At 66.3% G+C, this 50859-nt stretch carries 43 protein-coding genes; 23 read left to right on the top strand and 20 right to left on the bottom strand.

Features of this window, described 5'->3' with window-relative positions; genetic code table 11:
• Window positions 1-196: 196 nt before the first annotated feature.
• The 9 genes from ASC93_RS05975 (at window position 197) to ASC93_RS05935 (ending at window position 14740) form a co-directional block, all read left to right on the top strand.
• On the top strand, window positions 197-1438 hold the full coding sequence (locus tag ASC93_RS05975; protein ID WP_056438639.1) for an acetylornithine/succinyldiaminopimelate transaminase: 1242 nt from the start codon (window positions 197-199) through the stop codon (window positions 1436-1438).
• A gap of 79 nt (window positions 1439-1517) precedes the next feature.
• Complete coding sequence (locus tag ASC93_RS05970; RefSeq protein ID WP_056438636.1) at window positions 1518-2558, top strand: arginine N-succinyltransferase; 1041 nt, start codon at window positions 1518-1520, stop codon at window positions 2556-2558.
• Window positions 2559-2583: 25 nt separating this feature from the next.
• On the top strand, window positions 2584-3615 hold the full coding sequence (gene astA, locus ASC93_RS05965; protein WP_056438633.1) for an arginine N-succinyltransferase: 1032 nt from the start codon (window positions 2584-2586) through the stop codon (window positions 3613-3615).
• Window positions 3608-5074: a succinylglutamate-semialdehyde dehydrogenase gene (astD, locus tag ASC93_RS05960; RefSeq protein ID WP_056438630.1), complete on the top strand. Its 1467-nt coding sequence runs from the start codon at window positions 3608-3610 to the stop codon at window positions 5072-5074. Before astA ends, astD begins: the two co-directional genes overlap by 8 nt.
• A 4-nt stretch (window positions 5075-5078) precedes the next feature.
• A complete protein-coding gene (gene astB, locus ASC93_RS05955; protein WP_056438626.1) occupies window positions 5079-6434 on the top strand; it encodes an N-succinylarginine dihydrolase in 1356 nt (451 codons plus the stop codon).
• 209 nt (window positions 6435-6643) lie between these two features.
• Window positions 6644-11401: an NAD-glutamate dehydrogenase domain-containing protein gene (locus ASC93_RS05950; RefSeq protein ID WP_056438623.1), complete on the top strand. Its 4758-nt coding sequence runs from the start codon at window positions 6644-6646 to the stop codon at window positions 11399-11401.
• A gap of 4 nt (window positions 11402-11405) precedes the next feature.
• Entirely contained in the window at window positions 11406-12413 is a 1008-nt protein-coding gene (locus ASC93_RS05945) for a succinylglutamate desuccinylase (RefSeq protein WP_056438619.1), read from the top strand.
• A gap of 210 nt (window positions 12414-12623) precedes the next feature.
• Window positions 12624-13739 carry an NADH:flavin oxidoreductase/NADH oxidase gene (locus ASC93_RS05940; RefSeq protein WP_056438616.1) on the top strand — a complete coding sequence of 372 codons (1116 nt, stop codon included), beginning with the start codon at window positions 12624-12626 and terminating at the stop codon, window positions 13737-13739.
• Window positions 13740-13873: 134 nt separating this feature from the next.
• Window positions 13874-14740: a head GIN domain-containing protein gene (locus ASC93_RS05935; protein WP_056438613.1), complete on the top strand. Its 867-nt coding sequence runs from the start codon at window positions 13874-13876 to the stop codon at window positions 14738-14740.
• Window positions 14741-14892: 152 nt separating this feature from the next.
• Here the strand turns inward: ASC93_RS05935 and ASC93_RS05930 are convergent, their stop codons facing one another.
• Together ASC93_RS05930 and ASC93_RS05925 are read right to left on the bottom strand one after the other, a co-directional pair.
• The gene (locus tag ASC93_RS05930) at window positions 14893-16086 is read right to left on the bottom strand and encodes a globin domain-containing protein (RefSeq protein WP_056438609.1); all 1194 of its coding nucleotides are present in this window, start codon (window positions 16084-16086) and stop codon (window positions 14893-14895) included.
• Between the two features lie 98 nt (window positions 16087-16184).
• A complete protein-coding gene (locus ASC93_RS05925) occupies window positions 16185-16682 on the bottom strand; it encodes an Rrf2 family transcriptional regulator (protein ID WP_056438607.1) in 498 nt (165 codons plus the stop codon).
• A gap of 208 nt (window positions 16683-16890) precedes the next feature.
• Between ASC93_RS05925 and ASC93_RS05920 the strand changes: the two genes are divergently transcribed.
• A complete protein-coding gene (locus ASC93_RS05920; RefSeq protein ID WP_056438604.1) occupies window positions 16891-18378 on the top strand; it encodes an APC family permease in 1488 nt (495 codons plus the stop codon).
• 187 nt (window positions 18379-18565) lie between these two features.
• Here the strand turns inward: ASC93_RS05920 and ASC93_RS05915 are convergent, their stop codons facing one another.
• The 4 genes from ASC93_RS05915 to ASC93_RS05900 form a co-directional block, all read right to left on the bottom strand.
• Window positions 18566-19675, bottom strand: coding sequence for an alpha/beta hydrolase (locus ASC93_RS05915; protein WP_056438600.1), 1110 nt, complete (start codon window positions 19673-19675; stop codon window positions 18566-18568).
• Between the two features lie 126 nt (window positions 19676-19801).
• Window positions 19802-21961 carry a S46 family peptidase gene (locus ASC93_RS05910; protein ID WP_056438598.1) on the bottom strand — a complete coding sequence of 720 codons (2160 nt, stop codon included), beginning with the start codon at window positions 21959-21961 and terminating at the stop codon, window positions 19802-19804.
• Between the two features lie 8 nt (window positions 21962-21969).
• Window positions 21970-23247 carry a cardiolipin synthase gene (cls, locus tag ASC93_RS05905; protein WP_056438595.1) on the bottom strand — a complete coding sequence of 426 codons (1278 nt, stop codon included), beginning with the start codon at window positions 23245-23247 and terminating at the stop codon, window positions 21970-21972.
• 72 nt (window positions 23248-23319) lie between these two features.
• The gene (locus tag ASC93_RS05900; RefSeq protein WP_056438592.1) at window positions 23320-23589 is read right to left on the bottom strand and encodes a GlsB/YeaQ/YmgE family stress response membrane protein; all 270 of its coding nucleotides are present in this window, start codon (window positions 23587-23589) and stop codon (window positions 23320-23322) included.
• A 275-nt stretch (window positions 23590-23864) separates the two neighbouring features.
• On the opposite strand from ASC93_RS05900, the gene ASC93_RS31905 reads away from it, so the two are divergent.
• Entirely contained in the window at window positions 23865-25370 is a 1506-nt protein-coding gene (locus ASC93_RS31905) for a hypothetical protein (RefSeq protein WP_056438589.1), read from the top strand.
• A 188-nt stretch (window positions 25371-25558) separates the two neighbouring features.
• Here ASC93_RS31905 and ASC93_RS05890 read toward each other — a convergent pair whose 3' ends face one another.
• Genes ASC93_RS05890 through ASC93_RS05880 form a run of 3 tightly spaced genes read right to left on the bottom strand, consistent with a single transcriptional unit; the run spans window position 25559 to window position 27272 of the window.
• Window positions 25559-26128 carry a YceI family protein gene (locus ASC93_RS05890; RefSeq protein WP_056438586.1) on the bottom strand — a complete coding sequence of 190 codons (570 nt, stop codon included), beginning with the start codon at window positions 26126-26128 and terminating at the stop codon, window positions 25559-25561.
• Between the two features lie 30 nt (window positions 26129-26158).
• Window positions 26159-26725: a YceI family protein gene (locus tag ASC93_RS05885; RefSeq protein WP_056438583.1), complete on the bottom strand. Its 567-nt coding sequence runs from the start codon at window positions 26723-26725 to the stop codon at window positions 26159-26161.
• A 10-nt stretch (window positions 26726-26735) separates the two neighbouring features.
• On the bottom strand, window positions 26736-27272 hold the full coding sequence (locus ASC93_RS05880) for a cytochrome b (protein WP_056438580.1): 537 nt from the start codon (window positions 27270-27272) through the stop codon (window positions 26736-26738).
• A gap of 332 nt (window positions 27273-27604) precedes the next feature.
• On the opposite strand from ASC93_RS05880, the gene ASC93_RS05875 reads away from it, so the two are divergent.
• On the top strand, window positions 27605-29560 hold the full coding sequence (locus ASC93_RS05875) for a TonB-dependent siderophore receptor (RefSeq protein ID WP_157201758.1): 1956 nt from the start codon (window positions 27605-27607) through the stop codon (window positions 29558-29560).
• 144 nt (window positions 29561-29704) lie between these two features.
• On the opposite strand, the gene purB is transcribed toward ASC93_RS05875, so the two are convergent.
• Window positions 29705-31084: an adenylosuccinate lyase gene (gene purB / locus ASC93_RS05870; protein ID WP_157201757.1), complete on the bottom strand. Its 1380-nt coding sequence runs from the start codon at window positions 31082-31084 to the stop codon at window positions 29705-29707.
• 164 nt (window positions 31085-31248) lie between these two features.
• Here purB and ASC93_RS05865 point away from each other — a divergent pair, with 164 nt between their 5' ends.
• Together ASC93_RS05865 and ASC93_RS05860 are read left to right on the top strand one after the other, a co-directional pair.
• Entirely contained in the window at window positions 31249-31866 is a 618-nt protein-coding gene (locus ASC93_RS05865) for a glutathione S-transferase N-terminal domain-containing protein (RefSeq protein ID WP_056438570.1), read from the top strand.
• Between the two features lie 7 nt (window positions 31867-31873).
• Window positions 31874-32812: a PfkB family carbohydrate kinase gene (locus tag ASC93_RS05860; protein WP_229412613.1), complete on the top strand. Its 939-nt coding sequence runs from the start codon at window positions 31874-31876 to the stop codon at window positions 32810-32812.
• Window positions 32813-32944: 132 nt separating this feature from the next.
• Here ASC93_RS05860 and bfr read toward each other — a convergent pair whose 3' ends face one another.
• The 3 genes from bfr to ASC93_RS05845 form a co-directional block, all read right to left on the bottom strand.
• On the bottom strand, window positions 32945-33415 hold the full coding sequence (gene bfr / locus ASC93_RS05855) for a bacterioferritin (RefSeq protein ID WP_056438565.1): 471 nt from the start codon (window positions 33413-33415) through the stop codon (window positions 32945-32947).
• A gap of 104 nt (window positions 33416-33519) precedes the next feature.
• Entirely contained in the window at window positions 33520-34119 is a 600-nt protein-coding gene (locus ASC93_RS05850; protein ID WP_056438562.1) for a PepSY-associated TM helix domain-containing protein, read from the bottom strand.
• A 218-nt stretch (window positions 34120-34337) separates the two neighbouring features.
• Window positions 34338-34556, bottom strand: coding sequence for a bacterioferritin-associated ferredoxin (locus tag ASC93_RS05845; RefSeq protein ID WP_056438559.1), 219 nt, complete (start codon window positions 34554-34556; stop codon window positions 34338-34340).
• A 242-nt stretch (window positions 34557-34798) separates the two neighbouring features.
• On the opposite strand from ASC93_RS05845, the gene ASC93_RS05840 reads away from it, so the two are divergent.
• Genes ASC93_RS05840 through ASC93_RS05830 form a run of 3 tightly spaced genes read left to right on the top strand, consistent with a single transcriptional unit; the run spans window position 34799 to window position 37234 of the window.
• Complete coding sequence (locus tag ASC93_RS05840) at window positions 34799-35068, top strand: FeoA family protein (RefSeq protein WP_056438557.1); 270 nt, start codon at window positions 34799-34801, stop codon at window positions 35066-35068.
• A 10-nt stretch (window positions 35069-35078) separates the two neighbouring features.
• Complete coding sequence (locus ASC93_RS05835; protein ID WP_056438554.1) at window positions 35079-36971, top strand: ferrous iron transporter B; 1893 nt, start codon at window positions 35079-35081, stop codon at window positions 36969-36971.
• A gap of 2 nt (window positions 36972-36973) precedes the next feature.
• On the top strand, window positions 36974-37234 hold the full coding sequence (locus tag ASC93_RS05830) for a DUF6587 family protein (RefSeq protein WP_056438551.1): 261 nt from the start codon (window positions 36974-36976) through the stop codon (window positions 37232-37234).
• A gap of 94 nt (window positions 37235-37328) precedes the next feature.
• Here ASC93_RS05830 and ASC93_RS05825 read toward each other — a convergent pair whose 3' ends face one another.
• From ASC93_RS05825 to ASC93_RS05810, 4 genes are all read right to left on the bottom strand, one after another.
• The gene (locus ASC93_RS05825) at window positions 37329-38159 is read right to left on the bottom strand and encodes a DUF72 domain-containing protein (RefSeq protein ID WP_056438542.1); all 831 of its coding nucleotides are present in this window, start codon (window positions 38157-38159) and stop codon (window positions 37329-37331) included.
• A gap of 57 nt (window positions 38160-38216) precedes the next feature.
• Window positions 38217-38807, bottom strand: a complete 591-nt coding sequence (locus ASC93_RS05820) for a PEP-CTERM sorting domain-containing protein (RefSeq protein ID WP_056438539.1) — start codon at window positions 38805-38807, stop codon at window positions 38217-38219.
• 129 nt (window positions 38808-38936) lie between these two features.
• On the bottom strand, window positions 38937-40871 hold the full coding sequence (locus ASC93_RS05815) for a CocE/NonD family hydrolase (protein WP_056438536.1): 1935 nt from the start codon (window positions 40869-40871) through the stop codon (window positions 38937-38939).
• Between the two features lie 161 nt (window positions 40872-41032).
• Window positions 41033-42961 carry a methyl-accepting chemotaxis protein gene (locus ASC93_RS05810; protein ID WP_229412612.1) on the bottom strand — a complete coding sequence of 643 codons (1929 nt, stop codon included), beginning with the start codon at window positions 42959-42961 and terminating at the stop codon, window positions 41033-41035.
• Between the two features lie 281 nt (window positions 42962-43242).
• Here ASC93_RS05810 and ASC93_RS05805 point away from each other — a divergent pair, with 281 nt between their 5' ends.
• Genes ASC93_RS05805 through ASC93_RS05795 form a run of 3 tightly spaced genes read left to right on the top strand, consistent with a single transcriptional unit; the run spans window position 43243 to window position 45103 of the window.
• Entirely contained in the window at window positions 43243-43911 is a 669-nt protein-coding gene (locus ASC93_RS05805; protein ID WP_056438533.1) for a glutathione S-transferase, read from the top strand.
• Between the two features lie 16 nt (window positions 43912-43927).
• A complete protein-coding gene (locus ASC93_RS05800) occupies window positions 43928-44704 on the top strand; it encodes a 5'-3' exonuclease H3TH domain-containing protein (protein WP_056438531.1) in 777 nt (258 codons plus the stop codon).
• Window positions 44705-44719: 15 nt separating this feature from the next.
• Window positions 44720-45103 carry a response regulator gene (locus ASC93_RS05795; RefSeq protein WP_056438529.1) on the top strand — a complete coding sequence of 128 codons (384 nt, stop codon included), beginning with the start codon at window positions 44720-44722 and terminating at the stop codon, window positions 45101-45103.
• Between the two features lie 143 nt (window positions 45104-45246).
• On the opposite strand, the gene ASC93_RS05790 is transcribed toward ASC93_RS05795, so the two are convergent.
• The 3 genes from ASC93_RS05790 to ASC93_RS05780 all read right to left on the bottom strand — a co-directional run bounded on the left by ASC93_RS05790 (window position 45247) and on the right by ASC93_RS05780 (window position 47478).
• Window positions 45247-45726, bottom strand: a complete 480-nt coding sequence (locus tag ASC93_RS05790) for a chemotaxis protein CheW (RefSeq protein WP_082547796.1) — start codon at window positions 45724-45726, stop codon at window positions 45247-45249.
• 137 nt (window positions 45727-45863) lie between these two features.
• Window positions 45864-46973 carry a tRNA 2-thiouridine(34) synthase MnmA gene (gene mnmA, locus ASC93_RS05785; protein ID WP_056438522.1) on the bottom strand — a complete coding sequence of 370 codons (1110 nt, stop codon included), beginning with the start codon at window positions 46971-46973 and terminating at the stop codon, window positions 45864-45866.
• A 1-nt stretch (window position 46974) separates the two neighbouring features.
• Window positions 46975-47478 (bottom strand): NUDIX hydrolase, encoded by a 504-nt coding sequence (locus ASC93_RS05780; RefSeq protein ID WP_056438519.1) that lies wholly within the window; start codon window positions 47476-47478, stop codon window positions 46975-46977.
• A 247-nt stretch (window positions 47479-47725) separates the two neighbouring features.
• On the opposite strand from ASC93_RS05780, the gene ASC93_RS05775 reads away from it, so the two are divergent.
• The 3 genes from ASC93_RS05775 to ASC93_RS05765 are packed head-to-tail and all read left to right on the top strand — an operon-like array spanning window position 47726 to window position 50653.
• Window positions 47726-48838, top strand: coding sequence for a Re/Si-specific NAD(P)(+) transhydrogenase subunit alpha (locus ASC93_RS05775; protein ID WP_056438516.1), 1113 nt, complete (start codon window positions 47726-47728; stop codon window positions 48836-48838).
• A gap of 13 nt (window positions 48839-48851) precedes the next feature.
• The gene (locus tag ASC93_RS05770) at window positions 48852-49199 is read left to right on the top strand and encodes an NAD(P) transhydrogenase subunit alpha (RefSeq protein ID WP_056438512.1); all 348 of its coding nucleotides are present in this window, start codon (window positions 48852-48854) and stop codon (window positions 49197-49199) included.
• Window positions 49196-50653: an NAD(P)(+) transhydrogenase (Re/Si-specific) subunit beta gene (locus tag ASC93_RS05765; RefSeq protein ID WP_056438509.1), complete on the top strand. Its 1458-nt coding sequence runs from the start codon at window positions 49196-49198 to the stop codon at window positions 50651-50653. The genes ASC93_RS05770 and ASC93_RS05765 overlap by 4 nt, the downstream gene beginning before the upstream one ends.
• The last annotated feature ends 206 nt before the right edge of the window (window positions 50654-50859 follow it).

Raw genomic sequence — 50859 nt, 5'->3', positions numbered from 1 at the left:
TTTACAAGCGATCGTTGCTGAACTTGCCGCTTAACTTAACGGCATTAGGCTCTGACCCCGGTTTTTTGTTGCTCGTCCAAAAATGAAAATGCCTGTCGCAGTTTGGAAAGAACGGCAAGGTTTGGCTTCTCTATAATGAGTCGCTCGGCGCGGCTGCTGGAGTCCGCGCAACCTTTACTTGGATGAGGAAAACGTCATGAATGCTAAGCTCGAATCGGGTGTCACCACGCGGCCTGTCACACGCCAGACTTTCGACGAGGTGCTCGTACCGACCTATGCGCCGGCCGCGATGGTCCCGGTGCGCGCTTCGGGCCTGGACGTCTGGGACCAGGAAGGCAAGCATTACCTCGACTTCACCTCCGGCATCGCCGTATCGAGCCTGGGCCACTGCAACCCGGTGCTGGTCGACGCGATGACCCGCCAGATCAACACGCTGTGGCACCTCGGTAACGGCTACACGAACGAGCCCGTGCTGCGCCTGGGCGCCGCGCTGACGGAAGCGACGTTCGCCGACCGCGCATTCTTCTGCAACTCCGGCGCGGAAGCCAACGAAGCGGCCTTGAAGCTGGCCCGCAAATACGCGCACGACAAGTTCGGCCCGCACAAATCGCGCATCGTGTCGTGCTATTCCTCGTTCCACGGCCGCACGCTGTTCACCGTGTCGGTCGGCGGCCAGTCGAAATACACCGAAGGCTTCGAGCCGCTGCCGCCGGAAATCAACCACATCAACTACAACGACATCGCCTCCGCGCGCGCCGCCATCGGCGACGACGTGGCGGCCGTGATCGTCGAGCCGATCCAGGGCGAGGGCGGCGTGATCCCGGGCGACATCGAGTTCCTGAAAACGCTGCGCGAACTGTGCGACAAGACCGGCGCGCTGCTCGTGTTCGACGAAGTGCAGTCGGGCGTGGGCCGCACCGGCGCGCTGTACGACTACATGAACGTGGGCGTGACCCCGGACATCCTGACGTCGGCCAAGGCCCTGGGCAACGGCTACCCGATCGGCGCCATGTTGACCACGAACGAGATCGGCCAGCACCTGTCCGTCGGCTCGCACGGCACGACGTACGGCGGCAACCCGCTGGCGACGACCGTGGCGCTGAACGTGATCGAGCAGATCAACCAGCCGGCGTTCCTCGCCCGGGTGCGCGAAGCCAGCGCAAAAATCTTCGCCAATCTGGAGAAGCTGGTCGCCGATTACCCGCAGCTGTTCACCAAGCCGCGCGGCAAGGGCCTGCTCATCGGCCTGCCGATGGCCGAGGCGAACAAGGGCCGCGCCAAGGACTACACCAAGACCGCCGAAAAGCTCGGCCTGATGCTGCTGATCGCCGGTCCGGACGTCGTGCGTCTCGCGCCCGCGCTGGTCGTCTCGGACGAGCAGATCGCGGAAGCGGATCGCCTCATGCGCCAGGCCGCCGACGCGTTCCTCGCCGGCTGACCTCCGCACCACCCGGCCGGAAGGGGGCACCCCAGCCCGGCCGGCTTCCGTTCGTTCGATGCCTTTGTCGGGAGTTTCCATGTATGTAGTCCGTCCGGTAGAACCAGCGGATGTCGGCGCCCTCGAGACGCTGCTCGCCGCGTCCACGCCGGGAGTGCACACGCTGCCGCGCACGCGCGAAAAGATCGCCGCGTTCGTGGAGCGTTCGGTGGCGTCGTTCGCCGCCCACGTCGACATCCCCAGCGAAGAGTCCTACCTGTTCGTGCTCGAAGACGTCGAGCGCAGCGAAGTGGTCGGCACCGCCGCGATCCACGCGTCGGCCGGCTCCAACGGCACCTATTTCGCGTTCCGCAACGATGTGATCCAGCAGGTCTCGCGCGACCTGAACATCAGCCACAGCGTGCATGCGCTGACCCTGTGCTCGGAGCTGACGGCGTATTCGCAGCTGTCCGGCTTTTATATCCGCGACCGCGACACGGCCCGGCGCGAGGCGGCGCTGCTGTCGCGTGCCCGCTTGCTGTACGCCGTGCTGGCGCCGCACCGCTTCGGCGACCGCTTCTTCGTGCCGCTGGCCGGCGTCACCGACGACGCGGGCCAGTCGCCGTTCTGGGATGCGCTGGGCCGCAAGTTCTTCAAGATGGATTTCCTCGACGCCGAACGCACGATCGGCGGCGCCCGCAACCGCACGCTGATCGTCGAGCTGATGCCGCACTACCCCGTGTACGTGCCGCTGCTGCCCGGCCCCGCGCAGGCCGTGATGGGCCAGATCCATCCGAGCGGCGAGCTCGCGTTCGACCTGCTGACGGAAGAGGGTTTCGAGGCCGACGAATACATCGACATCTTCGACGGCGGCCCGATCCTGCAGGCGCACAAGCACGCGCTGCACTCGTTCTCCGGGTCGATGGTGAGGAAGGTCGCGAACGCCGAACTGCAGCCGCCCACGCGCGGCGGCAAGGCGGCGATGGTGAATTACGCGGTGGCCAGCAGCGAGCGCAAATTCCGCGCGATCGTGCTGCCGTGCGACCCGGCCGAGAGTGCCGACGCCATCTGCCTGCCGCCCGCGGCACGCGAGGCGTTGGGTGTCGAGACCGGCGACAGCGTCATCTGCGTGCGGATCTGACGCCTTGGAAAACAATGAGGAACCCATGCTCGTAATCCGCGCAATCACCCTGAACGACATCGATCCGCTGATCGAGATGGCGCGCCAGGTCGGCAGCGGCATGACCACGCTGAAGCCGGACCGCGCCATGCTGGGCGAACGCGTCGAGACCGCGGTGGCGTCGTTCGCGCAGACGATCCCGCCCGAGGAACGCGACTACATGTTCGTGATGGAAGACACGTCCAACGGCCGCCTGGCCGGCGTGTGCGCCATCAAGGCCGCCGTCGGCCTGACCGAACCGTTTTATAACTACCGCATCGGCACGCTCGTCCACTCGAGCCGCGAACTGAACGTGTTCACGCGCATGGACACGCTGTATCTGTCGAACGACCTCACGGGTTCGACGGAACTGTGTTCGCTGTTCCTGATGCCGGAATACCGCACGGGCTACAACGGCAAGTGGCTGTCGAAAAGCCGCTTCCTGTTCATGGCCCAGTTCCAGCACCTGTTCACGGAAAAGATCATCGCCGAGATGCGCGGCTACCAGGCGGAGGACGGCACGTCCCCGTTCTACGAAGGCCTGGGCCGGCATTTCTTCAAGATGGATTTCAACCACGTCGACGGCCTCACGGCGCTCGGCAAGAAATCGTTCATCGCCGAGCTGATGCCGCGCCAGCCGCTGTACGTCGCGTACCTGCCGGAAGACGCGCAGGCCGTGATCGGCCAGGTGCACCGCTCCACGCTCCCGGCACGAAAGCTGCTGGAACAGGAAGGCATGCACTACGAGGGTTACGTCGACATCTTCGACGCCGGCCCCGTGCTGCAGGGCCGCGTGGCCGAACTGCGCGCCGTGCGCGACAGCGTGCTGGCCGTGGCCGCGGAAGGCCAGCCTGGCGGCGAGGGCGAAGTCACGCTCGTATCGAACACGAAGCTCGACGATTTCCGCATGGTCCTCACGCATGCCTGCGACGGCGGCCGCAACGTGGCCCTGTCGGTGCGCGAACTGCAACTGCTGCATTGCCAGGCGGGCGACCCTGTCCGCTCCCTGGCCCTCAACGTAAGGAAGAACAATGTCTAACGTTTCCAACTACATCGGCGGCGCATGGCTGCCCGGCAGCGGTCCGCTGCTCGCGACGATCGACCCGTCCACCGGCCGCCAGACCTGGACCAGCAACGAATCCACCGCCGAAGACGTGGACCGCGCCGTGCAGGCCGCCCACGCGGCCTTCGAAGGCTGGGCCCTCACGCCGCTCGAACAACGCATCGCCATCTGCCAGCGCTTCCGCGACCTGCTCAAGGAGCACAACGAGGAACTGGCCGCCATCATCGCCGAGGAAGTGGGCAAACCCTTGTGGGAAGCGCGCACCGAAGTGACGACGATGGCGAACAAGGTCGACATCTCGGTGCAGTCGCACGCCGCGCGCACCGGAGAAACGAGTGCCAAAGTCGCCGACGGCAACGCCGTGCTGCGTCACCGTCCGCATGGCGTGTTCGCCGTGTTCGGCCCGTATAACTTCCCCGGTCACCTGCCGAACGGCCACATCGTGCCCGCGCTGATCGCGGGGAACACGCTCGTGTTCAAGCCGAGCGAATACGCGCCGCGCACCGCCGTGCGTACCGTGCAGTTGTGGGAACAGGCCGGCCTGCCGCAAGGTGTGCTGAACCTCGTGAACGGCGGCCGCGCCACCGGCGTCGCGCTGGGCCAGGCCGACGTCGACGGCATCCTGTTCACCGGCAGCAGCCAGACCGGCGCCGCGCTGCATAAACAGTTCGGCGGCCAGCCGGGCAAGATGCTGGCGCTGGAAATGGGCGGCAACAACCCGCTCGTCGTCTGGGACGTACAAAATGTCGACGCGGCCGTGCACCACGCCATCATGTCCGCGTTCATCTCGGCCGGCCAGCGCTGCACGTGCGCGCGCCGCCTGATCGTGCAGGACACGCCCCAAGGACAAGCCTTCATCGACCGCCTCGTGGAAGTCGCCGCCAGGCTCGCCGTCGGCCCGTCGAACGCGGAGCCGCAGCCGTTCATGGGCCCAGTGGTCTCGGCCGCCGTGGCGAAACGCCTCGTGCAGGCGCAGGCGATGATGGAAGCGCAGGGCGGCAAGGTCTTGCTGCGCATGCGCCAGCTCGATCCGGACGCGGGCTTCGTCACGGCCGGCATCGTCGACGTGACCGATGCGACGGGCATCCCGGACGAGGAGTGGTTCGGTCCCCTGCTGCAGGTGGTCCGCGTGGCCGATTTCGACCGCGCCATCGACGCCGCCAACGCCACCGAATTCGGCCTCGCCGCGGCATTGTTGTCGCCGTCGGAAGACCTGTGGAAGCGCTTCGCGATCAAGGCGCGCGCGGGCGTCGTCAACTGGAACCGTCCGACGACGGGCGCGGCCAGTTCCGCGCCGTTCGGCGGCGTGGGCAAATCGGGCAATCATCGTCCGAGCGCCTATTACGCGGCCGACTACTGCGCGTACCCGGTCGCCTCGATCGAAACCTCCGAACTGGAAATGCCGGCGAAGCTGTCGCCCGGCCTGACCTTCTGACACCATGCGCAACGCACGCGAATTCAACTTCGACGGCCTCGTGGGCCCGTCGCACAACTACGCCGGCCTCTCGTTCGGCAACGTCGCCTCGTTCAACAACGTGAAGAGCGCGTCGAACCCGCGCCTGGCGGCGCTGCAGGGCCTCGCCAAGATGCGCACGCTGGCCGCGCGCGGCTTCGCGCAAGCCTTGCTGCCGCCGCAGGCGCGTCCGAATTTCAGGCTGCTGCGCCGCCTCGGCTTTACGGGCACGGACGCCGACGTATTGGCGCAGGCGTACCGCGAATCGCCCGTGATCCTCGCCTGCGCGTACTCCGCGTCGCCGATGTGGACCGCGAACGCCGCCACCGTCAGCCCATCTGCCGACACGCAAGACGGCCGCGTGCACTTCACCGCGGCGAACCTGAACAATAAACTGCACCGCGCCGAAGAACATGTGCAGGCCACGCGCACCTTGCGCGCCCTGTTCGCGAACAGCGACCGCTTCGTCGTGCACGACCCGCTGCCGTCGACGCCGGCGTTCGGCGACGAGGGCGCCGCCAACCACACGCGCTTCGCCGGCGCCCACGGCGCGGCCGGCGTCGAATTCTTCGTGTACGGCCGCGTCGAGTTCGACCCGTCCGCACCGGCACCGACGAAATACCCGGCACGCCAGACGCTGGAAGCCTCGCAGGCCGTCGCCCGCCTGCACGGCCTGGACGCCGCGCGCACCGTGTTCGCGGCGCAGAATCCGGACGTGATCGACCAGGGCGTGTTTCATAACGACGTGATCGCGGTCGGCAACGGCAATGTGCTGTTCTATCACGAGCAGGCCTTCGCCGATGAAGCCGCGACGCTGGAATCGCTGCGCCGCGCCCTCGGCGCGACCGGCACGGACCTGCGCGCCGTGCGCGTGGACACGGGCGTCGTGCCCGTCGCCGACGCCGTCGCCAGCTATCTGTTCAACAGCCAGCTGCTGTCGAAACCGGACGGCGGCATGGCCCTCGTCGTGCCGCACGAATGCCGCGAGGTCCCGACCGTGGCGCGCTACCTCGAGCAGCTGGTGACGAGCGGAAGGTCGGGAAACTGCGCCATCGACGAACTGATCGAATTCGACCTGCGCCAGAGCATGCGCAACGGCGGCGGCCCCGCGTGCCTGCGCCTGCGCGTCGTGCTCACGGACGACGAAGCGGCCGCGATGCACCAGGGCGTGCTGATGACCGACGATTTATACGCACGCCTCGTGCCGTGGGTCGAGCGCCATTACCGCGACCGCGTCGAGCCGAAAGACCTGGCCGATCCGCAGCTGGCCACCGAGTGCGCGGCCGCGCTGGAAGAGCTGGAACGCATCCTCGGCTTGCCGGGGCTGTATGATCTGTCATGATTCGTAGGGTGGGCACCCCCGTGCCCACGCGGACGCCGGCATCACGCAAACGTTACGCGTAAGCTCGGGGAGCTCACCCTACAGTAAAGGATAGTTTCCGGTAACAAGGAAGCAAGAATCTGGACGGGACAACCCTGTCCATACAAGCCGGGAACATGTGGCCACAAGCCGTGACGAACCCGGCGCAACTATCAGCTTTGGAGAAGCAAATGAACAAAGACATGCCTCACGATCTGCGCACGCAAACCCTCGCGTTGGTCAATGAGAACAAGCCGGCCGGCGCCCCCGAGCAGGTGGGCGCGCTGATCGGCGCCTGGATCGGCGCCCTCGACGAGGACGACCTCGCCGGCATCGATCCGCGCAACCTCGCCGCCATCCTGTGGGACGCTTTCGCCCAGGTGGCGCAGCGCACGACCGACGGCTGCCAGATCGCGGAGAATCGCTACACGGACGGGCGCTGCGGCATGTCGACGTCACTGCTGATCCTGAACGAGGACATGCCCTACCTCGTCGACTCGTTCGTGATGGCGCTGCGCCGCCAGCGCGTCGTCGCGTCGGGCGTATTGAATACGGTGCTGCCGGTGCGCCGCGACGCCGCCGGCCGCGTGGTCGCCGTCGGCGAAGCGGGCGCGCCGCTGGAATCGTATGTCCTGTGCCTGCTGGCCGAAGACCTGCCGCAGGACGAACTCGCCGAACTGGTCGCGCGCATCCAGATGGTCGCGCGCGACGCCGCCATCGTGCACCGCGACGCCGTCGCCATGGCCGACCGTATGACGGCCGTCGCGGCAGCGGCGGCGGCCCAGGGCACGCCGTCCGGCCAGGAAGTGGCCGCCTTCCTCGAGTGGGCCAAGAACGAAGGCTTCGAGCCGTTCGGCTACGCGTATTACTTCGTGAAGCCGGGCGTGCGCGAACTGGAACGCGACATCCCGAGCCGCATCGGCGTGCTGCAGGACACGGCGCACCCCGTGTACGGCACCTGCCTGCAGAACATCCCGGGCGACTTCGAGATCCTGTCCAAGCGCGACGAGACGCTGTCGATCGTGAAGGCCGACGTGGCCGGCACCCTGCACCGCGACCAGCCGCTGGACTTCATCGGCGTGCGCGACACCGACACGCAGGGCAATACGATCGGCGAACACTGCTTCGTCGGCCTGTTCACCCGCGCCGCCACCGCGACCCCGCTGGCGCGCCTGCCGTTCGCGCGCGGCCGCGTGGCGCAAGTGCTGTCCATCGCCGGCGTGCGCCAGGAAGGCTTCCGCGCCGAGAAATTCCTCGAGATCCTGGAATCGCTGCCGCGCACCGAAGCGCTGGAAGCGGACCCGGAGTGGCTCGCCCAGGTGTGCAGCTCCGTCGTCTCGCTGTACAAGCAGCCGCGCGCGAAAGTGTTCGCCCGCCGCGACGTGTACCAGCGCCACCTGAACGTCCTCGTCTACCTGCCGCGCGAGCGCTACAGCGCCGCCGTCGTCGCCGCGCTGGCGCAGGCGCTGAAGGACAGCTCGGGCGCCGTCGACGTGCGCACGCAGACCCTCGTCGCCGATGGCCCGCTGGCCCGCGTGTACCTGATCGCGCAGGCCGCGCGCTATCCGCTCGACCTGGAAACCGACATCCAGAAACCGCTGCTGTCCGTGCTGGACGGCTGGCATGACCGCTACACCGCGCTGACCGACACGGTCGAAGACGTCCCGACCCGCAACGCGCTGCGCAAGATCCTGCCCACGCTGCCCGTGAACTACGTGGCCGCCACCGCGCCGGAAATCGCCTTCCGCGACGTCGGGGCGATCCTCGCGAACGGCCAGCAGGGCCACGTATCGGTCCGTATCGAGACGGATGAAGCGGGCGTCACCTCCCTGCGCCTGTACTCGACGGGCACGATGCCGTCGCTGTCGCGCATCCTGCCGGCGCTGCAGAACGCGGGCGTCGCCATCGACCGCGAACAGAGCTTCTGGATCGACACGGCCGACGGCACCCGCCGCTACATCACGAGCCTGATCGTCGACGCGGATTCCGCCGCCAAGCTGGCGAAACCGGGCGTCGTCGACGTGGCCGACGAACTGTTCGCCGCGCTGTTCAACGACGAAGCGGAAGACGGCCGCCTGAACGGTCTCACGATCGAAGGCGGCCTGTCGATGCGCGAAGTGCAGCTGGTGCGCGCCTACATCAGCTACTGGCGCCAGGCCGGCAGCAAGTTCTCGACCCGCTACATGGCAGAAACGCTGCGCCCGCGCGCGGCGCTCGTCAAGGAGCTCGTGGAAGGCTTCGCGCTGCGCTTCGATCCGGCGTTGTCGGACGAGGAACGCGCAGCGGGCGACGCCAAGCTGGCCGCGCTGAAGGCGGGTCTCGCCACCGTCAACCACGCCGACACCGAGGAAATCATGGCCGCGCTGGTCGACCTCGTGATGGCGACCGTGCGCACCAACTACTTCCAGGGGACGGCCGAAAATCGCGGCGACAAGATCATCTTCAAGTTCGACACGAGCCACCTGGCACTGGTGCCGGAACCGCGTCCGTTCCGCGAGATCTACGTGTTCTCGCGCCGCTTCGAAGGCCTGCACCTGCGCGGCGGCCCGGTCGCCCGCGGCGGCCTGCGCTGGTCCGATCGCATGGAAGACTACCGTACCGAAGTGCTGGGCCTCGTGAAGGCGCAGATGGTCAAGAACGCCGTCATCGTGCCGGCCGGCTCGAAGGGCGGTTTCGTCTGCAAGCAGATGCCGAAGGATGCCGCACGTGACGTCGTCGCGGCCGAAGGCGAAGCCGTCTACCGCCTGTTCATCGCGAGCCTGCTGGAAATGACGGACAACCGCGTGCGCGGCGAGATCGTGCCCCCTGGCGACACCGTGCGCTACGACCAGGACGACCCGTACCTCGTGGTGGCCGCCGACAAGGGCACCGCGACCTTCTCCGACATCGCCAACAGCATCGCCGTCTCGCGCGGCTTCTGGCTCGGCGACGCGTTCGCGTCGGGCGGTTCGAACGGCTACGATCACAAGAAGATGGGCATCACGGCGAAGGGCGCGTTCGAAGCGGTGAAACGCCACTTCTACGAGATGGGCCACGACATGAACACGACCCCGGTGACGATGGTCGGCGTGGGCGACATGTCGGGCGACGTGTTCGGCAACGGCGTGCTGCTGTCGCGCCAGCTGAAAGTGCTGGCCGCGTTCGACCACCGCCACATCTTCCTCGACCCGAATCCGGACGTCGTCGTCTCGTTCAACGAGCGCAAGCGCATGTTCGCGCTGCCACGTAGTTCCTGGGAAGACTACGACAAGGACCTGATCTCGGAAGGCGGCGGCGTGTTCCCGCGCACCGCGCGCCACATCGAGCTGTCGCCGCAGGTGCGTGAAGCGCTCGACATCGCCGAGACCTCGCTCACGCCGGAAGAACTGATGCACCGCATCCTGCTGGCACCGGTCGACCTGTTCTACAACGGCGGCATCGGCACCTACATCAAGGCGTCGAACGAGACCCACGCGCAGGTGAAGGACCGCGCCAACGACAACATCCGCGTCAACGGCAACGAGCTGCGCGTGAAGGTCGTGGCGGAAGGCGGCAACCTGGGCGCGACCCAGGCCGGCCGTATCGAATTCGCACTGGCCGGCGGCCGCATCTTCACCGATGCGATCGACAACTCGGCCGGCGTGGACTGCTCCGACCACGAAGTCAACGTCAAGATCTGGCTCGACACCGAAGTCAACGCCGGCCAGCTGGAAGAGGGCGAGCGCAACCGCCTGCTGACGGAAATGACGGGCGATATCGAGAAGCTGGTCCTGCGCGACAACACGCTGCAGACGCACCTGCTGGTGCGCGAGGCGCAGGCGCAATCGAACAGCGCGGTCGTCGACGGCTATGCCGCGCTGATCGCGAGCCTCGAGGCGGAAGGCGCCGTGTCGCGCGAGCTGGAACAGCTGCCGAGCGAGACGGAACTGCAGCGCCGCAAGGCCCTCGGCCTGGGCCTCACGACGCCGGAACTGGCCGTCGTCGTCGCCAACGTCAAGAACCGCTTCAAGCGCCTGCTGGCCGCGCTGCCGCTCACCGGCCTGCCGTGGGCCGAGACCATCCTGCGCCCGTACTTCCCGGCGCAACTGGTGGCGACGCGCGATCCGCTGGCGCATCCGCTGGCCAATGCGATCCTCGCGACCGTGCTGGCGAACGAATCCGTCAACCGCTGCGGCCCGCTGATGCTGCGCGACCTGGCGCTGGAACACCGCATCGACGACGCCGAGGTCGTGAAAGCGTGGGGCCAGGCCTGGGCCGCGCTGCACCTGGCGCACGTGTTCGAGGCGCTGGACCATGACGCGCTGGTCGTGCCGCGCGACGTGTCGCAGACGGTCGATGCGCGCACCCGCGTGATGCTGCGCACCGTGATCGAAGGCGTGCTGTCGCTGCCGGCGGAACAGGCCGGCGCCGGCGGCATGGAAGAGCTGTCGAACCTGTTCGCCCAGCCGGAGCAACTGCGCCAGCTGATGCCGGCGAAGTCGGATGCCGATGCGCAGGCCGGCCTGTCGTCGTCGTTCGTGCAGGCGTGGAAAGCCGTCGATACGGTCGAATCGCTGGCCGCCTTCCTGTTCGCGGCCGTCTCCGTCCAGCGTCCGCAGGGCATGTCGCTGGCCGAGTTCCTGCGCGTCGGCATGCTGTTGCGCGGGCAGGCCGGCATCGACACGCTGGAGCGCGGCCTCAAGCTGCCGGCCATCAGCAAGTCGCAGGAACAGCTGCGCAACTACGCGCTGCAGGCCCTGCGCCGCACGCAGCAACGCCTGCTGCTGGAGGTGCTGGAAGCGAGCCGCGCCACCGGCGACATGCAGGCCGCGGTGCGCGAGCTGACGGCGGCGATGGGCCTGTCCGGCGGCTACGTCCAGCCGACCGACCTCGAACAGGCGATGCTGGCCGTGTGGTCGCTGTCGGAAGGTTCGAGCCCGGACCGCATCGCAGCGGGCACCGCGGCCCTCACCGTCGCGACGCTGGCGTAACGCGATGGCGGCCGCTTCGTTCGCTCAGTTGGATACCTTGCCGAAGGAGATCCGGGCGCTGGCCCAGGCCGACTTCGGCGAGGTGGCGGCCCGCTTCGCAGGCGCCGGCTTCACGGTCGGCCAGCCTGCGAAGGGCGTGCTGACGGTGAAGGCGGCCGTGCCGTCGCGGCATCGTCCCGCCGTGCTGCTGTCGGTGGGTGTGCACGGCGACGAGACGGGGCCGATCGAGATGGTGGCCTACGCCATCGAGGCGCTGTCGCGCGCGCCCTCAGCACTCGCGGTGGACCTGATGCTGTGCGTCGGGAACATCGACGCGATCGCGGCCGGCAAGCGCTTCATCGATGCGGACCTGAACCGCATGTTCCGCGACCAGCGCGGCGACCTGGCAGGCACCTTCGAGGCCGGCCGGGCGGACGCGCTGATCGCGGCGACCGCCGGCTTCTTCGACGGCAGCGGCCCGCGCCGCTGGCACCTCGACCTGCACACGGCGATCCGCGGATCGCGCTATCCCCGTTTTGCGATCGTGCCGGAACTGATCGCGGCCGAAGCGCGCCGTGAGCTGATCGCGTGGCTGGGTGTCGGCGGCATCGAAGCCGTCATCATGAACCCGGCCTCCGCCGGCACGTACAGTTACTGGACGGCCGAACGGCACGCCACCGCGGGCACCACCGTGGAACTGGGGCGCATCGGCACGCTGGGCCAGAACGACCTTGCGCAGTTCGCGGCGATGGCGGCGGCCTTGCACGGACTGCTGCGCGGTTCGACGGCGGGAGAGGGCAAGGCGCCCATCGTGTTCAATACCGCGCAGTCGATCACCAAGCTGTCCGATGCGTTCACGATGAGTTTCGGGCGCGACACCGAGAACTTCACGCCGCTCAGGAAGGGCGACGTGATCGCGCGGGATGGCGATACGGTTTATACCGTTCAGCACGACGAAGAGTATGTCGTGTTCCCGAATCCGGACGTGCGGGTCGGGCTAAGGGCGGGGATCATGGTCGTCCGCGCGGATTGATCGTGCCTGGCACCGCCGGTTGAACGCGTGGGCACGGGGTGCCCACCCTACGTTGGCGTTACGGGTAGGGTGGGCGGCCTCCGCCCACGCGTCCAACGCACGTATCCGTTCCCGAAAAGCGCGTTTTAACCGCGCGCGCTAGACTATCCCTTTATGCATGCATTTGGTGGGCACGGGGTGCCCACCCTACGTCAAGGGAGTGCACCACCCATGAGCAAGCTGTTCTCTCCGATCCGACTCGGCCCGCTCGCGCTGGCCAACCGGATCGCCATCGCGCCGATGTGCCAATACTCCGCCGACCGGGGCTTCGCGACCGACTGGCACATGATCCACCTCGGCCATCTCGCGCTGTCCGGCGCCGGTCTCCTGATCATCGAGGCGACGGCCGTGACGGAGGAGGGGCGCATCACCCACGCCGACCTGGGCCTGTGGTCCGACGAGCACGCGGCCGCGCTGGAGCCGGTGGTGAACGCCATGCGCAAGCACGCGCCCATCAAGATCGCCATCCAGCTCGCCCACGCGGGCCGCAAGGCGTCGAGCGAGGTGCCGTGGCAGGGCGGGGCGAACATCCCGGCCGGCCAGGCGAACGGCTGGCAGACCGTGGCGCCGTCCGCGATTCCGCATGCGGCCGGTGAAACCGTGCCGCTGTCGCTCGATGCGGCCGGCATGCAGCGCGTGAAGGACGGCTTCGTCGCCGCCGCGCGCCGCGCCGATGCGCTGGGGCTGGACGCCATCGAACTGCACGGCGCCCACGGCTATCTGCTGCACCAGTTCCTGTCGCCCCTGTCGAACCGGCGCGACGATCGTTACGGCGGTTCGCTGGACAACCGCATGCGCTTCCCGCTCGAGGTGTTTGAGGCAGTGCGCGCCGCCGTGGCGCCCGAGATGGCGGTCGGCATGCGCATCTCGGCCAGCGACTGGGTCGAGGGCGGCTGGGACCTGGACCAGAGTCTCGTGCTGGCGCGCGCACTCGAAAAGCTCGGGTGCCAGTTCATCCACGTGTCGAGCGGCGGGGTGTCGCCGCAGCAGAAGATCCCCGTCGGCCCGGGCTACCAGATCGAATTCGCCGCCCGCATCAAGGCGCAGACGTCGATGCCGACCATCGGCGTGGGCCTGATCACGGAAGCGAAGCAGGCCGAGACGATCGTGCAGACGGGCCAGGCCGACATGGTTGCGCTGGCGCGCGCCATGCTGTACGACCCGCGCTGGCCGTGGCACGCGGCGGCGGAACTGGGTGCGACGGTCAGCGCGCCGCCGCAGTACTGGCGCTCGCAGCCGCACGAATTCAAGCACCTGTTCGGCGGCACGCGCCTGGGCCAGCGCTGACCGTCGCCCGCCGCGACCGTTTATTCCGTCTTTTCTACCGCCTGTCGCATGCCGCGGGCGGGTGCCGGATGCCCTTGCTACAGTGGCATGGTCGGCCTTGCCGCGCCATCCACTGACAACAAGAAAAGGACATCATGCGTACTCCGCTCGCCATCGCCATCACTTGCGCCGTCCTCGGCGGCTGCGCCATCATCGTCAATCCGAACGGCGATGGCGACTACCACGTCCGCACGCCGTTCTCCGACGACAGCGTCGAAGGCAACGGCGCGGTCGCGCGCGACGAACGCGCGATCGCCACCGTGCCGGGACTGGAAGTGAACGGCACCATCACGGTCGACGTGCGCGTCGGCCCGGCCACGTCGCTGGTCGTGGAGGCGGACAGCAACCTGCTGCCGTTCATCCGTACGGAACTGCGCGGCGACCGCCTCGTCATCGAGAAGGAGCGGTCGTTCCGCACCAATCATGCCGTGCGCGTGACCTATACCGTGCCGCGCCTGACGGACGTGCGCCATAACGGTTCCGGCCACCTGACCGTGCAGGACCTGAACGGCGCGCCGCTCGTCGTGGCCGAGCAGGGCTCGGGCTCGGTGCTGCTGACGGGCCGCGTGGCCAGCCTGGATGCGGCGATGAACGGTTCGGGCAGCATCGATGCGGCGACCTTGCAGAGCGGCGGCGGCACCGTGTCCATGAGCGGTTCCGGCCGGCTGGTCGTCGGCCGCATGCAGGGCGAGCACGTGACGGCGAACCTGAACGGCTCGGGCCAGCTGCGCGTGGCGGGCGCCGTGCGCAGCCTGGCGGCGCGGTCGAACGGGTCCGGTCACCTGGACCTGGCCGACCTCGCGAGCGAGCAGGCGGACCTGTCCGCGACGGGATCGGGCGGCATCACGGCGAACGTGAAGCAGTCGCTGGTCGCGCAGAACAGCGGGTCCGGCGGCATCCGCGTGTACGGCAATCCCGCGCAGCGGACCGTGCGCGGGACGCTCATCCAGGTCGTGAATTGAATGTGGTGGGACGCGTGGGCACGGGGTGCCCACCCTACGAGAGCACGTAATGAAACGCGTGGGCACGGGTGCCCCCCAACGAAAGCACGTAGGGTGGGCGGGAGGTAATGCCGGGGGCATTGCCTCCGCCCACGCGTTCGACGCACGCAGGCTCAGAGCAGGTGATCCAGCAGCTCCGGCCCGAACACCTCGCGATACAGACGCCCCGCCGGCACGCCGGCATGCAGCAAATCGAGCCACTGCGCCTGCATGAACTTGTGCGGTCCGCACAGGTACACGTTCGCTTCCTCGCGCGGCCATGCCGGCAACCTGGCCACGTCCATGCGTCCCTCGATGACGCCGGCGGCGCCTTGCGCGTCTTCGTGGAACGTCACGACCGACAGGTTCGGCATCACGGCCTGCAGCGCGTCGACTTCCGCACGCAGCGCATGGTGGGCGGCATCGCGGGCGGCATGCGCGAAGATCACGCGGCGCTGCGGATTCACGCCGGCCACGCGCTTCAGTGCGGAGACCATCGGCGTGATGCCGACGCCGGCCGACAGCAGCACGAGCGGCTTGTCGCCTTCCGTCTCGGGCGTGAATTCGCCGAACGGGTGCGATACCTGCAAGGTGGCGCCGAGTTTGACGTTCGCGTGCAGCCAGTTCGACACTTCGCCGGCCGGCGTGTCGTCGATGCTGTCTTCGCGCTTGACGGAGATGCGCAGGCTTGCGCCGTCGGGTGCATCGGACAGGCTGTACTGGCGCAGCTGGTGGCGGCCGCCCGGCAGGTCGACGGCGACGCTGACGTACTGGCCCGGCCTGAACGCGGGGACCGGTTTGCCGTCCGCCGGGACGAAGCGGATCGACAGCACGTTGAAGCTTTCGGTCGTGACGTCGGTGACGCGCATCGGGCGGGTCTCGCCCGGCTGGATGCCGGCCGTGCTGTACATCTTCGCTTCCGCTTCGATCAACAGCCTGGCCAGCGAGTTATACGCTTCCTTCCAGGCGTCCAGCAGCGGCGGCGTGGCGGCGTCGCCCAGCGTGGCGGCGATGGATTCCAGCAGGTGCTTGCCGACGATCGGGTAGTGCTCGGCGCGGATGCCGATCGACACGTGCTTGTGCACGATGCGCTCGACGACAGGACCCAGCGCGCCCGGATTGCCGATGTTGGCCGCATAGGCGAACACCGCCGATGCCAGCGATTGCTGCTGCGCCCCACTTGCCTGGTTGCCCATATTGAAGATGCGGGTCAACTCGGGATGCGCGCCCAGCATGTTCGTGTAGAACAGCTTGGTGATCGTCAGGCCATGCAGGCGCAGGACGGGGACGCTGGCATCGATGTAGGGGCGGGATGCTTCGGAAATCATCTTGGTTCCTTTAATTATGCATTTAAAATGCAGATTTACGGTTCAAAAAAAGGCCCGCATGGCGGGCGTTGCCAACATATCATCAAGATACTGATGAGTTAATCCTCACTCACCGGCTCCGTGGCCGGCAGCCTGCTTCTTGCTGCCGCGCCATCCCAGAACATCCGGTGCATGCGCATGACTTGCTCGCCGGTATTGCCGGCCGTGGCGTGGGCCAAGGTAAAACGGTCCATCGCGTCGTAGAAGGCCTTCATGCCGGTGCGCAGCATGCCGCGCAGCTGGCAATCCAGCTTCAGCGCGCAGTCCGTGCCTTCGCAGTCGACCAGCTCGTCGTCCTCGCCTTCCAGCTTGCGCAGCACCTGGCCGATCGTGAGCGTTGCCGGATCGGCCGCGAGGCGCAGGCCACCGTTGCGTCCGCGCGTCGCCTGCACCCAGCCCAGCTTCGCCAACTGCCCGACCACTTTCACGAGGTGGTTCAGCGGGATGTCGAACTGCCTGCCGATCTCGGCCACCGTCACCGGCTGCGTACGTTCTCCCGCCCGTTCCAGATAGATCAGGACACGCAGGCCAATATCGGAGAATCGAGTGAGTCGCATCGGGTAAGCTCAGTGGGTACCGGCGTATTCTACCTGCACGGACGTATTCTACCTAAATATGCATAAAAAATGCATATTTAAGTGAAGTATTTTTTTGCGGCACTGAAAGCAGCCCCGGAAACTGGCCCTATAATCGCGGACTTTGGGTGCTTATATCGCATCCACATAACACATATAATCAGCGCCACCCGCGCCAAGAGGACACGTCGTGAACCAGACCCTGGGCCAAAAGCTCATCCGCACCAAGACATCCGAGCACAAATCGGATGACGGCTCCGCCCACGCCCTGGGCCGCTCGCTGGGCCTCTTTCCCCTGACCATGATCGGCGTCGGCGCCACGATCGGCACCGGCATCTTCTTCACGATGGTGGAAGCCGTGCCGAAGGCCGGTCCGGCCGTCGTGCTGTCGTTCCTGATGGCCGCCGTCACCGCGGGCCTCACGGCGCTGTGCTATGCCGAGCTGGCCAACCGGGTGCCGGCCGCCGGGTCCTCGTATTCCTTCGCCTACGCCACCGTGGGCGAGTTCGCCGCCTTCATCGTCGCGGCCTGCCTGCTGCTGGAGTACGGCCTCGCGGCCAGCGCGACGGCCATCGGCTGGTCCGATTACCTGAATAACTTCCTGCAGAACGCGCTCGGCTGGCAGATTCCCGATGCGCTGCGCTCGCCCATGATCGTCGCCGGCAAGACCGGCGGCGTCGAATTCCACGCCGGCCAGATCAACCTGCCGCCGATCCTGCTGGTGGTGCTGTGCTGCGTGCTGCTGATCCGCGGCACCAAGGAATCGGCGACGACGAACGCCATCATGGTGCTCATCAAGCTGGCGATCCTCGTGTTCTTTTCCGCGATCGCGCTGTCCGGCTTCGACATCCACAACTTCCACCCGTTCGTCTGGCCCGCAACCGGCAAGGGCATCGGCGGCCTGGCCGGCGTGACGGCGGCGGCGGGCACCGTGTTCTTTTCGTTCATCGGCCTGGACACCATCGCCACGGCCGGCGAAGAGGTCAAGGACCCGACGCGCGACGTCCCGATCGGCATCCTGGCCGCCCTCTGCATCGTCACGGTGTTCTACATGCTGGTGGCGATCGCCGCCCTCGGCGCCCAGCCGGCCGCGATGTTCGCGGGCCAGGAAGCGGGCCTCGCCGTGATCCTGCAGAACGTGACCGGCAAGGCGTGGCCCGCGCTCGTGCTGTCGGCCGGTGCGGTCATCTCCGTGTTCTCCGTGACGCTGGTGACGATCTACGGCCAGACGCGCATCCTGTACGCCATCGCCAAGGACGGCCTCGTGCCGAAGGCCTTCCGCACCGTCAATCCGCGCACGCAGTCGCCGGTGACCAACACGCTGATCGTCAGCGTCGCCGTGGGCATCGTCGCGGGCCTCGTCGACTCCACCTTCCTGTGGGACATGGTGAGCATGGGCACGCTGGTCGCGTTCATCGTCGTGTCGGTCGCGGTGCCGGTCATCCGCCGCAAGCAGGGCGAAACAGGGCGCAAGGGTTTTCGCGTGCCGTTCGGCCCCTACCTGGTGCCGGGGTTGTCGATCCTCGCCTGCCTGTATCTCGTGGGCGGCTTGTCCAGCACGACCTATACCGTGTTCACCATCTGGATGACGGTGGCCGTGCTCACCTATTTCGGCTACGGCATCCGCAACAGCCGCTTGAACAAGGTGGATGCGGCGCAGGCGGAGTTGACGCATTGAAGTGATCACGTACGCATAACAACGTCGTCCCTGCGAAGGCAGGGACCCAGGTTGTACGCGTATCGGCTGCGCTCGCAAAATTGGGCCCCCGCCTGCGCGGGGGCGACGTTTTACGTTTTGTACGCGTATCGGCTGCGCTCGCAAATCGGGCCCCCGCCTGCGCGGGGGCGACGTTTTACACTTTCGGTTATTGCTGCGCCAACGGCCTCACATAGGTCAATAAACTGACCAGCGTCTTGCCCGGTTCTTCCCACGGGATCATGTGCGCCGAGCGCTCGAACCACACGGCCTGCTTGATGGGTGCCTTCACCTGCGCGAGCCAGGCCGCGGTCGGTGCCGTCGGCGTCGTGTAGTCGTGCCGGCCCATGAACATCACCACGGGGATCGGGAACGTCTTCACGTTCGAGAAATCCACCTGCACGAACTCCGGCAGGATGCGGCCCAGCGTCAGGAGGCTGCCCTGGTCGATGTCCTTCGCCTGCTTCGCATCGTAGTCCGGCGACAGGCGCGGGCCGTCGAAATAATAGGCGGACTCGCTGCGGTATGCGCTCAAGCCGCCGTAGTACTGGGGCCACTTGCGCGCGATGATGATGCGTTCGCGCGTGATCGGCTGGTTGCCGGGGTAGGGCGCGATCGACTGCAGATCGTGCAGCGCTTCCGCGTTGTCGTGGGCCTTGGCCTGCTCCAGCGCGTAGTCGAAGCTGATGCGTTCGTTCTCGCGCATGCTGATCACCTGGCCGATGCCGACGTAGGCATAGAATAAATCGGGACGCTTCAGCGCCGCCTTCATGCCGACGATCGTGCCCCAGCTGTGGCCCATCAGGATCAGCTTCTTCTTGCCGTAGCGCTGGCGCAGGTGCTCCGCGACCTCGATCGCGTCGTCGACGTAGCGGTCGATGTGGATGGTGTCCGCGACCTTGTCCGGGGCGGTCTCGCCGTAGGTCTTGCCGGCGCCGCGCTGGTCCCAGTTCGCGATGGTGAAGTATTCCTCGAGCGGGCGCTCGAACTGCCACAGCGTCGGCGTGACGGGCGATGCCGGGCCGCCGTGGACGAACAGGATCATCGGGTTGTCGCGTTCCTGGCCGCGCACGGTGAGCCACTGGTCGATGCCGCCGATGCGCGTCTTGTACGACTCCTGCACGCCGTGCGGCGCGACGATTTTATCGAGGTCCGCCACGATGGCCCGGGCTTGCGTCCATGCCTGCGCCCGTTCTTGTTGAACCTTGTCTTCCTGCGCGTGCACGGGCGCGCACGCGATGCCGAGCAGGGCCCAGCACCAGATCCAGATCCGCTTCATTGCCGTTCTCCTTATGTGTCGATATGGAGGCAGTGTAGCGGGCGGCGCGGCGGCCGGCAGCGGCAATGGAATGAACTGCGCCGTGCGCGGCATGGAATGCATGGCGCGCGGATGAACGTACGGTTTTTACTTGACGTTCATCTCCTTGAGCAGGTTGTCGGCATGGTCCACCTTCTCCATGTTCCACAGGATGTAGCGGATGTCGACCTGGATGTCGCGCGTGGCGCGCGGATTGAAATCCCAGTCGGAGATGATGGAATCGAGCGTGCCGTCGAACGCGAGGCCGACCAGTTCCCCGCGGGCGTTCAGCGCCGCCGAACCCGAGTTGCCGCCCGTGATGTCCAGCGTGGCGAGGAAGTCGACCGGCACGGTCTTGAGTACCGGATCGGCCCAGCGGCCGAAGTCCCGCGCGCGGATCGCGGCCAGCTGGCGCTCGGGCGCGTTGAATTCGCCCGCGCCCGTGTGCTTGGCGACGACGCCCTTCACGGTCGTGAACGCGGTCCAGGACCCGGTGCCGTCGGCGCCGTAGTCGCGGCCCCTGACGTTGCCGAAGGTGACGCGCAGCGTTGAGTTGGCGTCCGGGTAGACGGCCTGGCCGCGGCCGTTCATGTAGGCGATCTTGGCCTTCATGTAGCCGGCGTAGGCCTGCTGGATGTCCCCGGCCAGTTCGTCTTCCTCCGCCTCGCGCCGCATGTCGGCGTCGTACATCGCGACGGCGGCCTTGATGAAGCTGTCGTTGCTGGCCTTGAAGTCCTGCGGGGTCTTCGTCAGCCACGCCGTGCGCACGTCCTTGTCCTGCAGATGCGAGCCGGCGTAGATGCGGTCGAGCAGTGCTTTCAGATCGGTCTCCCCCATGCCCGGCTTGATGCCGAGGGCACTGTCGAACGCGGCGTCGTGCTGGTCGAGCGGCTGCGCGTCGTACTGCTTCAGGAAGTTCAGCACGAGGGCCTTGTCGACCTTGTCGTCGTACGTGCGGTCCTGGCCGCCGATGACGGACGCCAGGCGCGCCAGGTCGCGTTCCTGGTAGCCGGATTTGCGCAGCGCGTCCGGCTTCGCGCGCTCGTTGGCGAGCCGGTACAGGGTGCGCGCCGCGTTCAGGAAGCGCGGCATCGAATAGCCGAGGAAGAATTCGCGCCGGGTCTGCGCGTCGCGCCGGGCGATCAGCCGTTCGGCCGCCTCGATGGCGGCGCCGAATTCCGCCTTGCGCCGCGGGTTCGCATCCACCCAGGCCTTCAATGCATTGTGCTCGGCCGTCTTGCGCGCGAGGATGTCGCTGCCCTGGTAGCTGGCGAGCATGCCCTTGCGGTTCTTGTAGTAGTTGTTGACGCTGGCGATCTGGCCCGCGTACCTGAGGTGCGCGGCCGGATCGTTCTTCGTCTCGCGTTCGATGACGGCCAGCGTCTCGCCCGCCGCCTTCACATAGGCCGGATAGTTCCAGTCGAACGTGAACGCCACTTCGGACGGCAGGCGGTGCCGGTTCGTGCGGCCCGGGTAGCCGAGGGCCATGACGAAATCGCCCTCGCGCACGCCGCCTGGCGCGATCTTCAGCCACAGCCTGGGACGGTACGGGACGTTGTCCCTGGCGTAGTCCGCGGCCTTGCCGTCGCGGCCGACGTAGGCGCGATAAAAGCCGTAGTCGCCCGTGTGGCGCGGCCACATCCAGTTGTCGGTGTCGCCGCCGAACTTGCCGATGCCGCTTGGTGGCGCGTGCACGAGGCGCACGTCGCGGATCTCGAGCTGCTTGATGCGGTAGAACGCGAGGCCGCCGTAGAAGCTCGCCACCGTGCAGCGGTAGCCGGCGTCCTGCTCGCATTCGGCGACGAGGGACTTCTGGTTCGTCTCCATCGCGTCCAGGCGCGCCTTGCCCGCCAGCCTGGCGACGTCCGGCGTAATCACGCGCCGGCTGACGTCGGCGACGTCCTCGGTGACGAACACGCGGCTGCCCGGCGCGGCCGGCAGTTCATCGGCCATCGTCCGCGCGAGAAATCCGTCGGCGAGGAGGTCGCGCTGCGGCGTCGAGTTGACGGCCACGCTGTTGTACACGCAGTGATGGTTCGTGATCACGAGGCCCTGCGGCGACACGAACGAGGCCGAGCAGCCGCCCAGGCTGACGATGGCGCCCATCGGGAAGCCGGTCAGGCGGGTGAGGGTCGCCGGATCGAGTTCGAGGCCGTCCGCCTTGAGTTGCCGCGCGACTTGCGGCAACTGCTGCGGCATCCACATGCCTTCGTCGGCGTGCGCGGCGCAGGCGGCGAGGAGGGCGAGCGGGAGGAAGGATTTAGGCATGGCCCGGTTCATAGTTGCGCCCCGATCAGGTCCGCCAGCATGCCGCCGATCTTTTCCGAGAAGGGCCGGTTCTGCCAGGCCTGCAGGCTGACCTGGCGCGCATGCTTCCAGTCGTCTTCGAAGACCGCCTCCTGCTGTTTCGCGAAGCCGGCGTCGAGCACGTTCAGGTTCGCCTCGTCGTTGAGGATGAACGAGCGGTTGTCGAAGTTGGTGGAGCCGACCGAGACGAGGAGCGAATCCACGACCAGCGCCTTCACGTGGTACATCGTCGGCTGGTATTCGGCCATCTTGACGCCGGCCGCCAGCAGTTCGCCCCAGCGCTCGCGCGACGCGGCGCGCACGATGTCGGAATCGATGACCGGCCCGGGCGTGATGATGCGCACGTCGACGCCGCGTTTCGCCGCCGCGATGAGCGCCTTGAGGGCCAGCTCGTCCGGCACGAAGTAGGAATTCGACAGGTGGATCGTGTGGCGCGCGGCCGTGATCGCGAGCAGGTACATCAGGTGCATGCTCTCGCTGCCGCCCGTGGGCGAGCTGGAGAACATCTGCGCGGGCATGTCGCCTTGCGCGACGAGCGCCGGAAAATAGTCCGGGCCGTCCAGCACGGCGCCGGTCGCCTTCGTCCAGTTGTCGTTGAACACGGCCTGCATCTGCCCGACGACGGGACCTTCGACGCGGAAGTGGGAGTCGCGCCAGTGGTCGGGGTCCTGGGCGTGGCCGCGCCATTTGTCGGCGATGCCGACGCCGCCCGTGAAGCCGGTCTTGCCGTCGACGATCAGGAGCTTGCGGTGCGTGCGGTTGTTCAGGCGCGCCAGCTTCCACCACACGGGCTTGTGATAGCGGTGCACTTCCACGCCGGCGCGGCGCATCTCGTCGAGCGCGGCCTCGCCGATCTTCATGCTGCCGATCCAGTCGAGCAGCACGTGCACCTTGACGCCGGCGCGCGCCCGTTCCGACAGCGCTTCCGTGAACTCGCGCCCGATCGTGCCTTCCCAATAGATATAGGTTTCGAAGCTGATCGATTTCTGCGCCGAGCGGATCGCGTCCAGCATGGCGGGAAAGATCTGGTCGCCGTTGAGCAGCGCTTCGACCTTGTTGCCCTCGATGATGGGCGGGCCCAGCAGCACGCCGAGCGAACGCCGGAACTGCGGGTCGTTCGTGTCGTATTGCCGGGTCAACTGCGTGTCGATCTTCTTTTCGCCGGGCGAAAAGTTCAGCACGAGCAAGCCCGCCACGAGCGTGGCGATGCAAGTGATGAGGACGACGATGGAACGTTTGATGCGCATGAGCTCGGATTCCGGACGTAAAAAAACCAACGCCATGCGACGTTGGTTTTCAAAGTGGGGCTTGCACCTGTTTTAGCGGACGCGGCCGCGACGCAGCAGATTCACGATTGCGAGCAGGATGACGGCGCCCAGGAACGACACGAGCAGCGACGACACACTGAAGTCATCGGAGTTGATGGTGCCACTGCCGAACAGCGGGGACAGCAGCCAGCCACCCAGGAAGGCTCCCACGATGCCAACCACGATATTGAGAATCATGCCTTGCTCAGCATCCGTCTTCATGACCATGCTGGCGAGCCAGCCGAGCACACCACCGACAACGATCCAGATAATGAATAACATGTTGAGTCCTCCTCAAGTTGGAAAAAACATACTCCAGGCCAATTAACTGCCGAGGCCATGTGCAAAGTCTAGTGATGCACACCCCCCGGGGTCGGTGCGTTGCCGAACGTTAGACGCGCAAACCGCGAGTGCGTTCTCTTGTGATGCGGAATGTCCTGGAATGGGTGCGTCAGCGAACAGAAGCGCACTGCTCGGCAGGCATATCGTTTAAGCCACTTTGCATCAAGTGAACCGCGACATCCCGGACCGATTCGATTACTGAAAGGAATTTCATCATGGCCATTTTCGACACGACGACGACAGAGCAGAACAAGCAAAACCGCATGGTCACCGGGCTGTTCCCCGACCGCGCCAGCGCGGAGCGTGCCTATGACGCGATTTCGACCCGCGGCTATACGAAGGACGACGTCAACCTGATGATGTCGGACACCACCCGCAAGACCCAATTTACCGACACCGAGACTGAGCTGGGCAGCAAGGCCGCCGAGGGCGCCGCTGCCGGCGCCGGCATCGGCGGCACCATCGGCGCCGTGCTGGCCGGCGTGGCCGCGATCGGCACCTCGCTCGTGATCCCGGGCGCCGGCCTCGTCGTCGCCGGTCCGCTGGCGGCGGCCCTGGCCGGTGCGGGCGCGGGCGGCATCACCGGCGGCCTGATCGGTGCACTGATCGGCGCCGGCATCCCGGAAGAGCGCGTCAAGCACTACGAGGAAGGCATCAACAACGGCGGCATCGTACTGGGCGTGACGCCGCGCTCGGATGAGGACGTTGCCTACCTGAACCAGACCTTCGTCGATAACGGCGGCTCGCACGTGATCGGCACCGGCATCGGCGCCGCCGCGGGCGCGGCCACCGGCGCCGCATTGGGCGCGGTCGGCGGTCCGGTCGGCATGGCGGCCGGTGCCGCGATCGGCGGCATCGCCGGCGGCATGGCCGGCAAGGGCGTGGGCGAAGTCGTCAATCCGAAAGCGGGGGACGACCTGGGCGAACACTACCTGGCCAAGGGCACGGGTGCCGGCGCCGGCGCGGCAATGGGCGCGGCGGCGGGTTCCGTGGCCGGCCCGGTCGGTGCCCTGGCCGGTGCCGCGATCGGCGGCCTGGCCGGTGGCGCAGCGGGCCGCGGCGCGGGCGAAGTGGTCAATCCGCACTCGGAAGACCGCCTGCATGAACACAACCTGGCGCAGGGCACCGGCGCCGGTGCGGGCGCACTGGCCGGTGCGGCCATCGGCAGCCCGGCGGGTCCGATCGGCGCCGTCGCGGGCGCTGCCATCGGCGGTATCGCGGGCGGCATGGCAGGCAAGGGCGCGGGCGAGGTCGCGAACCCGAAACCGGGCGACCAGCTGCATGAGCACAACCTGGCCGGCGGCGTCGGCGCGGGCGGCGGTGCCGCGGCCGGTGCCGCGCTGGGCGCAGTAGGCGGCCCGGTGGGCATGGCGGCCGGCGCGGCCATCGGCGGCATCGCCGGCGGCATGGTGGGCAAGGGTGCCGGCCACCTCGTCAATCCGACGGCGGAAGATGCCTACTGGCGCACCAACTACCAAACCCAGCCGTACTACACCCAGGGCTACACGTACGACGACTATTCGCCGGCCTACGCGCTGGGCTACAACAACGCGCGCCGCTTCCCGAACTACGACCTGGCCGAGCCGCACATGGCCGACGAGTGGGATCGCGTGAAGGGCCAGTCGCGCCTGTCGTGGGAGCAGGCCAAGTCGGCCAGCCGCGCCGCGTGGGACCGCGTGGAGCGTGCGATGCCGGGCGATCTGGACCGCGACGGCCGTTGATCGACGGGTAGGGTGGGCACCACGTGCCCACGCGTTCAACCGGCGCGTGAAATGGACGATACGTTGAATATGTCGATTCATACGCTGCCTGAACGCGTGGGCGGGGGCCGCCCACCCTACCGAAACTGATTGTTCGCCAAAAGAAAAAGCCTCGCGACGCGAGGCTTTTTTACGTCGGGATACGCCGATTACTGCTTGACGGCTTCGACCTGGATGGCCAGCTTGACTTCCGGCTTGAAGCCCATCTTGACGCCGTAGTCCACGCCGAAATCGGCACGGTTGAACGTGGCCGACGCATCCGCGCCGCACACTTCGCGCTTGAGCATCGGGTGCTGGATGCACTTGAACTGGTTGATGTGCAGGGTGACCGGCTTGGTCACGCCGTGCAGGGTCAGTTCGCCGTTGACGGACGCCGGCACGTCGCCCTTGAACACGAGCTTGCCCTTGTAGGTGGCGGTCGGGTACTTGGCCACGTCGAACATGTCCGGCCCCTTGGCGTGCTCGTTCAGCTTGGCGTAGCCGAAGTCCAGGCTCGTGGTGTCGATGGTGATGTCGACGGTGCCCGACTTGTTGGCGCGGTCCAGCACGATGGTGCCGTCGCTCTTGTCGAACTTGCCGCGCCAGTTGGACAGGCCGCCGAAGTGGTCGGCCTCGAAGCTCGGGTAGGTGTGGGCCGGGTCGACCTTGTAGGTGTCGGCGGCGAAGGCGGCGCTGGAAGCGAAGACGGCGGCGAGCAGGGCGAGGTGCTTGAATTTCATGAAAAACGGTCCTTTACGATGGGGTGTGGATTACTGTCCCGCAGCGACGCGGAATTTGATGACGACTTCGTCGGCGACCATGCTCGTGTCCTTCCACTCGCCTTCGCCGATGTTGAAGGCCAGCCGCTTGATCGGCAGCTGTCCTTCGAAAACCTGTCGGGTGCCTTCCGGCTTGATGGTGACCGGGAAGGTCACGTCCTGGACCCGGCCCTTGATGGTCAGCTTGCCCGAGACGGACAGCTTGCCCGCGCCGGCCGGCTTGATCGCGGACGACACGAAGGTCGCCTTGGGAAACTTGGCCGAGTTGAACCAGTCCTTGCCGGCCACTTCCTTGTTGTACTCGGCCTCGCCGATGTCGAAGCTGGCCGTGTCGATGTCGACGCGCGCCGTCGCCTTGTCCGGATGCGCGGCGTCGTAGTCGATCTGCGCGTCGAAGCGCTTGAACTTCGATTCGACCGGCACGTTCATCTGCTTGAACACGGCCGAGACGCTGCTGTGCGCCACGTCGGTCTTGAGCGGCATTGCGCTGGCGATCAGCGTGACGCCGGCAAGCAGCGCGGCAACTGAGGCGGCAAGGCCGCCACGGGTGAATGTCATGGTATCTCCTTCAGTGGGAACGGCCGGGCAGCATGCGTCCGAGCGTGCCGTCGCGGTCGACGATCTGGTGTTTCAGGGCGGCGACCACGTGCAGGCCGACGAGGCCGGCCATGGTCATGTTCAGCCAGTAATGGATCGGCTTCAGCGTGTCGGCCAGTGCCTTGTCCTTGGCGATCAGCACGGGCAGCTTGATCAGTTCGAAATAGACGACCGGGAAGCCGGCCGCCAGCGTATAAAAATAGCCGGACAGCGGCACGGCGAAGATCAGCACGTACAGCAGGTGGTGCAGGCCGTGGGCGGCGCCGCGCTGCCACGCGGGCATCGACGCGGGCAGGGCCGGCGGGCGGTTCTTCAGGCGCCACAGCAGGCGCAACGTGGCCAGCAGCAGCACGGTGACGCCCGCCCACTTATGCCACGAAAAATATTTCAGCTTGGTGGGCGAGATGCCGGGCATGTCCGTCATCACGAGACCGAGCGTGAACGCCCCGATGATCAGCACGGCGATCAGCCAGTGAAGCACGATGGCGGTCGTTGTATAGCGCTGCATGGGCGGAGTCTCCGATCAGTTAGTACGTGTTAGAACCAAATCTTACCAAGTTCGGCCAGGTTAAGCAGCCGGCATTTCCTTAAACACACTAGCACGACTCGCGCACCGGCGTTGTTTTGCAATAGGGACACTTTACCTGTTCCAAATATCGTAAGGAAGCCAGCTACGCGGATAACTTTGTTCAGTAAATGGGACAATCCGTGGTTCGTATGCCAGCCCGAGCGGCGTGCGCGACAAAATCGCGCGACCGTGAAGGTAAAATGTTAAAAAAATGGATTTATAAAAGATAATGATTGGGAAATGATTATTTCTTTCGGTAAGCGATGAATCCGATGGTTCCCAGAACCCATTGCCGCACGTCCGGCGCGCCCCTGCTGGTGGCCGCGCTGCTGCTGGCGCAGCCGGTCCATGCCGACGAGGGGGCGCGGCGGCCGGGCGGCGAGTTCGTCGACCTGTCGATCGAAGAGCTGGCGAACATCGACGTCACGTCGGTATCGCGCCGGCCCGAGCGCCTGCAGGACGCGCCGGCGTCCGTGTTCGTGATCACGGCGGACGACATCCGCCGCTCCGGCGCCCGCACCCTCGTCGAGGCCCTGAACCTGGCGCCCAACGTGCAGGTCGCGCGCAGCAGCAACACGAACGCTTTCATTTCCGCGCGCGGCATGAACGGCACGAGCAACAGCCCGGCCAACAAGCTGCTGGTGATGATCGACGGCCGCTCCGTGTATTCGCCGCTGTTTTCCGGCACGTTCTGGGACGAGCCGGACGTCATGCTGGAAGACGTCGAGCGGATCGAGGTGATCAGCGGCCCGGGCGGTACGCTGTGGGGCGTGAATGCCGTCAACGGCGTCATCAACATCACGACGCGCCGCGCGCGCGACACGCAGGGCGACCTGCTGGTGCTGCGCGCCGACGACGGCGGCGTCCAGGCCGCGTTCCGCCACGGCGCCGCGACGGACGGCGGCCATTGGCGCGCGTACGGCAAGGTCTTCAGGCTGGCGCACAGCGAACTGGCGTCGGGCCAGCCGATCGACGACGACTGGACGCAGGGCCAGGTCGGCTGGCGCGGCGACTGGGAGCGCGGGCCCGAGCGGTTCAGCGTCAACGCCAATGCCTGGCGCGGGCGCGAGGGCCAGCCGGTGCCGGGCGTCATCGCGGCACCCGGCGCGAGCACGGGCCTGGACGACATCCGGCTGCACGGCGCCAACGTCACCGGGCGCTGGGAGCACCAGATCGACGGCGGCGGCAGCGTGACCGCGCGCGCCTATTACGACACCCGCTACCGCCGCGTGCCGCCCACGTTCGCCGACCGCGTGGACATTGTCGACGTGGAGCTGCAGCACGCGCTGGCGCCGGCCGGGCGCCACAGCATCGTGTGGGGCGGCGAGTACCGCTACAGCTGGGACCACGTCGACAACAGCCGCTTCGTCGCCTTCCTGCCGGCCAGCGACAGGCAGGCCTGGGCCAGCCTGTTCGCGCAGGACGAGATGGCGTTGCGGGACGACCTGCGCGCCACCATCGGCGCGCGCTGGGAGCGCAATCCGTACACGGGCGCCGAATTCCTGCCGACCGTGCGCCTGTCGTGGCGCGCCACGCCGGCGCACGCGTTCTGGGCGGCCGTGTCGCGCACGGTGCGCGCGCCGTCGCGGCTGGACGTCGACGCCTACGTGCCGGGCGCGCCGCCCTACCTGCTGGCGGGCGGCCGGCAAGTGCGGTCCGAGACCGCGCGCGTGTTCGAACTGGGCTACCGCGGGCAGGCGGGGCAGCGCGTGTCGTATTCCGTGACCGCGTACCGCAACCTGTACGACCACCTGCGCACCCAGGACATCACCCCCGACAGGCGCGCGGTCGTGTTCGGCAACCTGATGGCTGGCCAGGCGCGCGGCATCGAAGCGTGGGGCAACGTGCAGGTGAGCGAGTCGTGGCGCATCGCGGCGGGTGCGACCTTGCTGCACGAGGACTTTGCGCTCAAGCCGGGCAGCGGTGACCTGGGCAGCGTCATGACGACGGGCCGCGACCCGGCCTACACGGCCCAGCTGCGCTCCAGCCACACGCTCGACGAGAAGCGCGAGCTGGAACTGGCCGTGCGCCGCAACGGCGCGCTGGGATTCCCGTACGTGCCGGCCTACACGGCCATCGACGCGCGGTTCGGCTGGCGGTTCGCGCCGGGGATGGAATTATCGGTGATCGGGACGAACCTGAACGGCAGCCACGCGGAATACGGCGTGGCGCCCGTGCGCACCGAGGTGCCCAGGACGGTGGGGGTCAAGTTGACGTGGCAGAGGTGAAGAGGACGACTACTCAGTGAGAAACGTCGCCCCCGCGAAGGCGGGGGCCCAAGTTCTACGCGTTTCGACAGCTCATGCAAAATTAGGTTCCCGCCTCCGCGGGAACGACGTACCATTTTCTTTGCAGCGCTATCCGCGAAATGCTTAAATCGCCTTCGCCAGCTGCGCCGCCAGGCCCGTGTAATTCGCCGGCGTCATGGCCAGCAGCAGGTCCTTGGCGTCCTGCGGAATCGCCAGCTTGCCGATGAATTCCTGCAGCGCGTCGCGCGTGATGCCCTTGCCGCGCGTGAGTTCCTTCAGCTGTTCGTACGGGTTCTCGATGCCGAAGCGGCGCATCACCGTCTGCACCGGCTCGGCCAGCACTTCCCAGTTCGCGTCGAGGTCCTGCGCCAGGCGCTGCGGGTTCACTTCCAGCTTGTTCAGGCCGCGCAGGCAGCTGTCGTACGCGAGCAGCGCGTAGCCGAAGCCCACGCCGATGTTGCGCAGGACCGTCGAGTCGGTGAGGTCGCGCTGCATGCGCGAGACCGGCAGTTTATCCGCCATGTGGCGCAGCATGGCGTTGGCCAGGCCGAGGTTGCCTTCCGAGTTCTCGAAGTCGATCGGATTGACTTTATGGGGCATCGTCGACGAACCGATCTCACCGGCCTTCAGCTTCTGCTTGAAGTAGCCGAGCGAGACATAGGTCCAGATGTCGCGGTTCAGGTCGAGCAGGATCGTGTTCGTGCGCGCGATCGCGTCGAACAGTTCGGCCATGTAGTCGTGCGGTTCGATCTGGATCGTGTACGGGTTGAACGTCAGGCCCAGGCGCTGCTCGATCACGTTCTTCGAGAACGCCGGCCAGTCGAAGCCCGGGTATGCCGACAGGTGCGCGTTGTAGTTGCCGACGGCGCCGTTCATCTTGCCGAGGATTTCCACGTCGGCGATGCGCTTCACCGCGCGCTGCAGGCGGGCGACGACGTTGGCGAATTCCTTGCCGAGGGTCGTCGGGCTGGCGGTCTGGCCGTGCGTGCGCGACAGCATCGGCAGGTCGGCGTTCGTGTGGGCGATCTCGGTCAGCCTGGCGATCACCGCCTGCAGCGACGGCAGCAGCACGCCGTCGCGGGCCGCCTTCAGCATCATGCCGTGCGACGTGTTGTTGATGTCTTCCGAGGTGCACGCGAAGTGGATGAATTCGGAGGCCGCGACCAGCTCCGGCACGTCCTTGACCTGTTCCTTCAGCCAGTACTCGACGGCCTTCACGTCGTGGTTGGTGACGGCCTCGATTTCCTTGATGCGGGCGGCGTCGCTGTCCGAGAAGCCGGCGGCGATCTTGTCCAGCAGGGCGGACGCTTGCGCGGAGAACGGTTTCAGCTCGGCGAAGCCGGCTTGCGACAGCGCCTGCAGCCAGGCGATCTCCACTTTCACGCGGTGGTGCATGAAGCCGGCTTCCGACAGGATGGGGCGCAGCTTGTCGGTCTTGGCGGCGTAGCGGCCGTCCAGGGGGGACAGGGCCGACAGGGTCGAGGAGGAGGCGGTAGAGGTCATGGGAGGCGGGAAGCGGTGAGTGCAAAAACGAGATTCTACCATCGGCGGCCTGCCCGGGATCGCTTTGTCAAGTCTCATTTGCCCACCGTTGCAAGCGGTTCCCTGCGTTCGGCCGGCGAAAGGCCGATGCTATACTGTCAGCCACTCCCCAATACTGAGCATTTATGAAACTCATCGGTTCCGTCACCAGTGCCTACGTGCGCAAGGCGCGCGTCGTGCTGGCAGAAAAAAAGCTCGACTATCAGTTCGAGCTGGAAAACGTCTGGGCACCGGAAACGAACATCGCGTCGTCGAACCCGCTCGGGAAAGTCCCGTGCCTCGTGATGGAGGACGGCAGCGCGATGTACGACTCGCGCGTGATCGCCGAATACCTCGACACGCTGACGCCCGTCTGCAAGCTGCTGCCCGCGAACAGCCGCGACCGCGCCAACGTCAAGGTGTGGGAAGCGCTGGCGGATGGCGTGCTGGATGCGGCCGTGCTGGCCTTCCTGGAGCGCACGTGGCGCCCGGCCGAGCAGCAGAGCCAGGCCTGGTTCGACCGCCAGATGGGCAAGGTGCACAGCGGCCTGGCCGTGATGTCCGAGAACCTGGGCGAGCAGCCGTTCTGCATGGGCATCCATTACACGCTGGCCGACGTCGCCGTCGGCTGCACGCTGGGCTGGCTGGCGTTCCGCTTCCCCGACATCGCCTGGCGCGACACCTGCCCGAACCTGGCGCGCCTGTTCGACAAGCTGTCCGAACGGCAGTCGTTCAAGGACACCGTGCCTTTCCTGCCGCAGTGAGCGCCCGATGATGACCGCGCGCATATCGACCATCGTCTTCGGCGAAGTCCTCGTCGAGGAAGGAACGGCCGGGCACGCGGTGGGCGGCGCCCCGTTCAACGTGGCGCGCCACCTGGCCGCCTTCATGGCGCCGCCCTTGATGATCACGCGCATCGGCGACGACCGCAACGGCGCGGCCGTGCGCGCCGAGTTCGAGCGCTTCGTGATTCCGGAATCGGGCCTGCAGGTCGATCCGATGGAAGAGACCGGCCGCGCCGTCGCCGAGCGCCAGGGCGCGGCGCACCGCTTCACCTTGCTGCCGCGCCAGGCCTACGATTTCATCGACCCGCAGGCGGCCGCCGCGAGCATCGCCGGCGGTGATCATGACTTCCTTTATTTCGGCACGCTGGCCCTGCGCGAGGAACGCTCGCGCCTGGCGCTGGCGGCCGTGCTGGAAAACACGCAGGCCAAGCGCTTCCTCGACCTCAACCTGCGGCCCGGACAGGCAACCGAGCCCATCGTCACGAAGGCGCTGACGGCGGCCGACGTCGTCAAGGTCAACGAAGAGGAGTTACAGGCGCTGTTCCAGTGGTATTTCCAGATCGGCCCGGACGATGCGGCGCTGTCGACGGAAGAAGTGCACGCGGCCTGCCGCGCGCTGATGGACCGTTTTTCGCTGGAGGCGCTGATCGTCACGCTGGGCCACCGCGGTTCCGTGTACTTCGGCGCCGACGGCGGCTACATCGCCACCCGCGATAATCCGGTGCCGCCGTTCGTGATCGACACGACCGGCGCCGGCGACGCGTTTTCCGCCATCTTCATGCTGGGCCGCGCGCGCGGCTGGCCGCTGGAGCTGATCCTGTCGCGCGCCAACGAATTCGCCGGCGCGATCTGTGCCGTCACGGGCGCCGTGCCGGGCGACATCGGCTTCTACGACAAGTGGGTCGCGCGCTGGCGCCAATCCTGAAGGGGCGTCGATAAACCTACTGCGCGTCGCCCTGTCGGCCTGCGATGCTCACCGTACTCAAGTACGGCTGCGCTTCTCGGCCAACATGGCTTCCGCTCGCTACGGTTTCTCGAGGCCCCTTAATGCTAGCTTTTATTCGCCCATCTGGGACTGCAGGTAATTCTGGATGCCGACCTTGACGATGAGGTCGAGCTGGGTTTCCAGCCACTCGATGTGTTCCTCGGTGTCTTCGAGAATCTCCAGCAGCAGGTCGCGCGACACATAGTCGTGCGCGATCTCGGCGGCGGCGATGCCTTCCTTGACCGTGACCTGGGCCGCGCGTTCCAGCTTGAGGTCGCATTCGAGCATTTCCTGCGTCGATTCGCCGATCAGCAGCTTGTGCAGGGCCTGCAGGTTGGGCAGGCCGTCCAGCATCAGGATGCGGTCGATCAGCCGGTCGGCGTGTTTCATCTCGCCGATCGATTCATCGTATTCCTTCTTGCCCAGCTTCTCGAAGCCCCAGTGCCGGTACATGCGCGCATGCAGGAAGTACTGGTTGACGGCCGTGAGCTCGTTGGTCAGCTGCGCGTTGAGCAGCCGGATGATGTTGGGATCGCCCTTCATGATTGCCTTTGCGTGCGGTTGTTGTCTCGGCATCATAGCAAACCGCGCGGCAGGCGGGCAGATGGCGACGGCGTGGCGCGCAGGCCGCCGCCGTCCCGGTGAAATCAGATGGCGGCCAGCGCCAGCCCGCCTACCGCCAGCAGCGACACCGTACCGATCACGATGCCGACCGTGCGGCGCCGGTTGGTGAGCGTCCACAGCACGACGCCGGACAGCGACAGCAGGATGATGGAGCCGGCCAGCGTGTCCACGAGCAGGATCCAGGCAGTGCTCATGCCAACGCCCTTGTGCAGGTTGACGAGGGTGCCGAAGACATTGTTTTCGGCGCGCTTGACGGTGACATAGCTGTTGCCGACCCAATATTCAGCCTGAACATTGCCGGATGGCGAAGTAAAGCTGGCGCTCCAGCGCGCCGGCTGGATCAGGGATTTGTCGCCCCAGGCTACGGCACGGGCAGCCTCGGCCTTGACGCGTCCGGGTTCCGGTTCCAGCCGTAATGAGCGCTTGAGCCAGACGGCCAGCGCCTGCGGACTGCCCGGTGCCGGACTCGGCAGGGGAACCTGGACCGTGGACTCCTGCGCCTGGACGGCGGGAATCCTGAGCACGGCGCGGTGGTTGAGGAGAATGCCGGTGCTGCCGAACAGCAGCCCGAGCACGGCGCCCCAGAGACCGATCCAACCGTGCGTCCTGCGCAGCCATTTCACGATGAGTGCTCGGCGCGAAGGCTGCGGAGGAGGTTGGACCGTAAAGGGCGCTCTTGGTGGACGGAACGGGATTACGGGCATAGGAGTGAAATCTGGGCGCGTCGGAAGTCACATATTACCAAGACCGGCCCGCGCGTGGACAAGCGCACGCACGGATTGGGCGTAGCAATATTGACGCCTTGTCTGCCTGTTATCACCCGCCGGGGCGGCGGGCCGGATCAGGCCGCAAGCCCGTCGTGCGGGGTGCGGCGCAGTTCGGTGACGACCGTCTTGCTTTCCAGGTGCTCGTGCATCACTTCGCGCGCATAGCTGACGCATTTGCCGCAGCAGGTGCCGACGCCGAGTTCCTTGTACAGGTCGGCCATCGATGTCAGGCCGAGGTCGACGGCCTGGCGGATTTCGCGGTCGGAGATGTTATTGCAGACGCAGACGATCATGGACGGTTCCGTGGTGGGAGCATCACAGGCCATTGTTGTTTGGTCTATAATGCGAATCATTCTCATTACCCTTCGTATTCTGCGCAAATTAAATCCGGATTGCAAGCGTTTTTGTTGCGCCGTTGCGTTAAAACGATGTCGAGTGAGCAGAAGTGGACAAACCGCAAATAGAAATAATTCGCATTTAGGTTTATGATGTACCCATCCGTTAAAGCAGCGCACCACCACCGGGAAGCGACACCATGACTCTTGCACCCACCCTGACCACGCTCGACAGCCTCAAGGCCGGCCAGAGCGGCACCGTGATCCACCTCGCGCCGAACGCGCTCGGCAGCCGCGACGGCGGCATCGACGTGTCGCGCCGCCTGATGGAACTGGGCTTCGTGCCGGGCGAGCGCATCCGCATGCTCAAGCGCGGCCTGCCCGGCGGTCCGCTGGCGGTCAAGGTCGGCCAGTCGACGTTCGCCCTGCGCCGCTTCGAAGCGGCGCTGGTCTCGATCCAGCCGGAGTGACGGAACCGACATGGGAGCAGTAGAACAGCAGGTCCAGGCGGCCGCAAAAACGCCGCTCGTCGCCCTGCTGGGTAATCCGAACTGCGGCAAGACCGCCCTGTTCAACCGCCTGACCGGCGCGCGCCAGAAGGTCGCGAACTATGCCGGCGTCACCATCGAGCGCAAGGAAGGCAGCTTCATGCTGCCGGGCGGCCGGCCGCTGCGCGTGCTCGACCTGCCGGGCGCCTACAGCCTCGCCGCCCACACGCCGGACGAAGCGATCACGCGCGACGTCGTCGCCGGCCTGCGCGCCGGCGAGCAGACGCCGGATGCGGTCGTCTGCGTCGTCAACGCCACCAACCTGCGCCTGAATCTGCGTCTCGTGCTCGAGATCAAGCGCCTCGGCCTGCCGATGGTGCTGGCGCTGAACATGGTCGACGTCGCGAAGAAGCGCGGCATCGAGATCGACACGGCACGCCTGGCGCGGGAACTCGGCATGCCCGTCATCGAGACGGTGGCCGTGCAGGCCGGCGGCGAGAAGGGCCTGCTCAAGGCGCTCGAAGCGATGCCGTTCGATACGCAAGCGAAGCCGAATCCGCTGTCCGCCATCGACGCCGTCCCGGTCGAGGAGACGCAGCGCGAGGTGCGCCGCATCATCGACGCGACGGTCAGCTTCGACAAGGACACGGGCAACCTGAGCGAGCAGATCGACCACGTCGTGCTGCACCCGGTGATCGGCCCGATCATCCTGGCGGCCACGATGTTCCTGATTTTCCAGGCCGTGTTCAGCTGGGCCAACGTGCCCATGGACCTGATCAAGAACGGCGTCGACGCGCTCGGCCACTGGGTCGGCGCGGCGCTGCCGGACGGCCCGCTGCGCGGCCTGGTCGTCGACGGCGTGTTCGGCGGCGCGGGCAGCGTCCTCGTGTACCTGCCGCAGATCCTGATCCTGTTCTTCTTCATCCTCGTGCTCGAGGATTGCGGCTACCTGCCGCGCGCCGCGTTCCTGCTCGACCGCATGATGGGCGGCGTGGGCCTGTCGGGCCGCGCGTTCATCCCGCTGCTGTCGTCGTTCGCCTGCGCGATCCCGGGTGTGATGGCCGCGCGCACGATCCAGAACCCGCGCGACCGCCTCGTGACGATCATGATCGCGCCGCTGATGACGTGTTCCGCGCGCCTGCCCGTGTATGCGCTCGTGATCGCGGCGTTCATCCCCGCCCGCGAACTGGGCGGCGGCATCAATTTGCAAGGCCTCGTGCTGTTCGTGCTGTACGCGGCTGGCATCTTCAGCGCGATGGGCGTCGCGTACTTCTTCAAGCGCACCGTCGGCGCCAAGGGCCACCAGCCGCTGATGCTGGAACTGCCCGCCTACCACTGGCCGCACCTGCACAATCTCGCGCTGGGCCTGTGGGAGCGCGCGCGCATCTTCATCACGCGCGTCGGCACCGTGATCCTCACCCTGATGATCCTCGTCTGGTTCCTGTCCAGCTTCCCGGGCGCACCGGAAGGCGCGACGCATCCGCCGATCTACTACAGCATCGCCGGCATACTGGGCCGCGCATTGGCCGTCGTGTTCGAGCCGATCGGCTTCGGCTGGCAGATCTGCATCGCGCTCGTGCCGGGCATGGCGGCGCGCGAAGTGGCCGTCGGCGCGCTCGGCACGGTGTACGCGCTGTCGACGACGGGCGACGACGTGGCCGGTTCGCTGGCCCCGATCATCGCCGCCTCGTGGACCCTGCCGACGGCGCTGTCGCTGCTCGCGTGGTACGTGTTCGCGCCGCAGTGCCTGTCGACCCTGTCCGTCGTGCGCCGCGAGACGGGCAGCATGCGTTACGCACTGCTGATGGCCGGCTACATGTTCGCACTCGCGTACACGGCCTCGTTCCTGACCTTCCACATCGCACGCGCCGTGCTGGGGAGCTGATCGTGATTCAGTACCTGATCGTCGGACTCATCGTCGCGCTGGCCGCGCTGTATGCGGCAGCGAAATACCTGCCGAAGACGTGGCGCGAGAAGCTCGTCTACAAGCTGTCGGGCGGCACCGGCAAGGGCCGGATCGTGAAGTGGCTCGGTACGGATTCGAGTTGCGGCAGCGGGTGCGATTCGTGCGGCACCTGCGAGACGACGCCATTGCCGGAAACGGATGCGAAGGGCCGCAAGGTCATCCAGGTCCACGTGCAGCGCTAAAACACCGTCGCCCCCGCGCAGGCGGGGGCCCAATTTTGCATGCATTTCGGTACGCTCAAAACTCGGGTTCCCGCCTGCGCGGGAACGACGGTTTTCAGGTCGCCGGTTTCCAATCCACGCCCACCATCTCCATCAAGCGCTTCGCATCGAACGGCGCCCTGACCTTGATGTCGTTGTCGAAGTAGCAGTACACATCCCCCTTCTTCGCCCACGCGCGGATGCGCGCGGCCCAGCGCGCGAGGGACGCGTCGTCGTAGCCGCTCGCATACAGCTCGTGCTCGCCGTGCAGGCGGACGTAGACGAAGTCCGCCGTCACCTCATCGAAATCCGGCCACTTGCCGGCCGTATCGGCCACCACCACCGCCACGCCGTACTTGCGCAGCAGTGCGATGAAGGCGGGATCGCGGAAGCTCTCGTGGCGGACTTCGACGGCGTGGCGCAGCGGGCGCACGGCGTCGATTTCCAGCAGCGCGCGGGCCGCGACCTTGTCGTCGTGGCCGCGCGCGATATCGAGTGCACGGCCCGTGTCGTGCGGGAGCAGGCCGAGAAAATGTTCGACCTTGCCGGCGTCGAAGCGCAGCTGCGGCGGGAGCTGCCACAGGATGGGGCCGAGCTTGTCGCGCAGCGCGAACACGCCCGACGCGAGCACGTTGGCGAGCGGCGTCTCGATGCCGCGCAGCTTGAGCATGTGGGTGAGGAAGCGGTTGCCCTTCACGGCGAACACGAAGCCGCGCGGCGTCGCGTCATGCCATGCCGCGTAGCTGGCGGGGCGCTGCAGCGCGTAGAAGGAACCGTTGATTTCGATGGTGGGCAGGAAGCGCGACGCGTAATCCAGCTCGCGCGCCTGCGCGAGGCCGGGCGGATAAAACACGCCGCGCCATGGTGCGTAGCGCCAGCCCGAGATGCCGATGTATATTGCGCCCATGCCGGCAGTCTAGGCCGGGCCCTGGTCCCGATCCGTGCGCTGGCGAACGGTGATCGTTCAGCCGGGGCGGATGCGCTGCGAACCGCGGCGGCGCCACAGGCCAATGCCGCCCACGCCGGCCAGCAGCATCATCCACGCCGGTGCTTCGGGCACGGCCGGCACCGATTCCGTCCCGCCCAGCGCCGACGCCATGGTCAGCACCGTGGCGTCCGTCCAGTACAGGTGATGTTCCGAGCCGGCATACGGATTGAACTGGTAGTCGTAAGCCAGCTGTCCCGTCGTGACGAGGTGGCCGCCGCCATATAAGCCTTCCGGATCGCTGGACGTCTCGCTCACGCTGAACGCCAGGCCGCTCTCCGCGGAGAAGGTGAAGCTGTCGGCGTCGCAGTGGTAGTACGCGTTGCTGCTCGCGGCGCAGGCCACATAGTCTTTCGTGTCGACCAGCAGGGACGTCAGCTCGGCGCGTTCGAGGACGCCGTCGCCGTTGGCGTCGACGCCCGTGAACGAACCGTCGATGCGCATCCCGGGCAGGAACGCGGCCGCTTCCTGGTCGTAGAAGCCGGTGTAGCTGAAGGCCCAGTGGCTGGTCTGGGCGTGAGCGAGCGTACTTGCCAGCAGCAGGGCGGCGGCGGAAACGATGGACTTCATGACAGGACCTCGGGAATCGGCAGCGATGAGCGTGCTGACAGCCTACCGTGCCCTCCGCGAAAGTCCTAAGGATTTAACATGTGTGTCGCCGGCCAGCCACAATGCATGACCCGGCCGGCGCCGCACCGCTTACTTCGCCGCCCGCACCACCGGCAGTTCGATCGCGCTCTCCAGCCCCGGCGCGTGGTAGACGCGCTGCGTCGCCTTGCGATAATCGCCCGGCTTGGCGTAAAAGATGTTCGGCACGAAGGTCTGCGGATTGCGGTCGTACAGCGGGAACCAGCTGGACTGGATCTGCACCATGATGCGGTGGCCCGGCAGGAACACGTGGTCGACGTTGGGCAGGGCGAAGCGGTAGCGCTCGGCCTTGTTGGCGGGGATCGCGGCCGGCTTGTCCAGACCCTGGTAGTAGCGGCCGCGGAAGATGTCCATCGCGATCGGCAGCTCGTAGCCGCCCAGTTCCGGCTGTGTCGCCACTTCGTCCGGGTACACGTCGATCAGCTTGACGACCCAGTCGCTGTCCGTGCCCGACGTCGACGCGAACAGGTCGACCATCGGCTGGCCGGCCAGCTGCAGCGGCGCGGTGAGCGGGGCACTGGTGTAGGTCAGCACGTCGGTGCGGTCGGAATAGCCGCGCTGGTCGGTCACGAGCCACGGCTTCCAGACATTGGCGTCATTCATGTGCACGGGACGCGGCACGAACGGCACCGGCTTGGCCGGGTCGGACACGTATTCGTCGAATGCGGCCGTCTTGTCGGCCTTGCCCTCGGCTTTCTCGAACGCGAGGCCGAAGCCCGGCTTCAGGTACAGCGGCGTGGATGCCGGCACGAGCGGCCATTGATCGAGGCGGCGCCAGCGGTTCACACCGGTCTGGTACGACCATACGGGCGGCGTGTCGAACGCGGGCGCGCCGTCCTTGAGATACTGGTTGAAGAACGGGAGCATGACCTCGCGGCGGAATTCCCGGGCCGTGTCGCCCGTGAATTTCAGCGCGCCCAGCGTGGAGCCGTCGTAGTTGACGCCGCTGTGGCGCCACGGGCCGACCACGAGCGAGTTCATCTTGTTCGTCTTGTCCTGCGGTTCGACGGCGGCGTAGGTCGCGTAGGCGCCGTAGATGTCTTCCTGGTCCCAGCGGCCGACGACGGTCATCGTCGGCACCTTCAACGGGCGCTTGGCGAGGATCTTGTCCAGCGCCTGTTCCTGCCAGTAGCTGTCATAGGCCGGATGCTCGAACAGTTTTTTCGTGAAGTTCAGCTGGTCGAGGCCGAAGATATGGGCGAAGTCGGACGTGGAGCCGGCACGCAGGTAGGCCTCGTAATCGTCGTTGATGCCGGTGACGATTTTCTCGCCTTCGCCGCGCGCCGCGTTCTGGCCGGCGATGTAGGCGAGGTTCGGGTTGCGGAAGGCGCCATTGTGGAACCAGTCGTCGCCGCGCCAGCCGTCGACCATCGGGCTCATCGGCACGGCCGCCTTCAGCGCCGGGTGCGGTTCGACGAGCGCCATCAGCACCGTAAAGCCTTCGTAGGACGAGCCGACCATGCCGACCTTGCCGTTCGACTGCGGGATGTTTTTCACCAGCCAGTCGATGGTGTCCCAGGCGTCCGTGCTGTGGTCGACCGGCGTGTTGTTCAACGGGCCGCGCACCGGGCGCGTCATCACGTAATCGCCTTCCGAACCGTATTTGCCGCGCACGTCCTGGAACACGCGGATGTAGCCGTTCTCGATGAAGGCGTCGTCGCCGTCGCCGAGGATCGAGGCGATGTGCGGGCTCTTCATGCGGCTCGCGCGGCCCGTGGCGTTATAAGGGGTGCGCGTCAGCATGATCGGCGCCTTGCCGGCCATGACGCTCTTCGGGATCACGATCACGGTGTGCAGCTTGACGCCGTCGCGCATCGGGATCATGACGTCCTGTTTGACGTAGTCGGCGTCAGGGACCGTCGCGGTGAACTTGTCGGCCGGGATATCCGGCGCCATCGCCGGCGTCTGGGCGTGCACCGCGCTGGCGAAGGCGGCGGCTAGTACGAGGGAAAGGGCGGACAGGGATGGCAGACGGTGACGCGACATTTGGATTTGTTCTCCACGGGACGGTTGAATGAGCAACTTTGGGTAAAAGTTGCAACAAAGCATAGTACCGAAGCGTGGAAAAGTCTGCAAACGCACCGGGGTCAGAGCCCGATTTTGGGCAATTTCCAAAAATCGGGCTCTGACCCCGGTGTTAGGCAGGCTTACGCTGGCAGGCGCTTGCGCCCCGCCGGTGCGGCCAGCGCATGCGCCGCGGGCGCCGTGCCGCCGGCCAGTTTGAACGTGCTGACGACGGCATCCAGCTCGCGCGCCTGTTCCTGCAGCGCGGCCGCGGCGGCCGCCGCTTCCTCGACGAGGGCGGCGTTCTGCTGGGTCGCGTCGTCCATCTGCGCGATCGCCTGGTTGACTTGCGTGATGCCCAGGCTCTGTTCCTGGCTCGACGAGGCGATGTCGCGCATGAGGATTTCGGCGCGGCGCACGGACGCGACGATCGTTTCCATCGCGTGGCCGGCGCCGTCGGCCAGCGCGCTGCCGGCATCGACCTTGGCGACGGAGTCCAGGATCAGCTGGCGGATTTCCTTCGACGCCGCGGCCGAGCGCTGGGCCAGCGTGCGCACCTCGCCGGCGACGACCGCGAAGCCGCGGCCCTGTTCGCCCGCACGGGCCGCTTCCACGGCCGCGTTCAATGCGAGGATATTGGTCTGGAACGCGATGCCGTCGATGACGCCGATGATCTCGGAAATCTTGCGCGAGCTTTCCGTGATGGCGCCCATCGTGCGCACGACTTCCGCCACCACGGCGCCGCCCTTTTCCGCCGATTGCGCCGTCTCGGACACGAGGCGGTTCGCTTCGATCGCGTGTTCGGCATTGTGGCGCACGGTCGTCGTCAGTTCTTCCATCGCCGCCGCCGTTTCCTCGATGCTCGACGCCTGCGCTTCGGTGCGCGCGGACAGGTCCATGTTGCCGCGTGCGATTTCTTCGGTTGCGCCGGCGATCACGTGGCTGCTGTCGCGCACCTTGCCGATCGTGCCGCTGAGCGAGCCGACGAAGCGGTTGAACGCCTCGGCCAGCTTGCCGACTTCGTCTTCGCCGTCGGCTTCCAGACGGCGGCTGAGGTCGCCTTCACCGTCGGCGATTTCACCCAGCATGCCGGCCGCGCCCATCACGGGCGCCGAGATCGCGCCGGCCACGAACCAGATCGCCGCGAGGCCGACCGCGCCGCCGACGAGGGCCGCGACGATGGCGGACACCGCCGCCGTGCGGCCGATATTGCCCAGCACTTCGGCTTCCGGCACTTCGGCGATGACGTACAGTTTCAATTCCGGCACGTACGACGATGCGACGAACTGGCGGCCGTTCGGGGCTTCATAATGTCCGGAGGCGAACACCTGCTTGTTCAGCAGCGAGCGCGCCAGTTCGGGCGTAAAGCCGGGCTGCTTGTCGAGGGTGTGGTGGCCGTCGAGCAGGCCGCGGTCGCGGTGGACCAGCAGGGTGCCGTTGTTGTTCACCAGGTAGACGTAACCGGATTTGCCCAGGCGATAGTTGCGGATGCTGTTGGCCAGCGCTTCGGCGGAGAGACCCAGGCCGGCGACCGCCAGCTTGCCGCCCGGCGTCTGCACGCGCGCGTCGATGAACAGCATGTAGACGCCCGAGGTGGCATCCTTGTCCAGGTTGAGCGTGTAGGGTGCGCCGCTGTCGAGGAATTTCTTGAACCACGCATCCTTGTCGGACGTTTTGTCGATCGTGCGGTCCAGCCCCTTTTCGGTGAAGTATTTCGACGTGCCGTCCGACGCCCAGAGCACGGTGGCCGCATGGTTGGCCTCGTACAGGCGCTTGGCCTGCGCGGTCCACGCGGCAAGGCCGTCGTCCGGGTTGCCTGCATCTTCCCACGCCTGCAGGAACGTGTTGTTCGCCAGCGTCTGCGACATCGCCGCGGGTTCCGCGATCTGGCGCTGGATGTCGTTGCGGATGGCGCTGACCTGGGCCGGCAATTCGCTGTCGACGACGCGTTCGCGCATCTGCGCACTGGTCATACTGATCGACAGCGTGGACGAGATGGCGATGAATACGAGCAGACAGACACCCATGCTGAGCATGAGCTTGGCGCGTATGGTGAGATGGCGGAATGTCATGGCAGGGGAATTGTTTTATGGAAAGGTAGATTGAGTTTAATCATGAAAACATGGAATGACGTTTGTAATTGATGGTTTTCGTCAAAATTTGTCTCCGGACGCAGCATCTCTACAACGTTCTTTTATAGTCTTGGAAATGCTCGGCGATCTAATGTCACCGGCGATATATCGGGTATCTTTCGGCGAATATGGCAAATTTGGCGACGGTGTCGTTGTCACTTTGCTTCTGGTCAGCACGCAACAATGCTAAGCTAGGGCCTTTGTCACGCCCGTAAACGCCCATGATCGTCGTCCATCACCTGAATAATTCGCGCTCCCAGCGCATCCTGTGGCTGCTGGAGGAACTGGGTCTGGAGTACGAGATCAAAAAATACCAGCGCGATCCGAAGACGATGCTGGCGCCGCCCGAGCTGCGCGCCGTGCACCCGCTCGGCAAGTCGCCCGTGATCCAGGACGGCGACGCGATCGTGGCGGAATCGGGTGCGGTCATCGAGTACCTCGTCGGCCGTTACGGCACGGCGCTCGCGCCGGCGCCGGGCACGCCGGGGCGCCTGCACTACACGTATTTCCTGCATTACGCGGAAGGATCGGCGATGCCGCCGCTGCTGCTGAAACTCGTGTTCGACCGCGTCGGGAACGGCCCCGCGCCGTTCTTCGTGCGCCCGATCGCGCGCGCCATCGCGAACAAGGTCAAGGACAGCTTCGTGCTGCCGCAGATCCGCCAGCACCTGGCGTTCGCGGAAGGGGAACTGGGCAAGCGCACGTGGTTCGCCGGCGACGATTTTTCCGCCGCCGACATCCAGATGAGCTTCCCGCTGGAAGCGGCGGCCGCGCGCGGCGGGCTGGATGGGCAGTACCCGAACCTCGTCGCCTTCCTCGACAAGATCCACGCGCGGCCGGCCTACCGGCGCGCGCTCGAACGCGGCGGGCAATACGATTTCGTGAAGTAAGCAAGAATCAAGCACCATGGCGAAGCTGCTGGCCATCGACGGCCTGAACATCGTACGGCGCGTGTACGAGGCGAGTCCCGAACCGGACTCGGACCTCAAGGCGAGCATCGCGCTGCGCCACGCGTTCTCGTCGTTCCGCAACCTGCTCGACGCGCACGCGCCCACGCACGTGCTGGCCGCGTTCGACTACGGCGGCGCCACGTGGCGCCACGCGCTGTATCCGCGCTACCGCGAAGGCCGCGCGCCGATGCCGGGCGTGCTGCGCGAAGCGCTGCCGGAATTCCACGAGCGCCTGCGCAAGGTCGGCCTGCACGTGTTGATGCTGCCCGAGGTCGAGGCCGACGACGTGATCGGCACCGGCGTGCTGCGCTGGCTGTCGGAAGGACGCGGCGACGCCGTCGTCGCGACGACCGACAAGGACCTGCACCCCTTGATCGCGCACGGCGCGCTGGTGTGGGATCATTTCAAGGGCGAGTGGCACGACGACGCGTGGGTGCGCAACAAATTCGGCGTCGCGCCGGAACGCCTGCACGACCTGCTGGCGCTGATGGGCGACCCGACGGACGGCGTGCCGGGCGTGTCGAAGATCGGCATGAAGACGGCCGCGCGCCTGCTCAACGCCTACGGCGACCTGGACGCCGTCATGGCGGGCGCCGGCATCCTCAAGACGCCGCTGGGCGAGCGGTTGCGCGCGGAACGCGAGATCCTGGAGGTGTCGCGCAAGCTCGTGCAGCTGAAGACCGACGTGCGCCTGGGCGTCACGTGGAACATGCTGGCGTACGAGGCAGATTAACGAGAAAGGAATCCGATGCTCAAGGCGATCATCGTGGACGGCAGCGCCGTCGCGCGCGGCCTGCTCAACACCGTGCTCACCGACGGCGGCTACGACGTCGCCGGCCAGGCCCACACGGCCGCGGCCGGGTTTGCGCTCGCGCTCAAGCACCCGCCGCACATCTTCTGCATCGCGCGCGAGCAGTTCGAGGACGGGCAGGAAGCCGTCGACCGGTTGCGCACGCAGTTCCCGAAAACGCTGATCTTCATGGTGTCCGGCACGCTCGACGCGCCCGCCATCCAGGCCGCGCTCGCGGGCGGCGTGCACGGGTTCATCGTCAAGCCGTTCAAGGCGGATACGGTGCTGCGCACGATACGCAATACCGTGATTTCCATCGTCAAGAAACACCGGGGCGAATGAGACTCACCGGCTCGGAACGACGTCGCCCCCGCGCAGGCGGGGGCCCAAGCTCTCAGCGTACGGAAACGCAGGCAAAATTGGATCCCCGCCTGCGCGGGGACGACGTTTGATGTGGCGGCCTGAGTTTGAAGAGGCGGCCTGGATCAGGCCGCCTCTTTCGCCGCCGCCAGCAACCCCATCTCTTCGGAACCGAGCAGCTTGTCGATATCGAGCATGATCAGCATGCGCTCGCCCACGGTGGCCAGGCCGCGCAGGTAGTCGCCCGACACGGTGGCGCCGAGGTCCGGCGCCGGCTTGATCTGGTCCGGCGTGAGCGTGACGACGTCGGAGACGCTGTCCACCACCATGCCGATCGTGTGCTTGTTGATGTTCAGGACGATCACGACGGTGAACGCGTCGTAGGTCGCCGCGCCCACGTTGAACTTGATGCGCATGTCCACGACCGGCACGATGATGCCGCGCAGGTTGACGACGCCCTTCAGGTAGTCGGGCGCGCTGGCGATGCGCGTGACGGCGTCGTAGCCGCGGATTTCCTGGACCTTGAGGATGCTGATCGCATATTCCTCGCTGCCCAGGCGGAACGACAGCACTTCGGTCGCGTTGTTGTCGATGTCTTCAGCCATGGTAATTCCTCGAATAAGCATGCCACAAATTTTCCATGCAGCAATATACAGGAAGATTACGACATTTTTTTGTCCGATACGATAGACAAATACTAATCCCGCACAAAAATGCCGTGGCTGCGTGCAGAACGCAACAATCAGACGGCGGTCGCCGTATCGATGATGCCGCCGCCCAGGCACACGTCGCCGTCGTACAGCACGGCCGACTGGCCCGGCGTCACCGCCCATTGCGGATCGGTGAAATCCAGGGTGAAGCGGTCCGGGCCTTCCGGCGCGACCGCGCAGGGCACGTCGGCCTGGCGGTAGCGGGTCTTGGCCGACAGGGCGCGCGGTTCTGGCGCCACGCCCGCGATCCAGCTGGCCTGGCCGGCGCCCAGGCTGTCCGACAACAGCCACGGGTGGTCGTGGCCCTGCACGATGTACAGGGTGTTGGTGGCGATGTCCTTGCGCGCCACGAACCACGGCTCGCTCGTGCCGTCCGCGTTCTTGTGCGATTTCAGGCCGCCGATGCCGATGCCCTTGCGCTGGCCCAGCGTGTAGAACGACAGGCCGACGTGCTCGCCCACCGTCTGGCCGTTGTCCAGCTTCATCGGGCCCGGCTTGTGCTGCAGGTAGCGGCCGAGGAATTCGCGGAACGGGCGCTCGCCGATGAAGCAGATGCCGGTCGAATCCTTTTTCGCCGCGTTGGGCAGGTTCAGCTTTTCCGCGATCTTGCGCACTTCGGTCTTGGCGATTTCGCCCAGCGGGAACAGCGATTTCGACAACTGCGCCTGGTTCAGGCGGTGCAGGAAGTAGCTCTGGTCCTTGGTCGCATCGAAGGCCTTGAGCAGCTCGAATTTGTTCGTGGTGCCGTTGTGGCGCACGCGCGCGTAATGGCCGGTCGCGATCAGGTCGGCGCCCAGCTTCATCGCGTGGTCGAGGAAGGCCTTGAACTTGATCTCGGCGTTGCACAGCACGTCCGGATTCGGCGTGCGGCCGGCCTGGTATTCGCGCAGGAATTCCGCGAACACGCGGTCCTTGTATTCGGCGGCGAAGTTGACCGCCTCGATGTCCACGCCGACGACGTCGGCCACGCTGGCCGCGTCGATCCAGTCCTGGCGCGTGGAACAGTATTCGGAATCGTCGTCGTCTTCCCAGTTCTTCATGAACAGGCCGACGACTTCATAGCCCTGTTCCTTCAGCATCCAGGCCGCGACCGAGGAGTCGACGCCGCCCGACATCCCGATCACGACTTTCTTTTTACTCATTTCAGGTTACGTCCGGTTTGATGGTGAGTCCGTTTTCGAAGACCGAGTGGTCCGTGTACAACAGGTCGAGCTGCGTGCGCTTGCCCGCCAGGTAATCGTCCACGCACTTCAGCACGATGGGGCTGCGGTGGCGCTCGCTGCACGCGGCCAGTTCGTCGCGCGTCAGCCACAGCGTACGCAAGATGCCGTGGTCGAGCGCCTGGTCGAACTGCCTGCCCGCCTTGCCGCAGAACGTGAAGCGCAGATACGTGACGTCATGCCCGCGCGATTTCGAGTGGTAGCGCGACAGATACATGCCGACGAGGGCTTCCGGGATGAATTCGTGCGCCGTCTCTTCCATCGCCTCGCGGATCACCGCCTGTTCGAGCGATTCGTACGGGTCGAGGTGGCCGGCAGGCTGGTTCAGGCGGATGCCGTCGCTGGTTTCCTCTTCGATCAGCAGAAAGCGGCCATCGCGCTCGATGATCGCGGCGACGGTGACTGACGGTCTGAAGGTATGGGTCATGCGCGTCCTTGTAGTGAGCCGACATTCTACCTTGATGGAACGTGCGTTGCTCGGGCGCACGCTGCGGTGCAACAGTTCCGGACAAGTTTGAATATTGATATGAAACAAAAATCTTGTGGATTCGTCTAGGTTCTCGCGGGCTATGCCACGAGAATTGCCGATCTGTTGACGAAAAACCACTCATCTGTATTGATCGGGGGCATTACATGCTAGATTGTGGACAGTTTATCAATTATACGGAGGCATTATGAGAATTGGTGTGCCGGCCGAATCGAGGCCGGGCGAGACACGTGTCGCAGCGACCCCCGAAACCGTCAAGAAGTTGGCTGCCCAGCACGAAGTGATCGTGCAATCGGGCGCCGGCGTCCATGCTTCCGTGATCGATGACGCCTACGTTGCCGCCGGCGCCCGCATCGGGACCGCGCAGGAAGCCCTCGGGGCCGATCTCGTCCTGAAGGTGCGCAGCCCGGATGCCGGGGAGCGCGCGCAGATGACACCGGGCGCCGCCCTCGTCGGCATGCTGAACCCGTTCGACGCCGACAACCTGGCCGCGCTGGCGCAGCAGCGCCTGACCGCGTTCGCGCTGGAAGCCGCGCCGCGCATCACGCGCGCCCAGTCGATGGACGTGCTGTCGTCCCAGGCCAACATCGCCGGCTACAAGGCCGTGCTCATGGCGGCGAACGCCTATCAACGCTTCATGCCGATGCTGATGACGGCCGCCGGCACCGTGAAAGCGGCGCGCGTGCTGATCATGGGCGTCGGCGTCGCCGGCCTGCAGGCCATCGCGACCGCCAAGCGCCTGGGCGCCGTCATCGAAGCGTCCGACGTGCGTCCGCCCGTGAAGGAGCAGGTGGAATCGCTGGGCGCCAAGTTCATCGACGTGCCCTTCCTCACGGACGAGGAACGCGAGATCGCCAAGGGCGCGGGCGGCTACGCGCGTCCGATGCCGGCCGACTGGATGCGGCGCCAGGCGGAACTCGTGCACGAGCGCGCGAAGCTCGCGGACATCGTCATCACGACGGCGCTGATCCCCGGCCGCAAGGCGCCCGTGCTGATCGCGGAAGAGACGGTACGCGCCATGAAACCGGGCTCCGTGATCGTCGACATGGCCATCGAGCAGGGCGGCAACTGCCCGCTGACGGAACTCGGCAAGACGGTGATCAAGCACGGCGTGACGATCATCGGCGAACCGAACCTGCCGGCGCTCGTCGCGGCCGACGCGTCGGCCCTGTACGCGCGCAACGTGCTGGATTTTCTGAAACTCGTGATCGACAAGGACGGGAAGCTCGTCATCGACCGCGAGGACGAGATCGTGCGCGCGACGCTGGTCGCCATCGACGGCGACGTGTTACGTAAATAAGGGAGAGGCCGTCATGGAAATCAGCCATACCATCATCAACCTGATCATCTTCGTGCTGGCGATCTACGTCGGCTACCACGTCGTGTGGACCGTCACGCCCGCGCTGCACACGCCGCTGATGGCGGTGACCAACGCCGTCTCGGCCATCATCATCGTCGGCGCCATGCTGGCGGCCGGCCTGACGGAAGGCCTGACCGGACAAATCGCCGGGACCATCGCCGTGGCGCTGGCCGCCGTGAACGTGTTCGGCGGCTTCCTCGTCACGCAGCGCATGCTGGAGATGTTCAAGAAAAAGGAGCCGAAGGCGAAACCTGCGCCGGCCGCCAAGGATGCCGTCGGCGTTGCCAAGGAGGCCGCATGAACCTGATCAGCATGAACGTCGTGACGCTGCTGTACCTGGTGGCGTCCGTGTGCTTCATCCAGGCCTTGAAGGGCTTGTCGTCGCCCGCGTCCGCGCGCATGGGCAACGCGTTCGGCATGACGGGCATGGGCATCGCCGTCGTCACGACCATCGCCCTGATGTTCAAGCTCAAGGAGCAGATGCAGACGGGCGGCATGGGTTTTGGCCTCGTGCTGCTCGGCGTGGTCGTCGGCGGCACCATCGGCGCGATCGCGGCGCGGCGGGTCGAGATGACCAAGATGCCGGAACTGGTCGCGGCGATGCACTCGCTGATCGGCCTCGCGGCCGTGTGCATCGCCATCGCGGCCGTGTCCGAGCCGTGGGCTTTCAACATCGCCGCGCGCGGCGAAGGGCTCCCGTTCGGCAACCGCCTCGAACTGTTCATCGGCACGTTCGTCGGCGCGGTGACGTTTTCCGGTTCCGTGATCGCATTCGGCAAGCTGGCCGGCAAATATAAATTCCGCCTGTTCCAGGGCGCGCCCGTGCGCTATCCGGGCCAGCACATGATCAACCTGCTCGTGGCCATCGCCATCGTCGGCCTCGGCCTCGTGTTCTGCTTCTCGAATGGCGCGGCGCCCGCATGGACCCCATACATCGTGATGGCCGTGCTGTCGTTCGTGCTGGGCGTGCTGATCATCATCCCGATCGGCGGCGCGGACATGCCCGTCGTGGTGTCGATGCTGAACTCGTACTCGGGCTGGGCGGCGGCCGGCATCGGCTTCTCGCTGAACAACTCGATGCTGATCATCGCCGGCTCACTGGTCGGATCGAGCGGCGCGATCCTCTCGTACATCATGTGCAAGGCGATGAACCGTTCGTTCTTCAACGTGATCCTGGGCGGCTTCGGCGGCGAGGCCGCGGCGGCCGACGCGGGCGGCGCGAAGGAACAGCGCCCGGTGAAATCGGGCTCGCCGGAAGACGCGGCGTTCATCCTGCAGAATGCGGAATCCGTCATCATCGTGCCGGGCTACGGCCTCGCGGTGGCGCGCGCCCAGCACACGGTGAAGGAACTGGTCGACAAGCTCACCGCGCACGGCGTGCAGGTGCGCTACGCGATCCACCCGGTGGCGGGCCGCATGCCGGGCCACATGAACGTGCTGCTGGCCGAAGCCGAGGTGCCGTACGACCAGGTGGCAGAGATGGAAGACATCAACGGCGAATTCGGACAGACCGACGTCGTGCTCGTGCTGGGCGCGAACGACGTCGTGAACCCGGCGGCCAAGGACCCGAAATCGCCGATCGCGGGGATGCCGATCCTCGAGGCCTATAAAGCCAAGAGCATCATCGTCAACAAGCGGTCGATGGCGTCCGGGTATGCGGGGCTGGACAACGATCTCTTTTATCAGCCGAACACGATGATGGTGTTCGGCGATGCGAAGAAGGTGATCGAATCGATGGTGAAGGCCGTCGAATGATCGTACGCCGGTTGCACGCGTGGACGGGAAACCCGTCCGCCCAACCTGCGGCCGAACATGATCGGTAGGGTGGGCACCCTGTGCCCACGCGCGATGTTTGCGTTTCGGCGGCGTTCGCGCGGGCTCGGGGAGCCCGCCCTACTTGCGGCCGAACATGATCGGTAGGGTGGGCACCCTGTGCCCACGCGCGATGTTTGCGTCTCGGT

Origin of the sequence: Massilia sp. Root335, from assembly GCF_001425685.1 — a bacterium.
Lineage (GTDB): Bacteria > Pseudomonadota > Gammaproteobacteria > Burkholderiales > Burkholderiaceae_D > Telluria > Telluria luteola.
Note: the sequence above shows the minus strand (reverse complement) of the source record. Positions and strands in the feature narration are given on the sequence as shown.

Excerpts from the sequence above, each read along its gene's own strand:
- ASC93_RS05910 (WP_056438598.1), bottom strand. The coding sequence starts at position 21,961 with ATGCCTAAATCCTTCCTCCCGCTCGCCCTCCTCGCCGCCTGCGCCGCG.
- ASC93_RS05930 (WP_056438609.1), bottom strand. The coding sequence starts at position 16,086 with ATGATTTCCGAAGCATCCCGCCCCTACATCGATGCCAGCGTCCCCGTC.
- ASC93_RS05770 (WP_056438512.1), top strand. The coding sequence starts at position 48,852 with ATGGAAATCAGCCATACCATCATCAACCTGATCATCTTCGTGCTGGCG.
- astA (WP_056438633.1), top strand. The coding sequence starts at position 2,584 with ATGCTCGTAATCCGCGCAATCACCCTGAACGACATCGATCCGCTGATC.
- ASC93_RS05880 (WP_056438580.1), bottom strand. The coding sequence starts at position 27,272 with ATGCAGCGCTATACAACGACCGCCATCGTGCTTCACTGGCTGATCGCC.
- ASC93_RS05800 (WP_056438531.1), top strand. The coding sequence starts at position 43,928 with ATGGCGAAGCTGCTGGCCATCGACGGCCTGAACATCGTACGGCGCGTG.
- ASC93_RS31905 (WP_056438589.1), top strand. The coding sequence starts at position 23,865 with ATGGCCATTTTCGACACGACGACGACAGAGCAGAACAAGCAAAACCGC.
- ASC93_RS05940 (WP_056438616.1), top strand. The coding sequence starts at position 12,624 with ATGAGCAAGCTGTTCTCTCCGATCCGACTCGGCCCGCTCGCGCTGGCC.
- ASC93_RS05815 (WP_056438536.1), bottom strand. The coding sequence starts at position 40,871 with ATGTCGCGTCACCGTCTGCCATCCCTGTCCGCCCTTTCCCTCGTACTA.
- ASC93_RS05865 (WP_056438570.1), top strand. The coding sequence starts at position 31,249 with ATGAAACTCATCGGTTCCGTCACCAGTGCCTACGTGCGCAAGGCGCGC.
- ASC93_RS05835 (WP_056438554.1), top strand. The coding sequence starts at position 35,079 with ATGGGAGCAGTAGAACAGCAGGTCCAGGCGGCCGCAAAAACGCCGCTC.
- ASC93_RS05765 (WP_056438509.1), top strand. The coding sequence starts at position 49,196 with ATGAACCTGATCAGCATGAACGTCGTGACGCTGCTGTACCTGGTGGCG.
- ASC93_RS05970 (WP_056438636.1), top strand. The coding sequence starts at position 1,518 with ATGTATGTAGTCCGTCCGGTAGAACCAGCGGATGTCGGCGCCCTCGAG.
- ASC93_RS05860 (WP_229412613.1), top strand. The coding sequence starts at position 31,874 with ATGATGACCGCGCGCATATCGACCATCGTCTTCGGCGAAGTCCTCGTC.
- ASC93_RS05885 (WP_056438583.1), bottom strand. The coding sequence starts at position 26,725 with ATGACATTCACCCGTGGCGGCCTTGCCGCCTCAGTTGCCGCGCTGCTT.
- ASC93_RS05805 (WP_056438533.1), top strand. The coding sequence starts at position 43,243 with ATGATCGTCGTCCATCACCTGAATAATTCGCGCTCCCAGCGCATCCTG.
- ASC93_RS05810 (WP_229412612.1), bottom strand. The coding sequence starts at position 42,961 with ATGACATTCCGCCATCTCACCATACGCGCCAAGCTCATGCTCAGCATG.
- ASC93_RS05845 (WP_056438559.1), bottom strand. The coding sequence starts at position 34,556 with ATGATCGTCTGCGTCTGCAATAACATCTCCGACCGCGAAATCCGCCAG.
- astD (WP_056438630.1), top strand. The coding sequence starts at position 3,608 with ATGTCTAACGTTTCCAACTACATCGGCGGCGCATGGCTGCCCGGCAGC.
- mnmA (WP_056438522.1), bottom strand. The coding sequence starts at position 46,973 with ATGAGTAAAAAGAAAGTCGTGATCGGGATGTCGGGCGGCGTCGACTCC.
- ASC93_RS05790 (WP_082547796.1), bottom strand. The coding sequence starts at position 45,726 with ATGGCTGAAGACATCGACAACAACGCGACCGAAGTGCTGTCGTTCCGC.
- astB (WP_056438626.1), top strand. The coding sequence starts at position 5,079 with ATGCGCAACGCACGCGAATTCAACTTCGACGGCCTCGTGGGCCCGTCG.
- ASC93_RS05780 (WP_056438519.1), bottom strand. The coding sequence starts at position 47,478 with ATGACCCATACCTTCAGACCGTCAGTCACCGTCGCCGCGATCATCGAG.
- ASC93_RS05935 (WP_056438613.1), top strand. The coding sequence starts at position 13,874 with ATGCGTACTCCGCTCGCCATCGCCATCACTTGCGCCGTCCTCGGCGGC.
- ASC93_RS05925 (WP_056438607.1), bottom strand. The coding sequence starts at position 16,682 with ATGCGACTCACTCGATTCTCCGATATTGGCCTGCGTGTCCTGATCTAT.
- ASC93_RS05915 (WP_056438600.1), bottom strand. The coding sequence starts at position 19,675 with ATGAAGCGGATCTGGATCTGGTGCTGGGCCCTGCTCGGCATCGCGTGC.
- ASC93_RS05890 (WP_056438586.1), bottom strand. The coding sequence starts at position 26,128 with ATGAAATTCAAGCACCTCGCCCTGCTCGCCGCCGTCTTCGCTTCCAGC.
- ASC93_RS05950 (WP_056438623.1), top strand. The coding sequence starts at position 6,644 with ATGAACAAAGACATGCCTCACGATCTGCGCACGCAAACCCTCGCGTTG.
- cls (WP_056438595.1), bottom strand. The coding sequence starts at position 23,247 with ATGCGCATCAAACGTTCCATCGTCGTCCTCATCACTTGCATCGCCACG.
- bfr (WP_056438565.1), bottom strand. The coding sequence starts at position 33,415 with ATGAAGGGCGATCCCAACATCATCCGGCTGCTCAACGCGCAGCTGACC.
- purB (WP_157201757.1), bottom strand. The coding sequence starts at position 31,084 with ATGACCTCTACCGCCTCCTCCTCGACCCTGTCGGCCCTGTCCCCCCTG.
- ASC93_RS05775 (WP_056438516.1), top strand. The coding sequence starts at position 47,726 with ATGAGAATTGGTGTGCCGGCCGAATCGAGGCCGGGCGAGACACGTGTC.
- ASC93_RS05825 (WP_056438542.1), bottom strand. The coding sequence starts at position 38,159 with ATGGGCGCAATATACATCGGCATCTCGGGCTGGCGCTACGCACCATGG.
- ASC93_RS05945 (WP_056438619.1), top strand. The coding sequence starts at position 11,406 with ATGGCGGCCGCTTCGTTCGCTCAGTTGGATACCTTGCCGAAGGAGATC.
- ASC93_RS05795 (WP_056438529.1), top strand. The coding sequence starts at position 44,720 with ATGCTCAAGGCGATCATCGTGGACGGCAGCGCCGTCGCGCGCGGCCTG.
- ASC93_RS05820 (WP_056438539.1), bottom strand. The coding sequence starts at position 38,807 with ATGAAGTCCATCGTTTCCGCCGCCGCCCTGCTGCTGGCAAGTACGCTC.
- ASC93_RS05840 (WP_056438557.1), top strand. The coding sequence starts at position 34,799 with ATGACTCTTGCACCCACCCTGACCACGCTCGACAGCCTCAAGGCCGGC.
- ASC93_RS05975 (WP_056438639.1), top strand. The coding sequence starts at position 197 with ATGAATGCTAAGCTCGAATCGGGTGTCACCACGCGGCCTGTCACACGC.
- ASC93_RS05875 (WP_157201758.1), top strand. The coding sequence starts at position 27,605 with ATGGTTCCCAGAACCCATTGCCGCACGTCCGGCGCGCCCCTGCTGGTG.
- ASC93_RS05900 (WP_056438592.1), bottom strand. The coding sequence starts at position 23,589 with ATGTTATTCATTATCTGGATCGTTGTCGGTGGTGTGCTCGGCTGGCTC.